Origin of the sequence: Halorubrum ejinorense (assembly GCF_039522565.1) — an archaeon.
Lineage (GTDB): Archaea > Halobacteriota > Halobacteria > Halobacteriales > Haloferacaceae > Halorubrum > Halorubrum ejinorense.
Genome location: NZ_BAAADQ010000001.1, coordinates 384398 through 427941, shown reverse-complemented (window position 1 = coordinate 427941; position 43544 = coordinate 384398). Strand labels below are relative to the sequence as shown.

Genomic DNA, 43544 nt, shown 5'->3' with positions numbered 1-43544 from the left:
GGGTCGGTCCTGCTCATCGGCGGCGCGGCCGGCGCGGGCGGCACCGACCGCTCCGCACGCGCCGCGCTGTTCGCGGCCGCGCTCGGCGTCGTCGACGCGCTCCCGTACGGCGTCGGTCTCGCCCTCGCACCCGCGTCGGTCCCCGAGATGGCGGCGAACCCGGCGACGCGGGCGGCCCTCGTTTCCGGGATGCCGGCCCCGATCGTCGCCGGCGCGGTCGTCGGCGGGGCCGTGGCCCCCGTGGTTCAGGCGACGGTCACGGAGGACACCCTGACGCTCCTCGCCGGCTCGGCCCTGTTGCTCGCGGCGCTCGCGGCGGGGGCGTCAGACCCCGTCCCACTGGTCACCGGCGGGGTCGGCGGCGCGGTCGCCGTCGGTGTCCTCTGGGCGGTCGACCCCGACCGCTGGCGTCCCTGAGTTCGGGCCCCGATCGGCCGCCCGCCGATCAGTTCCCCGGCCGCTCGCTTTCGGTCTCCAACTCGATGTCGCGGTCCGCCTCGCGGGTCGCTTTTTTCGGGCGAGGTCGACGTTGTCCGAGTCTCACGTCCTGTCCGTCTCTCGTTCGCGTCCGGATCCCGGTCCGCGCTTCTCGCCGAACTGCTCGGCGGAGTCCTCGCAGTCGGACTAGGTGGGGGTTTGACGCCGCCAGTTGGGCACTGTCGCGACCACCCGTAACCGGAAATCACCGGCGCAGTCCCCGCCTCGGCACCGCCCGTTCGTGGATCGGAGGAACGTCTCCGCTCTCCCAATATGAAAGTGAGCTTGTCATACTACAATCTTGTTGGTAATACTTATCCCAGTGGAGTCTGTGAGGTCCGATACGGTTCACACGGCTACACTCACGTTACGCTGTAAGACCGTCTCCCGAGCGACACGACTGCGGTCGGACCCACCAGACTGGGACCAGAGAGCGGCAGCGGCAATCCAACGCAATCGGTCACGTTCGAGATGACCAAGATGAGTGAAAGCGAAAACGCAACCACGAACGCGAGTACAGGCGCAGACAGAGAGACGGACATCTTCTCGGAGCGAAGACAGCTGAAGCCCTACGAGTACAGCGAGTTTCTCGACTACGTCGAGGCGATCCGGAACAGCTACTGGGTACACACGGAGTTCAACTTCGACGGAGACGTCCAGGACTTCAAGGTCAACACGACTCCCGCTGAGCAGACCGTCATCAAGCGGACGATGTTGGCTATCGCGCAGATCGAGGTACAGGTGAAGACGTTCTGGTCGGACATCTACGCGGAGATGCCCAAAGCCGAGGTCGGGAACGTGGGGATGACCTTCGCGGAAAGCGAGGTGCGGCACATGGACGCCTACAGTCACCTCCTCGACGTGTTAGGAATCACGGACGACTTCGAGCAGGTGACCGAGGAACCGGCGATGAAAGAGCGGATCGAGTATCTCGACGAGTACTTGGAAAAGAGCGAGAGCGACGACGAACGGGAGTACGTGATGAGCATCCTGCTTTTCAGTACGTTCGTCGAACACGTGTCGCTGTTCAGCCAGTTCCTCATCATGACGAGCTTCGACAAGCACGAAAAGAAGTTCAAGGGAATCGCGAACGCCGTCGAAGCGACCAGCAAGGAGGAGCAGATCCACGGGCTGTTCGGGGTCGAGCTGGTGGAGACGATCAGAGAGGAGAACCCGGACCTCTTCGACGACGACTTCGAGGAAGACGTCCGAGAAGCCTGTCAGCAGGCCTACGAGGCAGAGACGGAGATCCTGGACTGGATATTCGATGACGGCGAACTGGAGTTCCTGCCCAGGGCGCACGTCGACGCGTTTCTGCGAGACCGGTTCAATCAAAGCCTGGAAAACGTCGGCGTGGAACCGATATTCGAGACGGACGACGACCTCCTTGAGGAGACGCGCTGGTTCGATGAGGACATCATGATGACGAAGGATAACGACTTCTTCAGCAAGCGGTCGACCACGTACAACAAACACACGCAGAGCGTTACCGCCGAGGACATGTTCTAACAATGGCACAAACGGCACTCGAAAGCGTTGAGCAACGGCATACGGAACCGTTCTACTGGCTGAACGAGGACAGTCGGGAGTTTCTCAGAGAGGGATACCTGCTCGAGGGCGTCGAAGCGGAAGAGAGAGTCAGACAGATAGCGGAGCGCGCCGAAGAGATTCTGAGCGAGGAGGGGTTCGCGGACAGGTTCTACGAGTACATGAGCCGCGGCTTCTACAGTCTCGCCAGCCCGGTGTGGTCCAACTTCGGACTGGACAGAGGCCTTCCTATCAGCTGCTTCGGCAGCTACATGGATGATAACATAGAGAGCATCCTCTACACCCAAGCCGAGGTGGGCGAGATGACCAAGCAGGGCGGCGGCACGAGCGGGTACTTCGGTGAGCTGCGGCCGCGGGGCAGTCCGATAACGAACAACGGCAAGAGCAACGGGAGTTACAGTTTCACGGAGCTGTTCGATACGATAATCAACGTCATCAGCCAGGGCGAAACCCGGCGAGGGCAGTTCGCCGGCTACATCGACGTCGAACACGACGACCTGGAAGAATGGCTTAACATCAAAACCGAGGGTGACCCGGTACAGGACATCTACTACGGCGTCATCATCGGTGACGACTGGTTTCAGGCGATGGTCGACGGCGACGAAGAGAAGCGAGAGATCTGGGCGAATATCATCGAGACCCGGATCAACATCGGCGTCCCGTACATCATCTTCCGGGGGAACATGAACGAGGGGAAGCCGCAGGTCTACAAGGACAAGGAGTACCAGATTAACGCGTCCAACCTGTGTACCGAGATCGCGCTGCCGGCCACGGCGGACGAGAGCTTCGTCTGCTGTCTCTCGAGCATGAACGCGCTCCACTACGACGAGTGGAAGGACACCGACGCAGTGGAGACACTGACGCGGTTCCTGGACGCGGTGATGGAGGAATTCATCCAGCGCACGGAGGGAGTACGGTTCATGGAGCGGGCCGTGCGGTTCGCGAAGAGACACAGAGCGATAGGGATCGGCGTCCTCGGGTGGCACAGCTACCTCCAGCGCAACATGATCCCCTTCGACAGCATGGAGGCGATGGAGAAGAACGGGGAGCTGTTCCGGACCATCAAAGAGCGGAGCTACGAGGCGAGCGAGGCGCTCGCCGACGAGTTCGGGGAGCCGGAGGTTCTCGAGGGCTACGGCAGGCGGAACACGACGACGATGAGCGTGGCTCCGACGAAATCGAGCAGCGTCATTCTGGGTCAAGTCAGTCCGAGCATCGAGCCGCTGAAATCGAACTACTTCGTGCGAGACGGTGCGAAGCTGAAGTCGACGCAGAAGAACAGATTCCTTCAGGCGATACTGGCGGAGCGAGGCGAGGACACGCGCGACGTCTGGGACAGCATCGCGAACAAAGACGGGAGCGTTCAACATCTCGACTGTCTGACGGACGAGGAGAAAGAGGTGTTCAAGACCTTCGCCGAGATACCACAGATGGCGATCATAAACCAGGCGGCACAGAGACAGAAGTACATCGACCAAGCACAGAGCCTGAACGTCTCCATCGACCCGAGCGAAGTGAGCGTCAAGGAGATCAATCAGCTCTACATCGAAGCGTGGAGGAAAGGAGTCAAGAGCCTCTACTATCAGCACAGCGTGAACGCCGCACAGAAATTCAGTCGAGATATCCTCGAGTGTAGAGCCTGTGAGAGCTGATCGCCACTCGTAGCGGCTCGCCTCCCGCCTCAGTCACTCCGTCCCCGGCTCCGGATCGATCCCCCGGTCCGCCTCGTGGTCGACGTCCGGTAGCCGTGAGTCGGGCTTACGTCCCCGGCCGCTCGCTTTCGGTCTCCAACTCGATGTCGCGGTCCGCCTCGCGGGTCGCTTCCTCCTGTTTGGCGAGGTCGACGTTGTCCGCGTCTCGGGTCTCGTCGGTCCGGAGGTCGCTGTCGGCCACGGTGTCGAGCTGTTCGAGGGCGCTCTCGATGTCCTCTAACCCGAGCAGCTTCTCCGTCTCCTCGTCGAACTCCTTGCTGTCGAGCCCCTCCATCTGCTGGACGTCGGAGCCGGAGAGCGCCTTGCCGTAGCGGCCGACGAGGCTGGTGAGCTCCTGCGGGAGGACGAAGGTCGTGGACTCGCCCTTGCCGATCTCTTCGAGCGTTTCCATCCCGCGCTCGATGATGGCGCGCTCGCCCATCGATTCCGCGGACCGCGCCCGCAGCACGGTCGAAATCGCGTCACCCTGCGCTTCGAGGATCTGCGACTGCTTTTCACCCTGCGCGCGGATGATGTTCGACTGCTTGTCACCCTCGGCCTGCTCGACCGCGGAGCGCCGTTCCCCCTGCGCTTCGAGGATCATCGCGCGGCGGCGGCGCTCGGCGCCGGTCTGTTGCTCCATCGCGCGCTGGACCTCCTGTGACGGGCTCACCTCGCGGACCTCGACGGCCTCGACGCGGATCCCCCACTCGTCGGTGGGCTCGTCGAGCTCCTCGTTGATCCGGTTGTTGATCAGCTCCCGCTGTGAGAGCGTGTCGTCGAGTTCCATGTCGCCGATGACGGCGCGGAGGGTCGTCTGCGCGAGGTTGGAGACGGCGTTCTTGTAGTCGTCGACCTCGAGGAACGCCTTCTTGGCGTCCATCACCTTGATGTAGACGACGGCGTCGGCGGTCACCGGCGAGTTGTCCCGCGTGATCGCCGACTGGCTCGGCACGTCGATCGTCTGCGTCCGCATGTCGAACGCGTACGTCCGCGAGACGAACGGCGGAATGAGGTGAACGCCCGGCTCGAGCAATTTCCGGTACTCGCCGAAGACGGTGAGCGCCTCCTTGTCGTAGGCGTCGACGATCTCGACGGCGCTCACGACGGTGATCGCCGCCAGCAGGATCGCGAGCGCGCCGACGCCGGCAGCCAGGCTCTGGCTGAGGAGGGCGAACCCGACGAGCAGCGCGACGCCGAGCGCGAGGTACTGCCAGACCCCGTCGGGGATCTCCGCCAGCAGCTCCTCCATCTCGGTGGACTCGCCGCGGGGACCTTGTGTTCCCATACCCGAGATAGCGCCCCGACGTTGTTAACGGTTGGCACGTACACCCCCGATCGACCCGGCTCGGGCTCGCCCCGTCGGCACCGCTCGTCTCCGAAGCGCGTCCGACTCCTCGGTTCGTCTCCGAGATACCGGAAACGCACGGGAAGGCCGGTCGGCTTTAACTGCTGGGCCGCGATAGCTCGATCCATGCCATCCGACGATGGGGACGACGGCCGCCAGTTCCGCACGCGAAGCGTTCACGCGGGAGCGGACCCGGACCCGACCACCGGCGCCCGCGCGACGCCCATCTACCAGACGACCGCCTATCAGTTCGACGACGCCGACCACGCGGCCGACCTGTTCGCCTTGGAGGAGGCCGGCAACGTCTACTCCCGGCTGATGAACCCGACCAACGCCGCCCTCGAAGAGCGGATCGCCTCGCTCGAAGGCGGCGTCGGCGCGGTCGCGACCGCCTCGGGCATGGCCGCGCTCGACGTGACGACGTTCCTGCTCGCGTCCGCGGGCGACAACATCGTCACGTCCTCGGCGCTGTACGGCGGCACCTACACCTACCTCACCCACTCCGTGGAGCGCCGCGGCGTCTCGACCCGCTTCGTCGACCCGCTCGATTACGAGGGGTACGCCGAGGCCATCGACGAGGACACCGCCTACGTCCACCTGGAGACCATCGGGAACCCGGCCCTGGTCACCCCGGACATCCAGCGGATCGCGGACATCGCCCACGAGCACGGCGCCCCGCTGTTCGTCGACAACACGTTCGCGACGCCGTACCTCTGCCGGCCGCTCGAACACGGCGCCGACCTCGTCTGGGAGTCGACGACGAAGTGGCTCACCGGCAACGGCACCACCGTCGGCGGCGTCGTCGTCGACGGCGGCTCGTTCCCGTGGGCCGAGCACGCCGAGAAGTACCCGGAGATCGCACAGGACAACCCCGCGTACCACGGGATCAACTTCGCCGAGCGGTTCGGCGACGCCGCCTTCACGTTCGCGGCGATCACCCGCGGCCTGCGCGACCTGGGCGACCAGCAGTCGCCGTTCGACGCGTGGAACACTCTCCAGCAGACGGAGTCGCTCCCGCTGCGGATGGACCGCCACTGCGAGAACGCCGGCGTCGTCGCCGAGTACCTCGAAGACCACGACGAGGTCGCGTGGGTGAACTACCCCGGCTTGGAGAGCCACGAGACCCACGAGGAGGCGACGGAGTACCTCGACGGCGGCTACGGCGGGATGCTCACCTTCGGCCTCGAGGCGGGCTACGAGGCCGCGCGGGCGACCGTCGAGGAGGCGGACCTGGCCTCGCTCGTCGCGAACGTCGGCGACGCGAAGACGCTCGTCATCCACCCGGCGTCGACGACCCACCAGCAGCTGACCGAGGAGGAGCAGGAGGCCGCGGGCGTCACCGCGGACATGGTGCGCCTGTCGGTCGGTATCGAGGACCCCGCGGACATCGTCGCCGACTTGGAGGCCGCCATCGAGGCGGCGACCGCCTAGCCGCGACCCGCCCGTTTCCGACGGTGTCGGCTCCGTTGAAATCCTCGGGCACTGATAGAACCTCTGTGCGAGATACAGAGGCTGTACTCGTTAGAAGCTGGTAACCGGTTCAGAAATCGAGTCTCTCTTTCATTGGGACGTGTGATAACCGTGGACCTCGTTTTAATTTCAGATGGTATCTAAAGTGGTACTATAGTAGGACAACGGTAATGACACCTGAGATTAGTTCTCTGTTAGGAGATTCTGTGCCGACTTACAAAAAGAAACGAGATGTTGATAGGACGGAACTGTCAGAAGAGACTGTATTCACGTTGCTCTCGGCACGGCGCAGGCGAGAGATGCTCTGTATCCTCACACGGTCGGGTGGTGAGACGACTGTCGCCGATATGGTAGCGGAAGTTGCCCATAGAGAACACGGCAAGGAGGCTAACGCGGCCAAGCGAAAGGCGATATACGTATCCCTACATCAAACACACATCCCGAAATTCGTGGAGGCGGAGGTATTAGAGCACGACGTGGCGAATCGGACCATTCGCCTCATCGGTCTTTGGAAGCAACTGTACGCCTATCTTGAATTCGACCCGCTGGAAACAAAACAGGGGCTATTATCTCGGATGTTTCGACCGAAGACCGGTAGAGCGGCGGACTAACTCTTTCTTACTCCTGTCGATGGATGGGGGGCTCTATTCATCAAAAACGCAAGCAATTATGCCGAACAATGCTGTTGACGCAGGGATTGACGGCGTCCAGTAACTGTGAGCGGTTCGTATCGCATGAATACACATTTTTGATTTCGGGCTGTCTTGATGCGAGATACGCGCTCTCCATTCAGCACGCCTCCAAGAGCATCTCACCAGTTGCGGATTTCAACGGAGCCGACGGTCCCTCGTTCTCTCGCCGAGCTATCGTCCTCCCGACCTACGCCTCGAACCCGTCTTCCCACCGGAACGTCCCGTTCCGCTGGACGACCTCGCCGTCGACTTCCATCCGGGAGTCGGCGCTCACGTCCGTGATCATGTCGACGTGGACCGCGCTGTCGTTGCCGGACTCGCCCTCGGGCAGGCAGGCGTCGTAGGCGCGACCGACCGCGAGGTGGACGGTGTCGCCCATCTTCTCGTCGAAGAGGATCGAGTCGGTGAAGCGGTCGATGCCGCGGTTCATCCCGATACCGAGTTCGCCCAGCCGCCGGGCGCCCTCGTCGGTGTCGAGGACGTCCGCGAGCGCTTCCTCGCCCGACTCCGCGGCGAAGTCGACGACCTCGCCGTCCTCGAAGGTGAGGTGGACGTTCCGGACGCGCGTCGCCTCGATGGTCATCGGCACGTCGAAGAACACCTCGCCCTCGGTGTCGTACGGCGCGGTGAACACCTCGCCGGAGGGCAGGTTATGCGAGTCGTAGGCGACGGAGGCCGCGGAGTTCACGGCTGTGCGGCCCGCGATCGACATCGTCACGTCGGTGTCGGGCGCGTCGTCGCGCTCGGTGACGATACGGACCTCCTCGCCGGCGTCGAGGACCTCTTTCATCTGGGCCATCTCCTCGGCGAGCGCCTCCCAGTCGCGGAGGACGGCGTCGTAGACGAAGTTCTCGTACTCCTCGTAGGCCATCCCCGCCTGCTGGGCGAGGCTCCGGGTGGGGTGGACCGTCGACACCCAGTCGGTGTCCATCCGCGCCTCGCGGACGCCCTGCCGCGCCTTCGCGTACGCCTGCCGCGTCGGACGGTCGACGTCGGCGGTCGCGGTGGTGTTGCGTCCGCCGCCGATCTGGAGGTAGGCGTCGGCCGCCTCGAAGAGCGCGCGGTCGACGGCGGGGTCGGAATCGAAGTCGTCGACGTCGACGTCGCCGTCGGTTCCGGCCTCGACGCCCTTCAGGTAGGCCCGGGAGAGTTCGTCGGAGCCGTACAGCGTCGTGACGTTCGCCCCGCGCTCGCCGAGCGCCGCGGCGACCGCGACGCCGAGCTCGTGGGTGTCCTCCGCGACGCTGACGACCACGTCGTCGCCGGCCTCGACCCGCGCGCTCCAGTCGACGAGCACCTCGGCGTGCTCGCGTACGCGTTCGTCCATTACACTGTGTGTCGTAGCGGAGCGGTAAATCGGTGCCGAGACGAGGATTATCTATTAGCTGTCGACGACGCGGTGGTCGCTCATTTCTAAATGGTCACTCGCAGGTCGGCCGAGAACTCCGCCAAAGCCCCAGTCGGGAGGCGGGCGCAGGCGACGTAAGCACCGCAAGGAGCGAACGAAGTGAGCGACTGAGGAGCGCAGCGAGCGTGCGCCCGCCTCCCGACTGCCCCTTTGAGTCCCACCCCGCACCGCACAGCACCTCACGCATCCCCAGCCTCGTCGCTGGCGGCTGGCGCCGCCAGCGACTCCCTCGCGCGTGCGACTCGCGGCCGCTGGGGGCGGCCGCTCGCCGGCACCCGCCGCCGCGTGTCGTTCAACTCCCCTCGTCGAGGGACGCCGAGGCCGTCACCCGGGCTCTCCGCGAACGGCCTCGAAGAGCCCGACCGCGAGCAGCGCGACGCCGACGGCCCCGGCTCCGAGCTTCGCAAGCCCCATCGCGGCCGGCCTCGGTCGGCCCCCCGAGTACGTCCCGAGGACCCTGTACGACTCCCCGTCGACGCGCAGGTTGGCGACCCCGCTGAGCCGGTCCGCGCAGTTGGTCTCGCCGAGCGCCCACTCTCCAGAGGCCGACGTGCGCTCGACGAGGATGTCGTGCGATTCCGGGGCGATCCGGTACCCCCGAATCGAGACGTTATTGCCGTCCGCGAGGGCGACCGCGGTGTCGGCGCACCGCGCGGGGAGGTCGGTGGCGTTCACGGTCGGATGTTGGTCGAGTCCCGGTCCCGCGTGGTACGTCGCCTGCCAGCGAAAGACGCCCACGTCTGCGATCAGGACGAGCAGCAGGAGGGCGCCCGGGACGACGAGGAGCCTGCGGTCCATCGCGCCGGGCGGATAGCTTCGAGGGAAATATAGGCCTTGTGTGGTCCGTTCGCGGGCTACGGCGCCGCTACTCCAGATCGAGCAGCGCCGCGATGTCGTCGAGGTAGTCGTCGTAGACGCCGACCGCGGACTCGATCGGGTCCGAGGAAGCCATGTCGATCCCGGCGAGTTCGACCACGTCGAGCGGGTACTTCGACCCGCCGGCCTTCAGCATCTCGCGGTAGTCGGCCGCGGCGGACTCGCCCTCGTCTAAGACGCGCTCGACGATGGCGGCGGCCGCCGAGATGCCGGTCGCGTACTGGTAGACGTAGAAGTCGTAGTAGAAGTGCGGGATCCGCTGCCACTCGCGCTCGATGCCGCCCGTGAGCTCGGCGGGCGCGTAGTAGTCGCCCTTCAGGTCGGCGTACATCTCGTCGAAGGCGTCGGGCGTGAGCGCCTCGCCGGCCTCCACGCGCTCGTGGATCCGCTGTTCGAACGTCGCGAACATCGTCTGGCGGAAGAGGGTGGAGCGGAAGCGTTCGAGGTACTCGTCGAGGACGTGCGTCCGGAGCTCGTCGTCCTCGACCGTGTCGAGCAGGTGGTGCGTGAGCAGGGTCTCGTTGACCGTGGAGGCGATCTCGGCCACGAAGATCTCGTAGCTCGCGTCGTGCCACGGCTGCGCGTCGCCGGCCAGCTCGGAGTGCATCGAGTGGCCCAGCTCGTGGGCCAGCGTGAACATCGAGGCGATGTCGTCCTGGTAGTTCATCATGATGTACGGCTGGGTGTCGTAGGTCCCGGAGGAGAACGCGCCCGAGCGCTTCCCGCGGTTCTCGTACACGTCGACCCAGCGCGAGTCGAGCCCCTCGGCCAGCCGGTCCTGATACGCGTCTCCGAGCGGCGCGACCGCCTCGATCACCCACTCGCGGGCCTGCTCGTACTCCACGTCGGGGCCCTGATCGCCCGTCAGGGACATGTAGAGGTCGTGGCTCTCGAGCTGGTCGACGCCGAGCGCCTGCGCTTTCAACTCGGCGTGCCGGTGGAGGGTGCCGAGGTTGTCGTCGACGGTGTCGACGAGGGTGTCGTACACCTCGACGGGGACGTTCGAGCCGTCGAGCGCGGCGGCGCGCGCCGAGTCGTAGTCGCGGATCTCGGCGCTCGTGACGTGCTCGCGGACGGCCTTCTCGAGGGAGGTCCCGACCGTGTTGCGCACGTCCGCCCACTCGTCGTAGAACGTCTCGTGGACGCGCCGGCGGAACTCGCGGTCCGGGTTCGTCTGGAGCTTCGTGAAGTTCGCCTGCGTGATCTCGACCTCCTCGCCGTCGGGGTCCTCGACGACGCCGTAGGTCATGTCGGCGTTCGTCAGCATCGAGTAGATCTCGCCGGGGGCGTCGGTGACCTCGGAGAGGTCCGCGAGCACCTCCTCCACCTCGCTCGACCGCGTGTGCGGTTTCATCCGCAACACGTCGTCGAGGTAGTGCTCGTACTCGACGAGCCCGGGCTCGTCGTCGAGGAACGCCGCGACGTCCGCGTCGGACAGCGACTGGAGCTCCGGTTCGAGGTAGGAGATCGCGCTCGACGCCTCGGAGCCGAGCGACGACGCCTTCGCGGACATCGCCTGGTACTCCTGATTCCGCGTGTCCTCGGCGCTGCGAAGCTGCGCGTAGGTCATTACCTGCCGGAGCTCCCGGAAGATCTCCTCGCGCAGTTCGAGCAGTTCGAGGAGCGTCGCCGCGTCCGCCGTCACGCGACCCTCGTAGGCGCGGAGCTCGTCGATCTGCTCGCTCACGGCCTCGTAGGCCGCCTCCCACGCCTCGTCGTCGGCGTAGATGCCGTCGAGGTCCCACTTGTACGCCGCGTCGATCTCCGATCGTTCGGGAACCGAACTCATACCGTTCGGGTCGGCCTCCCGCACACTAAGCCTTGTCAAACCCCGCGCGTCGAGCCGATACGCGTGGGAAACGTTAGCTCGTCTCTGCCGCGTCCCCGTCGGCCCACTCCGCGAGGTCGACGATCAGGACGAGCGCGTCCTCGCCGTCGCGGTAGTAGCCGCCCACCCGCCGGATCGGCTCGAACCCCTCGTCGGCGTACAGCGACCGGGCGGGGTCGTTGCTCTCGCGCACCTCCAGTCGAACGACGGCGACGCCGGTCGCGCGGAGGCGGGCGAGCCCCGACCGGAGGAGGGTCCGACCGATCCCCTCGCCGCGGGCGTCGGGGTGGACGGCGAGGTCCTTGATGTGGCCGATGTCGCGGCCGTGGTTCGGCGTCCGGTCGGCGACGATGTAGCCGACGACCGCGCCGTCGCGCACCGCCACGAGGAACGCCGGCTCGTCTAACAGCCGCTCGAAGGCGTCGTGCGGCCACGGGTCCGAGAAGCAGGCGCGCTCGATCCGGACCACCGCGAGGAGGTCGGCGCGCTCGACTTGCCGGATCGCGACGTCGACGCTCACGGACCGGCTTGACGCTCGCGGGGAATAAACGCGCCGGGGTTCGCTCACCCGTCGATCCAGGGTTCGTCCCTCCCGGCGTCCGTCGGACCGGGGGCACACACTTCGAAACAGGCTCCCTCGGGCGTTCGGAGCCGTCTGCCGTCCGGGAGGTCGACGGGCCCGTCGGCGACCGACCGCAACTCGACGCTCCACCCGTGCGACTCGACGACCTCGCGGACGATGTCGAGCCCGTACCCCGTCCCGTCCGCCCGGGTGGTGAACCCCGACTCGAACACCGCCTCGCGGTCCTCGGGATCGATCCCCGTTCCGTCGTCGGCGACGAGGAACCCCTCGTCGGTCGCGGTCACGAGAACGGTGAGCCCGTCGTCCCCGTCGATCCGGGCGCCTTCGCTCGGGCCGTTCTCACCCGCGGCGTCGTCGGGACCGGTCTCCGTTCCCCCCGCCGCCTCGGGTCTCGCGTGTTCGGTCGCGTTGCGGAACAGGTTCTCCAAGGCCTGTCGCACGCGACCGCGGTCGCCGCACACGCGGGCGTCGCGGGCGACGACCAGGTCGGCGCCGTCGCCCTCGGCGGCGGTCTCCCAGGCGTCGGTCGCGACGCTCGCGAGCCCGAACTCGGTCGGCTCCTCCATGCCGGTACCCTGTCGCGAGAGCGTGAGCAGCTCGGAGACGAGCTGGTCGATCCGGTCGACTGCGCGCTCGCCGCGTTCGAGCGGGTCGGTCTCGTCGTTCAGCCGCGCCATCTCGATCGAGCCGCGGATCACGGAGAGGGGGTTCCGGAGGTCGTGCGAGACGATGCTCGCGAAGCGGTCGAGCCGCTCGTTGCGGTCGGTGAGTCGCCGCTCGCGCGCCTTCCGCTCGCTGACGTCTCGGGAGTTGATGAGCAGTTCGCCGACGGGGCTGTCGGCCGGCAGCGACCGGGTCCGCGACTCCAGCCAGACCCAGTCGCCGTCGGCGGTGCGGTAGCGGTACTCCAGCGTCGGCGCCGCCTCGGGTTCGTTGAGCGCGCGGTAGAACCGCTCGGTCATGCGCTCGCGGTCGTCCGGGTGGACGTAACCGAGCGGGGAGCGCCCGACGGTCGAGCCCTGTTCGTAGCCGAGCACCTCGGCGACCGAAGGGCTCTCGTAGACGACGAGGCCGTCCTCGTCGACGACGGTGACGAGGTCGGTGCCGTATTCGAGGAACGCGCGGTACCGCTCCGGGAAGGTGCGGTCGGCGTCGACGCGACGGACGGTGACGATCCGCCCGCCGAACTCCGGGGCGAGCTCCTCGTCGACGACGGACTCGACCCACGCGTACCCGCCGCTCGCGCGGCGGAGGCGGTGGGTGACCGTTCGCGTCGTCGCGCACGCCGACAGCGCGTCGGCGACCGGGTCCCGGTCGCTCGGGTGGACGCGGTCGAGGAGGTCGCTCCCGACGAAGGCGTCGCGGTCCACCCCGACGACGTCTGGCACCGACGGCCCGGCGAACAACACCTCGCCGTCCACGGCGACGGCGAGGACGAAGCGGTCGGCCTCACGGCGCGGCGGCTCTCCGTCCGCCGGTCTCGGATCTCCCTGCGCCGGTCCGCGGTCGAGGCCAACGGGCGGAGTCGACGCGGACCCGCCCTCGGTGCCGTCCCCGTCGCGAACCGACCGGTCGCCGATGCCGCGTGGAATGTCGGCTGCGGCTCGGGCGTCAGTGTCGGCGGAATCGCCCTCGTCGGCATCGCGGCCGGGCGTCGACGTGTCGGATGGCCGGAGGGTCACTGTCTATTCTACCAGTGATGCGGCGGCCGGGTAGTAAAGCACCACGGCGAGAATATCGAGTGCGATAACTAGAACGGACCGACACCCGCCGGATCCGGCCGGCGGCGCGGTCCTTCGGGAGCAGTCGGTGGCGCGGTCGTCGACTTTCGGTGACGGACGCGAACGCCGGTTCCACGCGGTTGGTACGGTTATCGACTCCGGCATCCGACGCGTCGACGCGGCCGGTCGACCTCTCACACCTCGTCGACGACTTCCCCCTCGGCCCACGCCGCCTCGAAGCCGTCGCCCACGCGCGTCGCGAACCCGCGGTCGCGCAGGTCCAGTATCCCGAACAGCCGGTCTGGCGCGAGCGGGTCGGCGACCTCCAAACACACCTCCTCGCCGTCGATGAGGTAGAAGTTCCCGTAGGCGTCCTCGGTCACGCGCAGTTCGAAGGGCCCCTGCGCGATCGTCAGCGTCGCGCGGTCCTCGTCGACGGCGGCTCGGGCGTCCTCGAACACGTTCGGCGATATCAGCACGGAGACGTCGACGCCGCTCCGGATCGCCGCCAGGAGGCGGTCGAGTAGCTCCGGCCCCTCGCGGTCCACGTCGAACTGCGCGGAGACGTCCGTGGCGACGACGACGATCGACTCCTCCGCGGCGTCGATCCGCTCGAAGAGCAGTTCGAGTGAGTCGTCCGCGCCGACCGCGGCGGTCCAGAACCGCTCGCCCGTCGTCTCGGCGTCGGCCAGTCGGTCGATCAGCTCCGACTTGCCGGACTCGTACGTCTCGATCCGCTGTCGCAGTTCGCGCTGTTTCGTCTCGACCAGCCGGTCGACGGCGACTTCGGGCTCGACGGGGGCGTACCGCTTCGGCTCTCGGTCGGTCTGGACGCGGACCAGTCCGCGGGACTCCAGCCCCCCGAGCGCGTCGTAGATGCGGCCCTTCGGCACGCCGCTCTCGTCGGCGACGGCGGCGGCGGTTCCGGTCCCGAGCGCGAGCAGCGCGCGGTACGCCCGGTCTTCGTAGCTCGACAGGCCGAGGTCGCGGAGCGACTCCATATCCCTCGTAGGCACGTCCCACACAAAGCAACGGCGTTCGCCGGCGGCGACCATATATAAATAGTCCGTGAACAACCCGAACCGGTTTCGATTTTCTCTGTCGATCCGCGATCCGTTTCGTCCGGAGAGTATTCGATAGCGGTCCGGATCACGCGACGAAGCCGCGTCTTTGTCGACGGCGTCTCCACCGACGCCGATCAGATAACTTTCGAAAACAGACACGTTGTTGTCGGAGGTTCCCGAAGGGTATTACGTCGCAGTCTCGTAGCCGAGGGTACGTAATATGAGTCGAATCCGGACGGTCGCCGTCCTCTTCCTCGTCGCGTCGCTCCTCGCGACCGGGACGGTGGTCGGGCAGCAGGCCAACGACACGGTGCGCGGCGACCCCGATATCGAGGCGTTCGCGCCGGAGACCGCGTTCGTCCCCGGCGAGGAATCCACGCTTCAGGTGAGCCTGAACAACCGCGGCGACGTCGACGCGCAGGGGGCCGACAACCTCGAGACCGAGGTGGTGACGGCCTACGAGACGACCGCTCGGATCCTCACCGGCGACGCGACCGACCGCGAGGTCCCCTTCGACGTGCGGACCGGCGAGCAGGCGGTCGGCGACGTCGGCCGCGGCGTCACCGGCCCGGTCGAATTCACCGTCGTCCCCGACGCGGACGCCGACCCCGGCGTCTATCGCGTCCCGATCCGTCTCGAGTACCGGAACGTGGAGAGCGCCGAGGTCGACGACGGGTCCACCGTCCGCGACGAGGAGATCGTCACCGAGACGGTGTTCGTCTCCGTGGAGATCACCGACCGCGCGCAGTTCGCGGTCGTCGGCGTCGACGGCGTCGTGCAGGCCGGCGACAACAGCATCGTCGACGTGACGATGCGGAACGTCCGGAACGAGACCGCCTACGAGGCCAGCGTGGCCGCGAACCCGATCGACCCCGACCTCTCGTTCGCCACCGACGCGGGGACGACGGAGACGTACGTCGGCGCGTGGGCGCCCGGCGAGAACCGCACGTTCTCGTACCGGCTCGCCGCCGCGGGGCAGGCGACCGCGCGGGCGTCGACGCTGGAGTTCGACGTCGACTACCGCGACGCCGAGCGCGCCAACGCGGCGGCCCGGACGGTCCGGACGGGCGTGACCCCGCTCTCCCGACAGGCGTTCACCGCCGAGGGACTGAACAGCACGCTCCGGGTCGGCGAGGACGGATCGTTCACCGTCGAGGTCCGCAACCGCGGTCCCCGCGACATCGAGAACGCGGTCGTCGTGTTCAGCAACGAGGCGCCCGCCCCCGACGGCGTGGGCCAGGAGACGGTCCAGTCGGACCCGAACATCGTCCCCCGCTCGACGCGGGACACGGTCGGCGACCTCGCGGTCGGCGAGACGGCCACCGCGACGTTCGACGCCGGTCTCCGGACGGACGCGAACCCCGGCGAGCGGACGGTCAACGTGGCGGTCCGCTACCGCGGCCTCGCCACCGACGAGGGCGTGAGCGTGAGTCGGACGGACAACGGCACCATCTCGCTCGCGTCGACGGGGTCGGCCGGCGACGTCATCGTCTCCGACCCGCTCGACGTCGTCGTCGACGTCGCCCCCGAGGCGGACGTGTTCTCCGTGTCGCCGGCGCCGAACGCGACCGTCCCGTCGACGGTCACGCCGGGGTCGACCGTCCGCTACAACGCGGTCGTCCGCAACACCGGTCCCGAACCGATCTCGGACGTGCAGGCGAAGCTGTTCGTCGACTCGCCGCTCTCCTCGTCCGACGACGAGGCGTTCGTCACCTCGCTCGACCCGGGCGAGGAGACGACCGTCACCTTCGAGATGGAGGTCGACGGCGGCGCCACGCCCAAGACGTACTCGGGGGCCGTGGACTTCCGCTACGACGACGCCGACGGCGACGAGCAGCTCTCGGACACCTACCGGCTCCCGGTCGAGGTCGTGCCCGCCGACGACAGCGGCGCGCTCTCCTCGCCGCTCGGGATCGTCGCCCTGCTCGGCGTCGTCGCGGTCGGCGGCGCCTTGGTCTGGCAGCGCGGCCGAGTGAGCGAGGCGATATCGCGGCTCCGTCGCCGCCTCCGATCCCGATAGATGGACCCCGTTACCCGGCTCTTCGGCGCGATCACTGACCGGGTCATCGAGCAGCCGCGCCGGGTCGTGATCGCCTGTCTCGTCGTGACCGCCCTGTTCGCGCCCGGGATGGCGCTCCTGGAGGCGAGCGCGGGTAGCGACCAGTTCACCGACGGGATCGAGGAGGCGGACGCGCTCGACCGCGTGAACGAGCAGTTCGAGCCGGCCTTCGGCGGCGACGACCCGACGACCCAACTGATCCAGCGCGACGTCAACGTGCTCGACCGTCGCGGGCTCTTGGACATGCTGGCGACCGCCGAACGGCTCTCCGATCGCGACAGCCAGCGGGTGACGGAGTTCTCCGCGGCCGCGATGGACGTGGCCGCCGAACTCGACGAGGACGCCGACACGCCGGCGGCGGCCCGCGACGCGATCGAACGAGCCAGCGAGGGCGAGATCGAGGACGCGGTCGCCGCCGCCGCCGAGGATCCCGGCTTCGCGACCCTGCTCTCCGACGACTTCAACAGCGAGTCGGGGACGGCCTCCGCGGCGCTCGGCGTCGTCTCGCACTCGTTCCCGGCGTCGGCCGACACGCAGGCGCTCCAGGGCGAGGCGCAGGTAATCGCCGAACAGGCCCCGGGCGACGTCACCGCGTTCGGGGGCGGGATCGTCAGCGACGAGACCGAACGCGTCATCTTCGACTCCCTCGGAATCGTGGTGCCGGCGGCGCTCGTCGTCATCCTCGGGCTGCTGGCGTACGCGTACCGCGACCCCTTCGACTTCGTGCTCGGCGGGGTCGCGCTCCTGATGACCGTCGTGTGGACCTTCGGGTTCACCGGCTACGCGGGGATCGCCTTCTCCGAGGTGTTGATCGCGGTGCCCGTCCTCCTCTTGGCGATCGGGATCGACTTCGGCATCCACACGGTGAACCGCTACCGGGAGGACCGCGCCGCGGGCGCGTCCCCCGAGACGGCCATGCGCGGCGCCCTCGGACAGCTGGTCGTCGCGTACTCGATCATCACGGGCACGACGATCATCGGCTTCCTCGCGAACCTGACGAGCTCGCTGCCGCCGCTCCGGGAGTTCGGCCTCGTCGCCGGGCTCGGCATCTGTTTCACCCTCGTCATCTTCGTCGGCTTCCTCCCGGCCGCCAAGCTGATCCTCGACCGCTGGCGCGCGGAGCGCGACCTCCCCGAGTTCGGCTCGCAGCCCCTCGGCGCCGAGGACTCCGTCCTCGGCCGGCTCCTCCCCCGACTGTCCGCCGTCTCGCGGCCCGCGCCCGCCGTCTTCCTCGTCGTCGTCCTCCTCATCACGGCGGGCGCCGCGGGCTACGGCGCGGGCGTCGACACCACCTTCGAGGACGACGACTTCCTGCCGCCCAGCGAGCAGCCGGCGTACGTCGACTACTTCCCCGGGCCGCTCCAGCCCGGCGAGTACACGGCGACGGAGACGATCGACTTCCTCTCCGACAACTTCGCCACGAGCGAGGACGACACCGTCACCATCTACGTGGAGCGGCGCATGACCAGCGACAGCGCCCTGCGCAGCCTCGCTCGCGCCGAGCGCGATCCGCCCGACACGTTCGTCACGGTCGACGGCCGCGCCAGCGTCGACAGCGTCCAGAGCCCGATCGACGCCTACGCCGCCGAGGATCCCGAGTTCGAGCAGCTCGTCGAGAACTCGGCGCTCGACGGCGGGCGCCCGAACCGGAACCTCGACCGGATCTACGCCGAGTTGCGGAACTCGGGCTACGACGACTTCACCGGCGAGTACCTCGCGGACGACAGTCGGTCGACCCGGGTGGTCTACGCCGTCGAGTCGGACGCCAGCGACGCCGCGATCGCCGCCGACGCCCGCCGGGTGGCCGACCGCTACCGCGGGGACGCGATCGCGACCGGCCAGATCGTCGTGTTCCAGGCCGTCGCCGACACGATCTTCGACTCCGCGATCGTCTCGCTGGCGGCGGCGCTCGGGCTCTCGGCGGTGTTCCTCGTAATCCTATTCTGGCTGCTGCTCGGCAGCCCGACGCTCGGGCTCGTCACGCTCGTCCCGGTGACGGTCGCCGTCGCGACGCTCACCGCCACGATGCGGCTCGCGGGCATCCCGTTCAACGCGATCACCGCGACGATCCTCGCGATCACTATCGGGCTCGGGGTCGACTACACCGTTCACGTCGCCCACCGGTTCCACGACGAGTACAGCGCCGGCGGCGACGTCGACGCCGCGGTGGTCACCACCCTCCGCGGGACCGGCGGCGCGCTCACCGGCACGTGGGCGACGACCGCGCTCGGAACGGGCGTCCTCGTGCTCGCGATCACGCCCATCCTCGGCCAGTTCGGCCTGCTGACCGCCGCCAGCATCACGCTCGCGTACCTCGCCTCGCTCATCGTGTTGCCCCCGGCGCTGGTCGTCTGGGTCGCCGCCGTGGAGCGCCGCCCCGGACTGCTGTTCGTCGGTCGCCTGCTCGCCGCCGCCGACGCCATCGACGTCGACGTGGACGACGGGACCACCGTCGACCGGCCCCGGACGGACGGCGGCGCCGACGCGGCGGTCGCGTTCGACGACGGAGCCGACGAGGCAACCCGCACGGACGGCGGCGTCGACGCGTTCGAGTGGCAGACCGACCCGCGGTCGTCCGCCGACGATCCGAGTCAGAAGCGTTAAACGCTCGCCGCGGATATCGCGTCGTGAGGGCGCGTAGCTCAGCGGACAGAGCACTTGGTTCCGGACCAAGATGCCGCGGGTTCAAATCCCGTCGCGCCCGTATAGCATCTGACCTCTTAGGGTCAACATCGATCGCGCTTCCGTCACGCGATTTTCGGTCGGCCTTTATACGTACCCTACGTTGAGTCCGACACGAACCATGTCGCCGCCTCTTGCGTATGGTGATTTACTGCTTCAAAAATAAAATTACTGGCGTTATCTAAGCCGGGTATTCGATTCTGCGCTTTATCTCTCTCAGCCGTTCCATCACGTGTTTTTCTTCTCGCACTTTTCCGCCAGCGTTTATTTCACAAATCAAATATTCGGGATAATCAAGCCAATGAACGTATTGTTCTCTGTGCGCGATTTTCATTTCTATATTACCATCATCATCGAACCAAAATTGCGCACGAACCTTGTGATCCCGCGTTTTGGGTTCTGCTTCGATGATTTTAGATAGTTCATCATTTGTCGGTTCATATTCAATCATAGCCTGTTCTTGTTCGCCAGTTGGATCTGTTATTTCCATAGCAAATGTATGTAATAGTTCTGAAAAAATGTTAGGGAATTTGATGAATATATGATCAGATGGCTCTGTTGAAATCCTCAGGAAGTGATATATTCTGACCCGGTTGCGGTCAATACAGAAGAAGTGGAAATCACCCGTATCTGACGGTTTTAATACTGTTGTTGAAAATGAAGCAACATGATCCCGAAGAAGGCTATTACAGTATACATTACGCTCCCTTGTCTCCTATATGGCGTATTCTTTGTCTTAGCAGTCACACGGTATTCCGGCATGATTGAGAGAAATACGCTGTATGCCGCACACACAGTATTTGGTGGTTACATCGCCTTCATTGTCTACACAAAACGAGACCAACTGACCGCGGTGTAAGCACTCTTCAGCGACCAGCTGTTTCAGATAATAATGTGTCTGAAGAATAGGATTTCAACAGAGCCGATCAGATAATATCTGCTCGTTCTAATTGTTCTGCCACCTGCGCATCTGACAACGACCAATAATGGTCTCGAAACGTCCCGTGATCATCCCACCCACCCCAATCCATCACTATATCGGATGGGAGACCGCTATGAACCAGTCGTGTCGCCCATGTACGTCGCATATCGTGCGCACTCACATCATCGGCGTGCGGGTGGTCAATTGATTCAGCGGCTTGTGAGACCCAATTCTGGACGGTTCTCTTAGCAACGTCTATAATTGGGTCACCTTGGCTCAATTCCAGCGTATTGGCTATTGTCCTGATTTGATTTCGTGTCTCCGGGGTGATCATTGTCTGTCGTGTCCCATACTTCCCATCAACTACCGTGAGTAGGTCATAATTGGCGTCTGTGGTCTCGATGCTGTCTTTGCTAATGTTTGGTACCTCTCCTACTCGGAGACCGCTGAAAAGCATTAGACGGAGTGCCAACTGTTTCTTAGGCGATTCATTGTAGTGTTCGGTCATCTGTTCTTGTTCGGTCTCGGAAAGCCAACACCGATAATATCCTGAATCTGTTTCTTCTAATTTCATATAATTATATGTCAGCATTTAAATTTAATAAGTGTTTTCGTCTTTTCCAAGAGTTTGGCGAAAATAAAATGGGTTCTGTACCTGTTTATCCCCTGCTTTGAGTCTATACCAGAGAGAATTTTTCACATTTTACAAGAATATGTGAATATTAATATATGTCTGTCATCACGTATCCGTCTTTAGTCTTTTCAGCCCATCCAATATCACGCCAAGTAACAATTATCCTATCCATTTCATCACGAGGCATATCTACCATCTTCACTAATTCTGATCTGCTTAGTGGGCCGTAACTTTTGATCAAATGCGATAACATCCTACTCTTATAAGGTAATGATTCGACTTCCATACCAATTTTTCAATGCTTATTCAAATAAATGCTTGTTTCTGTTGCGGACTATCTCCCTGTTTTGACTTCTACTTTATTTATGGTTTTACCCCTCAAATCTCTCCAGTCATGCGTTTTGACGCATGTCAGTTAAATTTATTAATCTCACAGACAACCGTACGAGCATGAAGTGGCGTACCACAAAAGTAGATCTCGATTCCCATGTATTTGGGTCGGACGTAGAAGAGATTGAGTACCTCACCAACTGGTGGGTCATTGACCGCAGTAGCGGTACTATTGTTATTGGTCTCGATAACTGTCGCCTATGTTTGCGGAACGATCGACTGATCGCAATTGTCCGTGTTCGTGACGATCTGGACTCGATTTCAAATAAGCATGAGATCTTAGAGGTTGTGTCCGAATTGACCGGCAAAATTATTCGAAAGCTGGAATAAAAACCGATATTTTATTGAACATACCCCAAAAAATACCTGTAGTCAACAATTCCTGTTTGAAGGGTTGGTTCGCTCGTACTGTCGAATAGGCCACCACTTACAAGCAATTAATATGCTTGGAGTAATCACCTTGTTAACATTCAATGAGCGAAAGTCCTCCCAAAGAAGCTCGATTCCACAGCCTGCTATTCACCCGTCTCAAAGACTATATCGACGAAAATCAGACACCTTTCGCAGAACCGACTACTGAGCAAGATGTAGATGGTAGAGAAGCAGATATCTATATTCCGAGCCACACAAATGGTAGCCTGGTAATTGAAGTCAAACGGAGTGACACTTTCCCACGAAGAAAAGATGTAATCAAGCAGGCCCGCGATTACGCAGACGATCTTAACGCAGATTTTTTCGCAACCTGTAATTCTGAATCATTTTTCTTATTCAACTATCAAGGGCAAATTGATCCTTCCGATATTCCGTATTACTCTCTCAAACTGACAAACAAGTCTGTTAAAGAATCTGTTCCGGAGATTTTGGAGGCAGTCTCTACGCTATACAATCAAGGGGAACTACCCCGTCAAACAGAGAGGGATCGTGTGGTTAATCTCCTACATTCGTTTCACGCATCTATTTGGCCCGCATATAAATACGAATCTAAGCAGACATACAATAGTAACGAGAAATTCATCAATCAATTCGACAAATGGGTACACGAGAATGACTATTCCAGTCTCTCAAATGAAGAACAGCATGAGGTAGCGGCTAAACAGTACGCATATTTACTCACCAATAAGATTCTATTCTATGAAGTCGTTAGGGAAAAAACACCAGATAATATTCCCACAGCAAGTGGAAATTCGCTTGAACCACTAACTGGCGTTACCACTATTGACTATCTCGACGAACATATCCGCCGTAAATTTGACAGTATCGTTGAAGAGATCGACTACAAGCCAATATTCAATAATGACAGTAGTTTATTTGAGAATTTCCCCGAGAACAAAAAGACGAAAAAAGACATTCACAGCTTAGTAGAAGATATAGAAAATATCTCAGTCGGGGACATTGACGAAGATCTTCTTGGTGGAATCTACGAAGAGCTTATCCCTAAGACCGAACGGAAAGCCCTTGGACAATTCTATACGCCTCCCAAGATTGCGGAAACAATTGTTAATTGGTGCCTCCGCATGGATAACAACGGTACTGATGACAGTACCATCTCCCGGATATTAGATCCCGCATCTGGAAGTGGAACGTTTAGTGTTGAATCGTATAAGGGGCTGAATAAATCCTCACTAAGCTCCGGCCACCAACAAATAATTGATAACATAGTTTCTATTGACATTAACAGGTTCCCGCTTCACCTTACTGCTCTAAACCTGGCGAGTCAAAATATCAATGAAAAGACAGATGCTATCCACGCGTACAATGATTCCTTCTTTAATTTTGATCCTGATACTAACTTCCTTCAGGACTCACGGATCGATGACAATGCGGAAGAAGAATCTGAAGAGGAAATGGGATTATTTGATGCTGTCGTAGGAAATCCTCCGTACATCAGACACGAGAGTCTTTATCCAAATAAAGAGCATTTCCGAGAACATCTCAAAACATTTGGTTCAAAAAGTCGGACAACATATTATGATGGTAGTAAAAGCCTCTCTAAAAAATGTGATGCGTATATTTATTTCGTGACTCATGCTACACAGTTCCTCCGAGAAGGTGGTCGGCTTGGTTATATTATCCCGACAAAATGGATGATGACAAGATACGGTGATAGCTTCCAGACATTCTTACATGATCACTACAAAATAAATGCTGTTGTTGGGTTCTCAAATCGTTCATTTGAGGATGCCCTTGTGGATACGGCCCTACTCCTAATTGAACGGTGTGAGGATGAATCTGAGCGGCGTGACACTACAACGCGATTTATTCGTATCAAGAAAAAAATGGAACCTGAAGATATTGTTGATACTGCTGATTACAATTTTAATTTAGAGAGCGATGACGAGCTGATCCTCCGGAACAGACCCAATTATAGAATCGTAGCAGTAACTCAGTCCTCGCTGGAAAAAAGATCTTCCTCCAAAATTGCTCACTACCTCAAGGCTCCGCAAGACCTTATTGAACTAACTGAGAACCAGACTATGGTTTCGCTTGACACCTTAGCTGATGTGTCATACGGTAACAAAACCGGTGCTAATGACTTCTTCTTTTTGTCTGAAGATGATTTAGAGACCTGGCCAATTGACGATCGGTTCTATCGCCCGGCACTCAAAAGTTATCGTGATGTACAGGGGCATACAGTCACAAAAGAAGATACAGGGCTGTATATTCTTGATGTAAATGGCTATATTAATGAGATTAAAGAAGATACACAAGGTCTTGCTTCGAATGCTGACCTTACAGAAAGGGCTAAAAACGCTCTAAAACGCGATGGTTATGATGTACTTGCCGAGTACGTTGAACATGGTGAACAGCAGGGCTATCACAATAGATCCACTCTCAAGTCTCGTGACGTTTGGTTCAATATGGGTGATCTTGAACCGCCACAACTTGTTCACCCATACGGCATTGATGAGCGAGTCGTCGTTGTATCTAACGCCGACAAGCTAATTCCATCTAATCGAGTACAATGTATAAATATAGACCCTGAAGTCAAATCGGATGTTTTTGCGGGCTATCTCAACTCCACCGTTCATTCTGTTCTTCTTGAATTTTGGGGAAGGAATGAAGGGGGTGGATCTCTCGAAATTATGACCTATGAGCTTGAAGAAATACCAGTAGCAAACGTGTTAGACATGACTGAAGATGAACAGAACGCTATTTCAGAGGCCTACAAAAGCCTAATAAATGGTGATGAAAATGCGCAAACCAGACTTGATTCAGCTGTTCTTAGTGCTATTGGTTCAGATATTGAAGCAGAAAAGCTTCAAGAAATGCGTAGTGTAGTTACTGAGAGTCGTGTCCAAGGGGCCAAAGAAACAGATGTACTTGTGGGGGATCTTGACCAGTTTGACGAGGTTGGAACCCGAAGTTTCCACCGTGGAGGTCTCGATGACGATCCCGACTCCGGTAGCAATTCCTCACTATCTGACTTTTAGTCTGATGACATAATTTTATACGTTCTCCATAAGAAGATTATCTCGGAAGTATGACTGACGAATTTGCTCAGTATGTGGATGGTGGTATCCACGCATCGACAGCAGGTAACATGTTCAGAATGTGGGGAACCTTTGGCGCTTATGGTAAAAGCGAAGTCTACCCAATTGGAATCTCGTTTCACTGGCCGGATTCTTGGGATAACTTGACGCCTGGAGAATCCGAAGAGCCAAGAATAGGTAAGCTCGAATCCTTGGCAAAGATAGCGGAAAGAGCAAATATACCGTTGATTTGGTTCGGAGAACATAAAATAAGCTGGAGGTCGGGGCAGGGAACTGTTGAGATCGGCAAAATCAAGCACTCTGGTGACGGGACTTTTACAAAGGACTTACAGACGGTCAAGATATCTGAACTTGAACCTACTATTCAAGATTTATTTGATACCGATTCTGACGTTGACGGCGGGGCATACAAGCCGAAAAATAAAAAGACAAATTCATTTCAGGAATATACCCGAGAATATCTGCCAAGTAGTTATGTAATCCAGGACTTTGACATATTTGTTGAAAAGGAGCCTGGAGATCCGGCGGCACTAATTGAAATAAAGAGATCTGGAATCAGTCCTAACAGCTGGACACCTTACTCAAATGATTGGCCAAACTACTACTTACAACTCAGTTTAGCAGAAGAAGCCGATATTGAACCAATACTTCTTCACCACGAGAAAAAGTTAGTTGAAGATCAGCAGGTTGGATACTATCATAATTTAGAACGGCCATCGAGTCCTGATACAAACTCTGATGACAGCTTCCTTAATTGGGATAAGAAAATCATTCCAGCACACGAAGCTCGGAGGAAACTTCAGGATTGTGACTTTGATCCTAATTAATTTCTAACGCTAATCTTGTGGGTATATGGTATTATAACTCCCCTTATTTCAGATTATAATTAATAGTTGAGTTATAATTTCTCCACTTCGATATTCAATGTACTCTTTGGGTTTCCATTGTCGATGTGTGTCATTATATTTGGGTGATCATTGTGTCCATATCTCCCTAACTGTAAAATAAATCACCTGCTGACTCTTCTGAGAGGTTTTTAATTTGAATGACTGTTTCCCTCAACACTATCTAAAAATTTGTCTCTGTCGATACTGGCCCTGTTAGAATTAATTTTGGTTGTAATTCATCAATTGTGTTTTTATTTGGGTTCAATGTTGATACTTGTCATCGGTACTTACCGATGCCTAATATTTTGTGTATTTCACAGGACTTGTCGATGTTTGTTTTGCTTATTGTCGATATTCTATCTACTTCGGTATTCAGTTATTGATGGTCTCACCAGAATTAGAAGGGGCACCTACTGCTCGCTTGTGTGACGGTGATCGAAGCTCACCGGATATTCACGCTCTTTTTACTCCTGCCCGTGGCTCACACCCCTTTATACCTTGACGGACTGTGTACTGGATAGGATTGAATATTAAATTTAATACTATATTGGATACTAAATTGGATAGTTAAATTTTGATATTCGTTGGCCATACCTCTAATTGGCTATTAAAGTTGAATATTCAAATTGAATAACCAACTGAATACTCACATGTTCTCGATCTCTACCGCATCTCGCATGATTTTTTCAACGTTCATGTTAATTCCAAGGTCATCAAAGACACGTTCGATTTCATCGATGACGGCTTGTTGGGCGGCAACCTGCTTTTGAAGCGATTTGTTCTTGGCTTCAAGTTTGTTCAGTCGGTCTTCACAATTGGGGTCTCCGGTCTCAATGTCGTGATTATCAACAAATTCGCGCCCACTATCAGTCAATTGAACCCGACGTGTGACGTATGAACCATCACTAACCCCGGATGTTGCCGACACGAGACCCATATCATCCAACTTATCTAATCGATATGATGATTGGGACGGTTGATTCATCCACAAGATTCGATCCCGTAGTGTGGATGTAGTGGTCTCACCACCTTGTTCAACCAGAACCGACAGCACTTCCCGGTCTCGTTGTTCGATTGAGTCCGTCATTGTGAATCACCATTATCATGTCTCAATTCAGGATCATCAACATCCCCGGCCGTCACGCCAAGACGAGTCTCCCACGTGAGATCATCCCAATCGGCTTTGAACGTCAAGTTGTGAGTTGCCTTTGCCGTCACGTGGTTTTTACCGTCATCCATCACCATATTTTCAGGAGCGTCGTCAATGATTGACAATTGTTCGACATTGTCACCGGATAGAGCCGCCAATTCAGTCGGATTATCAACCCGTTCTCTCACATCAGAATCGACATTATCGATGACGCTATCATACCACTCGGCGTTGATCTGGTCATAATCAATTTCAGGATCAGTCGCCTTACTCTTGGCTTCTCCTCCACTTATGTCAAAGAATTGATTTAATATTTTCTCAACCTTAGATTCGGAAACATACGCCTGTGGTAGTATATTCTCAAACGCCTCTTGAATCCAATCAATACGGATGTCTCGTGGTGTGTTACCACCAACATTGTTCTGATAGCCGTCACCCCAATCTTCCGGGTTGGCGGTATTCATCGAGACCACCCATTCATCCGCATTTTCGTCAATCCACGCACCAATTGTGGTCTCATAAGTCTCGCTGATAACATCAATCTGAACTGCCATCACTTGATGGAGCGAATTGAACGATTGGGACATATAACACCCAACAGCCGCCGATATTGCCTCTCGCCACTTGCGTGGGCCGTATACTTCTTCAACACAATCAACGATATGGGGAGGAATCCACGCATTAACCTGTTCAGAAGCGTCAGAATCGCCGTACTGCTCTGTATCCACATCCACATTACGACGAGTTTCGGTCAACCCCCACACGTCAGTCCCCTCTTTTTGTATGATACGAGCGTTATTATGCCGGACTTGTTCGCTTACAGACGACAATGTAGTATTATGCCGCCGAAGGAACATCATATCCATCATTTCGCTGATGACGACGCCCTTCGATAGTTTTCGATTCCCGGATTGGGCGATTGTTTTGATCACCGACAAGTCCCCAAGATTGATTGTCGGTTGCTTTTCGACCGCTTCTGCCGTATGACATGTTATTTCTCTCATATTACTTACTTAGTGATAGGAGCATATAAAGATAAAGGGTTATAATGTATTGAGTAGGTTATTATTTTTCTATTAAGGACTGATACCATTATGAAATTCCAAAGGGAGACAGTTAATGCCGGGTGTTATGCGTACATAAGACGATAAATCACCCTTCATTTGCGTTATTTGGTGGGGTGGTGGTATTTGACGGTCTCGCCAAATGAAGGGGTGGGTAGAACAAGTGGACGTGTTATACAATATCTAATTATCAATTAATAACGACCTGAAACGGTTATTATTCGATTCATTATTTACCAAATCAAAATATCGGAGTAAAACACGTCACAATTGACGGTGGTGGGGGAGGGTGGCGTAGTGATGGTGGTCTCGCCAAAAAACGGGGTGGGTGACGCTCCCCCAATCCACTCTCGCTGGTCTCACACGTCCGATATTAACGGTGAGAGAGACGCCACCTGTCGTTCACACGACGCTCCCCCAATCCACTCTCGCTGGTCTCACTCACCCCTATTCACTAATAATTTATCCGATACATTATTAATTAATTAATAATATATACAAGTGTTTATTATATGATTAGTAGTAGTAGTAGTTCGAAAGATCGATCAGGAGAGACTGACAGCCGACCGGACGTGTGGACGGGAGACGCCCGCTACCGTCCATCTTGCCATCGACACGTGATGGTTGGCCGGGCGCACCCATCCCGTGATTTGCGCTATACCCGATCACCACGGCACCCTCCCCCCACCGTCCATAATGTTGGTGAGCAACGACCGGACGGTATGGATATATCTCGTCAATTCAATCGAATATTCGGAAAAGAGCGCCCAAAAGATGGTGTTTTGGTTGTTAGTTATCGAACAACCGTGAGACCAGCGTGTGCGATATTGTTTTCGACAATTTCGTCAGCGTCAGTCTCAACGATGAACCCGTCACCAGCGTCCATCACACGTACTGGTGCGCCCAATTCCGGCTGATTCAATACGAATTGAACCATCGGGCGTTCGCACGCAGGAACGTCGGCGGCGATAACTTCGATATTCTGTTCTTCATCTCTATTATTTATGTCATTTTGTATTGACATACTATCGATTATATATGTATTTAAAAAAGTATTTGCCGTCGTTGCTCAAATACCCAATTCTTCTCGGCGCTTATTCATCTTGTCTTCTTCTGAACGCATATCATAATGTGCGTTCATAGTTCTCCGAGTTACGTCACATCGTCCACCCACCACTTCTTCTGATGTATCTTGGAGTAGAGACGTAATCACGCCCCGACGAAAGGCGTGTGTGGCGCTACTACTCTCACACTTACTGGCGTGGTTCCTCTGTGTGAATTCGCATTCGTCGGGATCTTCGCCGTGTGGACATTTTCGGCCGATTTGACATGGTTGTGTCCACCTATACGCCGTCTCTCGCAACGCCGTCCGGCTGATTCTTCCGTAGGAAGTCGTCAGTAGTGGCTTTCTTCCGTCCATTACCTGTTCGTGGCGTGTGTTCTCGATGTAATCAGACAGTATATCACACATACGCTCCGAAATCGCTACTTTCCGCTCTCCGTTTTCTTTATTTTTGAGTGGAGTATCAAAATTGGGTCGGTGAACAATGTCTAACGACTGTTCTTCTACATTCACGTCGGCAACGTCGAGTCCACGAACCGCACCAGCACGGAGACCGGTGTGAGAAAGGAGCGCGATAATAACGTGTTCTAACGACGCGTATCGAAACTTCTCCAAGTGATCGACAATTGCCTTTTGACGGTCGTGGCGGACAATATCAGAACGCTGTGCGCCTCTTGTGTGTGGACTTTCGCATACGTCCGGAATACCTTCTTGGACGTAACCACGCTTCTCACACCACTCCAACAGCATTCTGAGGCTGTCCATTTGTGTTTTTACTGTCTCAAGTGCGTGATCATCGAACCGCCACGATTTGTACTGATCAATATCTGCTGGTTCGAGTTGTTCCAGGGTGTTGATGTTATTGTTTTGGCAAAACTCAACGAAGTGGCCTAACCGAGACCGGTAGGAATAGATAGTGCTGTCGGCGTACTCAATCGACTTGTCTGAAAGAAACGATTCTACCGCTTCGCCCACATCAGCGTCGGGCTTCTCGCATTTTCGGGTCATAGTCTTTCATCGGCAAGAGACGATTTTCATGGACTGCCGGGCTGTCGCGGGGCGGAGGCACGCTTATTCTGATGTTAGATTGCTGTTTTCGGGCGGTAGCGGGGCTGTCGCGGTAGATGCCGCGGGTTCAAATCCCGTCGCGCCCGCTTACTTACGAAGCGTTTCACGACAAGTACTAATTCTACCGTAGCGACTCGCTACGCTACGGAATCAGACAAATCGGTTCCTTCTGAACCCAGTCCTGAAATCGGGTTGAATACGTCACCGATCGCGACCCCTTCGCGCGTCGCGGTCGAGTCCGCTCATGTTCGTTCTATGGCCGCCGGTCAGAAATACTTACAACAAACAGGTATTTAGAAATATACTCAATATTATATTTATTCGTGTCTCCACCAAAAATTTTGTACTTCATCAAAAAGTCTAGTTTAAATTAATTTTCTAAATACAGACACTATTAAACACCCAATTACGTAATTTATTTCTACTATATATGTATTGTTTGGAATCTTATTGTCTAATTCAATTACTCCGGACTGGTCTCATGTGAGATGTGAACCCGAGGGGTTTGTTGAATATCATCCATCGCCTTCGTCAGGTTCGACACTCGCTAACGGTCACTCTGCCGATAGCGGACCTCACAGACAAAATATCAAATTTACATATATAAACTCTTTCTGGTAGTTGCGTCTAACTACGACTGCGGGCACCCCTACCGTCACAATCTCGTTCCGCGTTTCACTCTCCCGACCTAGGCCCGACCGCCCGACTCTCGAGGCGCGAACCGGTACGGACGGCTCGCCGCCGGCGTCCGTCGCGCCCCCTCGCGACGCGGCACCGGTCCGTCCCCAGAAGACTATTCCGCTCGGTGGCCGTGCCTCGGGTATGAGCGATTCAGACGAGTCGGGCGGCGACGGGAGCGGTCGGCGAACGAAGGTCGCCAGGCTCATCGACGAGTACGGCTTCGAGAGCCTGGGCCCCGAACTGGAGCGCCGATGGACCGCGGACGGCGACGACCGACTGAGCCTGCGTGCGCTCGCCGACTACTTCAACCGGCAGCTGCTGGCGGAGCGGCTGGCGGACGCGGGGATGCAGCCGCTCGACGGCGAGACCGAGAACATCTACCGACTGCTGACGGACGACGACGTCGGCAGCGCCGACCGGACGCGGACCCGCCGGCGACTCGAACGCAACGCCGTCGACGTCGAGGGGCTCCGGAGCGACTTCGTCACCTACCAAGCGATCCGGTCGTACCTGAAGGGCGACCGCGGTGCCGAACACGCCACGGACGACCGGCCGCGGACGGTCGTCGAGACGGAGCACATCCAGCGACTCCGCGGGCGGGCGACGACGGTCACGGAAGAGCGGCTGGACCAGCTTCGGAACGGCGGTCACGTTCAGATCGGGGAGTTCCGCGTCTTCGCGGAGATCAGCGTGTTCTGCGAGGACTGCGGCACGCGGTACGAGATAGAGGAGCTGCTCGAACGCGGCGGGTGCGAGTGTTCGGAGTGACCGCGCGGTCACTCCGTGCGTCGCGGCCCCGTCGCTTCAGCGGCGTTGCGACCGTTCAGGGGTCCGTCCTTAAGATTTATCTGTCCACCGCCGCCATCTGTTCGCAATGGAGATCGAACAGGTAACCGATCACGATGCCACCCTGCGGGCGGAGAACATCGGGGGGATCGAGGAGACGACGGTCTCGTTTACCCCCGGCGTGACGGTGCTCGTCGGACGCAACGCCACGAACCGCACCTCGTTCCTCCAGGCCGTCATGGCCGCGCTCGGGAGCGAGAACGTCGCGGTCAAGGGCGACGCCGACGAGGCCGCCGTCGAACTCTCGATCGGCGACGAGACGTACACGCGACAGTTCCGCCGGCGAGGCGACGGAATCGCGTCGTCGGGCGAGCCGTACCTCGACGACCCCGACCCCGCGGACCTGTTCGCGTTCCTCCTCGAATCGAACGAGGCGCGACGGGCCGTGGCCGCCAACGCCGACCTCCGGGAGGTGATAATGCGGCCCGTCGACGTCGACGACATTCGCGCGGAGATCGACGGCCTCGTCGAGCGGCGAGACGCACTCGTGTCGGAGCTCGACGAGCTCGATTCCCTCAAACGGAAGCTCCCGCCGCTTGAGGAGAAACGGCGCGACCTGCGGTCGCAGATCGAGGACAAGAAGGCGGAACTGCGCGCGAAACAGGACGAGCTCGCGGCCGCCGACGCCACCGTCGACGAGAGCCGCGACGAGGCGTCCGAGCTCGACGAGAAGCTCGACGAGTTGGGGTCGAAGCGGTCGGCGCTGGACGACGCTCGGTACGAACTCGAGACCGAACAGGAGAGCCTCGAGGCGATCACGCGCGACCAGCGCGAACTCGAGCGCGAACTGGCCGATCTCCCCGACGTTCCGGACGGGCGGATCGACGAGATCGAATCGGAGATACGGCAGCTCCGGGACGAGAAACAGCGGGTGACGAGTCGGGTGAACGAGCTTCAGGGCGTCATCGGCTTCAACGAGGAGATGCTCGACGACGCCGAGTCGGCGGCGTTCGACGACCTCGGCGACGCGGACGACGACGACGTGACCGGGCAACTGCTCGCGGCGGACGACGTGACCTGCTGGACGTGCGGCAGCAGCGTCGAACGGGAGCAGATCGAGGCCACCCTCGACCAGCTGCGAGACCGCAGCCAGACGGCGGTCGGCAGGGCGAAAGACCTCGAAGACGAGATAGCCGAGCTGGAGGCGGAAAAGCGCGACTACGAGCAGTCACGGCGCGAGCGCGACCGGCTGGAAGAGCGGCTGTCCGCGATCGAACGCGAGCAGGGCGAGATCGAAGCGCGCATCGAAGACCTTCGCGAGCGCCGCGAGACGCTGATCGACGAGATCGAGGCGATTCAGGCCGAGGTCGAGGAGCTGGAGGACGACGACGCCAGCGCGGTGCTCGACCTCCACAAGGCGGTGAACGAGCTCGAGTACGAACTCGGCAAGTTGGAGAACGACCTCGAACGCGTCGATTCCAACGTCACCGAGATCGAGGACCGCCTCGCCGACCAGGACGAGATCGAGCGCGAGCGGGAGGCGGTCTCGGACGAGATCGAGTTGCTCCGGACGAAGATCGAGCGCATCGAGGAGAGCGCGGTCGAGCAGTTCAACGACCACATGGACACCGTGCTGGCGCTGCTCGACTACGACAACCTCGACCGGATCTGGATCGAGCGGGTCCAGCGGGACGTCCGCGAGGGGCGTCGGACGGTCACGAAGACCGTGTTCGAGCTTCACGTCATCCGCACGTCGGCGTCCGGGGCCGCCTACGAGGACACCGTCGACCACCTCTCGGAGAGCGAGCGCGAAGTGACGGGGCTCGTGTTCGCGCTCGCCGGCTACCTCGCCCACGAGGTGTACGAGGCGCTCCCGTTCGTGGTGCTCGACTCGTTGGAGGCCATCGACTCCGAGCGGATCGCGACGCTCGTCGAGTACCTCGACGACTACACCGGCTACCTCCTCGTGGCGCTGCTTCCCGAGGACGCGGCCGCCCTCTCCGACGAGTACGAACGTATCACCGACATCTAGCCCCGGCGCGGCCGCGAGAGCCTGCGGTCGCCCGCTCCGACGGCCTACCCTCCCGGATCCTCGCTCGGCGCACGCCGCTGCCGACAGCGCAGAATAACGCTCCCGTCGCAGAATAACAGTCGTACTATTGTTATTCTCGTGACCGAGCGGACGACCGCGCCCGGCGCGATTTGCGCGACCGTGGCTGATAAGACAGAATTATTTTACAATGGCACGTACATGATATAGTTATTATGTTTCTGTAGCACTCACGTACGGCGATTGTACGACTTATAACTTGAAACCAAATACCCTCAACTCTCGTATGTTACTGCCAACGGCCGTCGAACGCCCCCGGAGCGGCCGGATCTCGCCGCCCGCCACCGGCGGTCCGCTCGGACGGCGAGGACGGGGTGACCGGTACGTATTTGCCCGTCGGCACGGAAGGCTCGTCCGTATGTCGGGTCGTAGCGACGCCCCACTCGACGGAGTGGTGTTAGACGACGTCGATCCCGAGTCGATAGCGCCGGCCGAACTCCGTGCCGCCCTCGAGTCGGAGCGCTCCTTGGTCCGTCAGCGCGGCGCGCGCGTCTGTGCGGCGCTCGCGGCCGACGACGTCGACAGGGTTCGCCCGTTCGTCGAGGAACTGGGCGCGGTGCTACGCGACGACAACGCGGGCGTCGTCCAGACCGCGGCCGCGGCGCTTCAGGAGATCGCAGCGCTCGACGCGGCAGCGCTCGTGCCGGTCGTCGACGACCTCGCGGCGTTGGTGGGGTCGGATCTCCCGAGCGTTCAGTTGGCGGGCGCTCGGCCGCTCTGCGACGTGGCCGAGGAGCGGCCGGCCGCCTGCGTGCCGGTCCTCGGAGCGCTCCTCGACGGGCTCGGTGACGCGCCGGTCACCGCCGGCGGCGACTCCGCCGTCGCCTACGTCGAGGACCCGGGGACCAAGGAGGCGATCCAACAGCGCGAGCGGGAGAGCCGGGAGTACGAGCAGCACGCGCGCCAGCTCGCGTCGAACGTCGTCATCGCGGCGGCGAACGCCGAACCGGCGGCCGTCGCCGACCACGCCGCGACCCTCGCCGACCTCGCCGCCGCGGACGACGCCGTCGTTCGGAGCGCGGCGCTGGACGCGCTCGGGTCGGTGGCGCGGGCGTCTCCCGAGGCGGTGCGACCGCACGCGTCGGTCGCCCTGACGGCGCTGGACGCGGAGGCGAACCTCGTCCGAGCGCGCGCAGTCAGGCTGTTCGGCTTCCTCGGCGACGAGGCGCACGTCGAGGCGCTCGAACGCGTCGCGGCGTCCGACCCGGACGAGGAGATCGCGACGTTCGCCGCGGAGACGGCGTCGTTTCTCGCCAGCTGACCGCCGGCGTCTCACCCGTCCATCGCGTGCAGTGTCTCACCCCTCCATCGCCCGCTGCGTGCAGTACCAGTACGCGCCGCCGAACACGACCAGACAGCCGACGACGAGGATCGCGTCCACCAGCGCGATGACGTAGGCGGCGGTCCCGGGCTGGAGGAACAAGAGCGAGAACGCGAGCAGCACTCCCATCACGATGACGACGGCCAAAAGCAGCGGCAGCTGGGTCCGTTGTTCGCACACCGCGTCGACGATCGCCTCTCTGAGCGCCATACCCGTGCCACTGCGTCGACGGTGATTAACGTCCCGGTCCGCTCGCCGACCGCCCGCGCCGCCGTCGCGCGTCTCGCCGGTGTTTTTATCACTCTGCCCCCGGTCGCGATCGTATGACACGCGGTCTCGTAAGCCTCGAAGAGACGGACGCACACCGCGATCTGCTGGCGGAGGCGGCGGCCAGCGCCCGGGGAAGCGACGACGACCTCGTGGCGCTGTGGCACCTCGACGCCGACGAGTACGACGAGGACGTGACGACGCTCGAAGCCGTGGGGCGGATCGAGAACGTCGAGTACGACCGCGCCAGCATCATCGACGGCGCGACGGCGAAGGCGCGGTCGTTCGTCACGGACGTGCTGGGCGACGCCCACGTCGACGTCCAAATCGCCGTCAGCGTCGGCTCCGAGGACGACCGCGCGGAGCGGGTCCTCGACGCCGCCGACGAGCACGACTGCGGCCACGTGTTCGTCCTCGGCGACTCGCGATCCCCGACCGGGAAGGCCGTATTTGGCGACTTCGCTCAGCAGGTGGTCCTCAACTTCGAGGGGTACGCCACCGTCCGGACCGTCTGACCCGTCCGCGGCGCGGTCACCGATTCCTCGGCCGCCGGCCCCGCCTCCTGACTCGACGCCCTACTTGAGCCCGGCGACGGTGTCGGCCGCCGTCTCGAGCGTGGCGTACGAGTCGGCGCCCGTCTCCGCCTCGTAGATGAGCCACTCGACCGCGTTCTCGCGGGCGAGTCCGACGGTCCGATCCAAGTCGAGGTCGCCCGTGCCGACGACGACCGTGTCGCCGGCCGCGGCGTCGTAGTCCTTGAGATGGACGTGCGTGATCCGGTCTCCGTGGGCGTCGAGGTAGGCGAGCGGATCCTCGCCGGCCGCGCCGGCCCACCCCACGTCCAGTTCGAGGCCGACGCCGTCGGCGGCCTCGAGGAGGTGCGTCAACGCCGGGCGGCCGTCGAGGGAGACGAACTCCTGGTCGTGGTTGTGGTAGTGTACTCGGAGGTCGCGGTCGGCGAGCGCGTCGGCCGCGGCCGAGAGCCGGTCGGCGGCCGCCTCGACGGCGGCGACCGACTCGAAGTGCTCGGGGCCGAGCCACGGGACGACCACGTCCTCGTACCCGACGCCGCGGGCGGTCGCCGCGACGGCGTCGGGGTCGGCCTCGATCGCCTCGAGACCGGCGTGGGCGGCGGCGGGGGCGAGCCCGCCCGCCGCGAGCGTCCCGGCGACCGCCGCCGGCGTCGCTTCGCCGAGACCGGCGAACTCCACGCCGGTGAACGCCGTCGCACCGACGCGGTCGAGTACGGTCGGCAGCGGGTCCTCGACGTCACGCAGACTGTAGAGCTGGAAGCCGAATTCCGTCATACCGGAACGTCACGACGCCGCGGTATAACTCATCGGGGTACCGGTCGCCCTCGGCGACGACGGGAGGTGCGGCTACTCGAACTCGGCGACGAACGCGTCGGTCGCCTCCCGCCAGGCCGAGACGATCCTGTCGTACGTCGGGTCCGCGTCCCACGGTTCGATCGCGTCGTCGGCCTCGAGCCGCGCGACGGTCCGCCGCACGCCCGCCTCCCAGGAGACGGTCTGTCGGAAGCCGAGGTCGCGTTCCGCCTTCCGCGTGTCGAACACCGTCGAGAACCGGAAGTGGTCCACCAGCGGCGACACCCGGTCGGGGACCGCCGCGCGAAGGGCGTCGGTCGGCACGTGGACGAGGTCCGGTTCCGGGGCGTCGAGGGCGGCCGCCGCGCGCCGGTGGTACTGGTTCCAGGTCAACGGGTCGGTCGCCGTCACGTGGTACGCCTCGCCGACGGCCTCGTGGTTCCCGATCGCCGCGACGAAGGCGGCGGCCACGTCGTCGCGGTGACAGGGCCCCCAGACCGAGGTGCCGTCCCCGTGGACTACGATCGGCTTGCCCTTCCTGAGGCGGTCGACGTACGCCGCGCTGGAGAGCGTGTCGATGAGGCCGCCCCCCTCGCCGTAGGTGTGCCAGGGCCGGATGACCGTCGCCGGGAAGCCGTCGCTCCGGTAGGCGTCGAACAGGCGGTCCTCGCAGGCCGCCTTGTCCGCGCCGTACTCGCTGACCGGCGGCTCCCGGGCGGCCCGCTCCCGGATCGGCATCGTCTCGACCGGCCGGTGGTACACGTCGACGGTGCTGCAGAAGACGTACTGGTCGACGTGGCCGGCGAACACCTCGATGGCCGTCTCGACGTCCGCGGGGTCGAAGCCGACCATGTCTATCACGCACCCCAACGAGACCGCGTCGCGGGCCCGTTCCAGCGCGTCGCGGTCGGTCCGGTCGCCCGTAACGTGATCGACCGACTCCGGGAGGCCCGCGTCGGTCCGTCCGCGAGTGAACACCGTCACGTCGTGGCCCGCGGCGGTCGCCTGCCGCGTGATCGCCGTGCTGATGAGCCCCGTGCCGCCGATGATGAGTACGTTCACGTTCCCCCGTGGACCGCGAACCGTTTAGCTGTACGGCCCCCCGAGGTGCGTAAAGCCTTTCACCCGGTTTCGCATGGTACTCTCTAACCCGTGACGAAGTACACCGTTGCCGTCATCGGCGCAGGCCCGGACCCGGAGAACCCGTCCGTCGACGGGTACGCGATGGGGTATCGACACGCGGAGGGGTTCGAGAACGACGACCGGTGTTCGGTCGTCGGCGTCGCCGACATCGTCCCGGAGAACGGGGCCGCGTTCGCCGACGCGTTCGACCTCCCCGAGTCGGCCGTCTACGAGGCGTCCGAGCGGATGCTCGCCGAGTTGGACCCCGACCTCGTGACGGTCGCGGTGCCGCCCGCGGTCCACCGCGACGTGGTCGTCGGCTGCGCCCGCAGCGACACCGTCGCGGCGATCCACTGCGAGAAGCCGATGGCGACCTCGTGGAACGACGCGCGGGCGATGGTCCAGGAGTGTCGGCGGAACGACGTTCAGCTGACGTTCAACCGCCAGCGACGGTTCGGCAAGCCGTTCGTCGAGGCGAAGCGGCTCCTCGACGAGGGCGAGATCGGCGACCTGCGACGGGTCGAGATCACCTGGGGCGACTTCTACGACACCGGCGCGCACACGATCGACCTAGCGGGGATGTTCAACGACGAACGCGCCGCGGAGTGGGTGCTGGCCGCGCTCGACTACCGGGACGAGGACGTGCGGTTCGGGACGCACCAGGAGAACCAGATGTGGGCCCAGTGGCGCTACGAGAACGGCGTCTACGGCGTGCTCTCGGGCGGCGAGGGGAGCGACCTCGCCAACGCCTCGCTCGTGCTCCGCGGCACCGACGGCGAGATCCGCATCGACGTCGACGACGGGCCGATGCTGGCCGTCTCGCACGGCGGGGACCGCGAGGCGGTCGACGTCGACGGCGAGACGATGCACGCCACGGGCTCCGAGACCGACCGCTACGGCTCCGGGTTCCAGGACCGGGCGGTCGCCGAGGTCGTCGACGCGCTCGAAGACGGTCGAGAACCGTCGCTCAGCGGCCGGATCGGCCTCAACACCGCCGAGATCGTGTTCGCCGGGTACGAGTCGGTCCGCCGGACCGGCCGGGTCGACCTGCCCGCGGACGGCGCCGACCACCCGCTGGAGGCGATGGTGGCGTCGGGTCGGCTGTCGCCGTCGCCGCCGGACGAGTAGCGGGCCGAGGGCGGTCCCGGACGCGTCGCGTGACCGGGGACGCCCCCGAGCGACCGCTCGTCGCCTACTCGTGGCCGATGATCGGCTGCGGCTCGTACGGCTCCTCGAGGTACTCCACGTCTGACTCGGAGAGGTCGATCTCGACCGCCTCGGCGGCCTCTTCGAGGTGTTCGACGCTCGTCGTGCCGACGATGGGGGCGGTCACCCAGTCCTCGTGAAGCAGCCAGGCGAGCGATAGCTGCGCCATCGAGACGCCGCGGTCGTCGGCGAGCTCTTGGACTCGCTCGTTTATCTCGCGCCCGCCGCCGGCCCCGTACTCCGGCGTCGGGTTGTGGTGGTTCGCCGGATCGCCGCGCGCGGTCGCCTGTAGCTCGTCGTGCGGCCGGGTGAGGTATCCCTGCCCCAGCGGCCCCCACGGGATGACGCCGATGTCCTCCTTCTCACAGAGCGGCAGCATCTCCCGCTCCTCCTCGCGATACGCCAGGTGGTAGTGGTTTTGCATCGTCTGGAACCGCTCTAACCCGTTCGCCCGCGCGGTCTCTTGGGCCCTCGCGAGCTGGTAAGCCCACATCGAGGAGGCGCCGAGGTGTCGCACGTCGCCGCGACGGACGGCGTCGTCGAGCGTCCGAAGCGTCTCCTCGATAGGCGTGTCCTCGTCCCAGCGGTGGATCTGGAGGAGGTCGACGGTGTCCATCCCGAGCCGGTCCAGCGAGTCGGCGAGCTCCTGTTCTATCGCCTTCCGCGAGAGCCCGCTCCGGTTTAGCCCCTCCTCGACCGGGAAGAACGCCTTCGTGGCGACGACCTGCTCCGCCCGGTCGCGCTCGTCGAGCGCCCGGCCGAGGATCTCCTCGCTCTCACCCGCGGAGTAGGCGTTCGCCGTGTCGAAGAAGTTGATCCCCAGCTCGACGGCCCGGTCGATGATCTCTCTGGACTCCGCCTCGTCGAGCATCCACGGCTCTTCGCCGCCGAAGCTCATACAGCCCAGTCCGATGCGACTCACTTCCGTTCCGGTCGCTCCGAGCGTCGTGTACTCCACGCCTCGGCGTCTCGTCGCCGCCGGCAAAAAACTGCTGCCGGCGCGCTCGGTCGCGTTAAGTTAAGCAGAAACGCAAGATGGCGAGGGTATTCGCCGGGTTCGGGAAAGCCAATTTATAAACTCAAAATAGGTAGTAACTCTGTGAGAAACAGGATCTGCCTTCTCACTTCTCCTTCCCGTTGATCTACAGAACACGATCCGCTACAACATTCTAGAACACATGAGTAAAATCGCATGACGGCAGCCATGTTGTTACTAAGTTAACGCGACAGCGCGCTCAGGGCGCGTCGAAGTCGGGGCCCGGGACGGCCGACTCGGTGCGCCAGCTGTGGCTCGGCGCCCAGTCGAGCCGCTCCGCGGACTTGGCCGTCGAGAACGCCGACGCGTCGCCCGAGAGCGCACACGGCTCGGGAACTTCGCCCAGAAGCGCCGCGAACAGCTCGGTCGTCTCCTCCCCGAGATAGTTCTCCCTCGCGTGGCAGTGGAAGGGCTCGTGCCCGTCGACGGGCACCTCCAGGGTGCGCGCGATCTGGTCGGCGAGGTCGCGGACGTCGACGTACGACCAGTAGTTCCCGGGGCCGCCGCCGACCGCCGCCGACGGATTCGCCGCCAGGGCGTCGAGGTCGAACGCCTCCCGGATCTCGGTGACGAAGTACTCGCCGGGATACTGGACCCACGAGGGGCGGATCGAGGCGACGGAGATCCCGTCCCGTCGAACGACGGCCTTCGCCGTCTCCTCGCCGCTGACCTTCGAGAGGCCGTACGGGTCCGCGGGGCGCAGCGGATGCGTCTCCTCGATCGGCAGGGCGTCCGGGGCCCGCGCCGACTCGGCGAAGGGGAACCCGTACGCCGACTCGCTGGAGGTCCACGTCACGTCCGCGCCGATCCGCCCGGCCGCGTTCAACACGTTGTACGTGCTCAACACGTTGTTGCGGTAGACGCGCTCGCCGGCGTGGTTCAGCGGGTCGGGGATCGCCGCGAGGTGGACGACCGCGTCGGGGTCGACCGCCGCGATGAGGTCCGTCGTCTCCCCGGCGTCGACGAGGTCGACCGCGCGGAAGTCCACTTCCTCCGGCGGCGTCCCCACCGGGAGCTCGCGGTCGACGGCGACGATGTCGTACGATTCCTCCGTGAGCCGATCGACCACCCAGCGCCCGGCGCCGCCGAGCGCGCCGGTCACGACGAGCGTCTGTGGCTTCGCGTCCATACGAGTCCTCTCGCTGACGCGGAAAAAAAGGTACCGCTGCGGGCGACTCAGTCCTCGACGGGCCGGCTGTCCCAGTACTCATGGTCCGGCTCGTTACGGAAGCAGGCGCTCTGGTGACCGCCCGGCTCGCCGCGCAGCTCCGGGGTCTCCTCGCGGCAGACGTCCCGCGCCTCCGGACAGCGCGTGTGGAAGCGACAGCCGCTCGGCGGGTTGACCGGGTCGGGAATGTCGATCTTGCGTACCGGCGGCTCGCCGGCGCCGCCGGCGTCGAGCGCTAGGCTCGGCGTCGCCCACCGGAGGACGTTCGTGTACGGGTGACCCGGATCCTCGATGAGCTCCTCCGCCGGGCCGACCTCGACGATCTCCCCGAGGTACATCACGCCGACGCGGCCGTCGCCGTGCTCGGCGAAGTACCGCGCGTTCGACAGGTCGTGCGAGATGAACACGAACGAGGTGTCGAAATCGTCCTGGAGGTCCAGCATGAGGTCCATCATCTCGACGCGGAGGGAGACGTCTAAGGCGCTTATCGCCTCGTCCGCGAGGATGAGGTCCGGGTTCATCAACAGCGCGCGCGACAGCGCGACGCGCTGTTTCTCCCCGCCGCTGAGCTGGTGGGGGTACCGGTCGGCGAAGTCCGCGGCCGGGTTCATCCCGACGCGTTCGAGCAGCGAGTAGATGCGCTCGCGGCGCTCGTTGACCCCGACGTTCGGGTGCGTCAGCTTGATCGGCTGCGAGAGGATCTCGACAATCTTCTGGTTCGGATTCAGCGAACTGCCCGGGTCCTGGTGGATGATCTGCAGGGACGAGCGGATCTCGTCGAACGGGATCTCCACGTCGCCGACGCCGTCTTTGGCCGCCCAGATGTCCTGTCCGCGGTACCGGACGCTCCCGCCCGTGGGGCGCTGGAGGCCGATCGTCGTCTTCCCGAGCGTCGACTTGCCGCACCCGCTCTCGCCCACCAGCGCGAGCACGTCGTTCTCCTCGATGTCCAGCGAGATGCCGTCGACGGCCCTGACGGTGTCCGGCTCCTCGAAGAACTCGAAGAGGCCCTGTTCCTTCTCGAAGTGGACCTCCACGCCGTCGAGCGACACGAGCGGTTCGTCGTCCCGCCCGGCGGCGGCGGACGAGCCGAACGCGTCCGACCGGCTCATGTTCCCCCCTCCGAGCCGCCGCTCGCGGCACCGTCCTCGGCGGTCTCGAAGTTTAACGTGATTCGCTCTCGGGCCTCCTCCCAGCGGTGACAGGCCGTTCGGTGGTTCTCACCCGTCTTGTAGAACTCGGGGTCGACCTCGCGGCACTCGTCCGTGGCGAGCGGACAGCGCGGCGCGTACGAACAGCCGGCCGGGACGTTGACCGGCGCCGGGCTCTGCCCCTCGATGGGTCGCATCTCCTCTAACGGCGCGTCGAGGTTCGGCGTCGAGTTGAGCAGCGCGCGCGTGTACGGGTGTCCGGAGTTCCCGATGAGCTGGTCGCGCGGCGCCACCTCGATGAGGTCGAACGCGTACATCACGGCCATCCGGTCGGCCAGCGCGGCCACCAGCGGCAGGTCGTGCGTGATGAACACCATCGTCAGGTCGTACTTCCGCTGGAGCTCCTCCAACAGCGTGAGGATCGACCGCTGCATCAGCAGGTCGAGCGCCGCCGTCGGCTCGTCCATCACGAGGACGTCGGGTTCGAGCACGAGCGAGAGCGCGATCAGCGCCCGCTGTGTCATCCCGCCCGACAGCTCGTGGGGATACGAGTCGAGCACGCGCTCGGGATCGAGATACAGGTCGGACAACAGCTCCCGGGCGAACTCCATTCCCTCGGACACGCGCGCGTCGTGGGCCTTCAGCGTCTCTTCGAAGTGCCCGCCGATCTTCATCGTGGGGTTGAACGAACTCATCGCGCCCTGGAACACCATCGCGACCTCCTCCCAGCGGAACTGGCGCAGCTCCTCGTCGCTGAGTTCGAGCACGTCGACGGTCGTTCCATCGGGGCGGTGATAAAGCACTTCGCCCGACAGCTGGCCCGGGTCGGGGATCGCGTCGAGCATCGCCGAGGCGAGCATCGACTTCCCGCTGCCGCTCTCCCCGACCACCCCGACGACCTCGTTGCGCTCGACGGAGAGGCTGACGTCGTCCAAGACGAACGACTCGCCGCCGTCGTAGGTGACCTTGGCGTTGTTCAGCTCGATTATCGGGTCGCTTTCGCCCGTCGGGTCGTCGTACCGTCCGTCGGCCGTCGTGTGTGATGCCATTCAGAATACCTCCGTCACGGTGTCGTCGTCGTCGTCGGCGACTGTCGATTTCGACTCGCCGGCCATCCGCGTCCGGACGCGGGGGTTGAACACGCGGTCCAGCCCCTGTCCGAGCAGGATGAGGCCGAGCGAGAGCCCCATGATCGCGACCATCGGGGCCAACAGCCAGTGGGCCGCCTGCCACGAGAACAGCGCCCCGTTGCTGT

At 61.8% G+C, this 43544-nt stretch carries 36 protein-coding genes and 1 tRNA gene (1 of these 37 cut by a window edge); 15 read left to right on the top strand and 22 right to left on the bottom strand.

Features of this window, described 5'->3' with window-relative positions; translation table 11 throughout:
- The 3 genes from ABDZ89_RS02170 to ABDZ89_RS02160 all read left to right on the top strand — a co-directional run.
- A partial coding sequence (locus tag ABDZ89_RS02170) for a hypothetical protein (protein ID WP_343776230.1) occupies nt 1–417 on the top strand: 417 nt, incomplete at its 5' end.
- A 540-nt stretch (nt 418–957) separates the two neighbouring features.
- A complete protein-coding gene (locus ABDZ89_RS02165; protein ID WP_343776228.1) occupies nt 958–1986 on the top strand; it encodes a ribonucleotide-diphosphate reductase subunit beta in 1029 nt (342 codons plus the stop codon).
- Nucleotides 1987–1988: 2 nt separating this feature from the next.
- Nucleotides 1989–3677 carry a ribonucleoside-diphosphate reductase subunit alpha gene (locus ABDZ89_RS02160; RefSeq protein WP_343776227.1) on the top strand — a complete coding sequence of 563 codons (1689 nt, stop codon included), beginning with the start codon at nt 1989–1991 and terminating at the stop codon, nt 3675–3677.
- 106 nt (nt 3678–3783) lie between these two features.
- Here ABDZ89_RS02160 and ABDZ89_RS02155 read toward each other — a convergent pair whose 3' ends face one another.
- On the bottom strand, nt 3784–5004 hold the full coding sequence (locus ABDZ89_RS02155; protein WP_343776225.1) for an SPFH domain-containing protein: 1221 nt from the start codon (nt 5002–5004) through the stop codon (nt 3784–3786).
- Nucleotides 5005–5190: 186 nt separating this feature from the next.
- On the opposite strand from ABDZ89_RS02155, the gene ABDZ89_RS02150 reads away from it, so the two are divergent.
- Together ABDZ89_RS02150 and ABDZ89_RS02145 are read left to right on the top strand one after the other, a co-directional pair.
- Nucleotides 5191–6495, top strand: coding sequence for an O-acetylhomoserine aminocarboxypropyltransferase/cysteine synthase family protein (locus tag ABDZ89_RS02150; RefSeq protein ID WP_343776223.1), 1305 nt, complete (start codon nt 5191–5193; stop codon nt 6493–6495).
- A 209-nt stretch (nt 6496–6704) separates the two neighbouring features.
- Nucleotides 6705–7145 (top strand): DUF7344 domain-containing protein, encoded by a 441-nt coding sequence (locus ABDZ89_RS02145; RefSeq protein ID WP_343776221.1) that lies wholly within the window; start codon nt 6705–6707, stop codon nt 7143–7145.
- Between the two features lie 268 nt (nt 7146–7413).
- Here the strand turns inward: ABDZ89_RS02145 and ABDZ89_RS02140 are convergent, their stop codons facing one another.
- The 6 genes from ABDZ89_RS02140 to ABDZ89_RS02115 all read right to left on the bottom strand — a co-directional run bounded on the left by ABDZ89_RS02140 (nt 7414) and on the right by ABDZ89_RS02115 (nt 14643).
- A complete protein-coding gene (locus ABDZ89_RS02140) occupies nt 7414–8553 on the bottom strand; it encodes an aminopeptidase (RefSeq protein WP_343776219.1) in 1140 nt (379 codons plus the stop codon).
- 405 nt (nt 8554–8958) lie between these two features.
- Nucleotides 8959–9432: a hypothetical protein gene (locus ABDZ89_RS02135; protein WP_343776218.1), complete on the bottom strand. Its 474-nt coding sequence runs from the start codon at nt 9430–9432 to the stop codon at nt 8959–8961.
- Between the two features lie 67 nt (nt 9433–9499).
- Nucleotides 9500–11299: an oligoendopeptidase F gene (pepF, locus tag ABDZ89_RS02130; RefSeq protein ID WP_343776216.1), complete on the bottom strand. Its 1800-nt coding sequence runs from the start codon at nt 11297–11299 to the stop codon at nt 9500–9502.
- Nucleotides 11300–11372: 73 nt separating this feature from the next.
- Entirely contained in the window at nt 11373–11858 is a 486-nt protein-coding gene (gene rimI / locus ABDZ89_RS02125; RefSeq protein WP_343776214.1) for a ribosomal protein S18-alanine N-acetyltransferase, read from the bottom strand.
- 44 nt (nt 11859–11902) lie between these two features.
- Nucleotides 11903–13603 carry a PAS domain-containing protein gene (locus tag ABDZ89_RS02120; RefSeq protein ID WP_343776212.1) on the bottom strand — a complete coding sequence of 567 codons (1701 nt, stop codon included), beginning with the start codon at nt 13601–13603 and terminating at the stop codon, nt 11903–11905.
- 233 nt (nt 13604–13836) lie between these two features.
- On the bottom strand, nt 13837–14643 hold the full coding sequence (locus tag ABDZ89_RS02115; RefSeq protein WP_343776211.1) for a TrmB family transcriptional regulator: 807 nt from the start codon (nt 14641–14643) through the stop codon (nt 13837–13839).
- Between the two features lie 283 nt (nt 14644–14926).
- On the opposite strand from ABDZ89_RS02115, the gene ABDZ89_RS02110 reads away from it, so the two are divergent.
- The 3 genes from ABDZ89_RS02110 to ABDZ89_RS02100 all read left to right on the top strand — a co-directional run bounded on the left by ABDZ89_RS02110 (nt 14927) and on the right by ABDZ89_RS02100 (nt 19469).
- Entirely contained in the window at nt 14927–16726 is a 1800-nt protein-coding gene (locus tag ABDZ89_RS02110; protein ID WP_343776209.1) for a COG1361 S-layer family protein, read from the top strand.
- A complete protein-coding gene (locus tag ABDZ89_RS02105) occupies nt 16727–19369 on the top strand; it encodes an efflux RND transporter permease subunit (RefSeq protein ID WP_343776208.1) in 2643 nt (880 codons plus the stop codon).
- Nucleotides 19370–19396: 27 nt separating this feature from the next.
- Nucleotides 19397–19469 (top strand) — tRNA-Arg (locus ABDZ89_RS02100).
- Between the two features lie 159 nt (nt 19470–19628).
- Here ABDZ89_RS02100 and ABDZ89_RS02095 read toward each other — a convergent pair.
- The 3 genes from ABDZ89_RS02095 to ABDZ89_RS02085 form a co-directional block, all read right to left on the bottom strand.
- Nucleotides 19629–19937, bottom strand: coding sequence for a hypothetical protein (locus ABDZ89_RS02095; RefSeq protein ID WP_343776206.1), 309 nt, complete (start codon nt 19935–19937; stop codon nt 19629–19631).
- A 436-nt stretch (nt 19938–20373) separates the two neighbouring features.
- Nucleotides 20374–20943, bottom strand: a complete 570-nt coding sequence (locus tag ABDZ89_RS02090) for a tyrosine-type recombinase/integrase (RefSeq protein ID WP_343776204.1) — start codon at nt 20941–20943, stop codon at nt 20374–20376.
- Between the two features lie 148 nt (nt 20944–21091).
- Nucleotides 21092–21289: a hypothetical protein gene (locus tag ABDZ89_RS02085; protein WP_343776202.1), complete on the bottom strand. Its 198-nt coding sequence runs from the start codon at nt 21287–21289 to the stop codon at nt 21092–21094.
- A 577-nt stretch (nt 21290–21866) separates the two neighbouring features.
- Between ABDZ89_RS02085 and ABDZ89_RS02080 the strand changes: the two genes are divergently transcribed.
- Both ABDZ89_RS02080 and ABDZ89_RS02075 read left to right on the top strand, forming a co-directional pair.
- Nucleotides 21867–24824, top strand: coding sequence for an Eco57I restriction-modification methylase domain-containing protein (locus ABDZ89_RS02080; RefSeq protein ID WP_343776200.1), 2958 nt, complete (start codon nt 21867–21869; stop codon nt 24822–24824).
- Nucleotides 24825–24874: 50 nt separating this feature from the next.
- Nucleotides 24875–25711, top strand: a complete 837-nt coding sequence (locus ABDZ89_RS02075) for a hypothetical protein (protein WP_343776199.1) — start codon at nt 24875–24877, stop codon at nt 25709–25711.
- A gap of 706 nt (nt 25712–26417) precedes the next feature.
- Here ABDZ89_RS02075 and ABDZ89_RS02070 read toward each other — a convergent pair.
- From ABDZ89_RS02070 to ABDZ89_RS02055, 4 genes are all read right to left on the bottom strand, one after another.
- Nucleotides 26418–26858, bottom strand: a complete 441-nt coding sequence (locus ABDZ89_RS02070; RefSeq protein ID WP_343776197.1) for a hypothetical protein — start codon at nt 26856–26858, stop codon at nt 26418–26420.
- The gene (locus ABDZ89_RS02065; protein ID WP_343776195.1) at nt 26855–27925 is read right to left on the bottom strand and encodes a hypothetical protein; all 1071 of its coding nucleotides are present in this window, start codon (nt 27923–27925) and stop codon (nt 26855–26857) included. Before ABDZ89_RS02065 ends, ABDZ89_RS02070 begins: the two co-directional genes overlap by 4 nt.
- An 853-nt stretch (nt 27926–28778) precedes the next feature.
- The gene (locus ABDZ89_RS02060; RefSeq protein ID WP_343776194.1) at nt 28779–29009 is read right to left on the bottom strand and encodes a hypothetical protein; all 231 of its coding nucleotides are present in this window, start codon (nt 29007–29009) and stop codon (nt 28779–28781) included.
- A 45-nt stretch (nt 29010–29054) separates the two neighbouring features.
- Nucleotides 29055–30056, bottom strand: coding sequence for a tyrosine-type recombinase/integrase (locus ABDZ89_RS02055; protein WP_343776193.1), 1002 nt, complete (start codon nt 30054–30056; stop codon nt 29055–29057).
- Between the two features lie 882 nt (nt 30057–30938).
- On the opposite strand from ABDZ89_RS02055, the gene rdfA reads away from it, so the two are divergent.
- The 3 genes from rdfA to ABDZ89_RS02040 all read left to right on the top strand — a co-directional run bounded on the left by rdfA (nt 30939) and on the right by ABDZ89_RS02040 (nt 34954).
- Nucleotides 30939–31565: a rod-determining factor RdfA gene (gene rdfA / locus ABDZ89_RS02050; RefSeq protein WP_343776191.1), complete on the top strand. Its 627-nt coding sequence runs from the start codon at nt 30939–30941 to the stop codon at nt 31563–31565.
- Between the two features lie 106 nt (nt 31566–31671).
- Nucleotides 31672–33615: an archaea-specific SMC-related protein gene (locus tag ABDZ89_RS02045; protein WP_343776189.1), complete on the top strand. Its 1944-nt coding sequence runs from the start codon at nt 31672–31674 to the stop codon at nt 33613–33615.
- A gap of 436 nt (nt 33616–34051) precedes the next feature.
- Complete coding sequence (locus ABDZ89_RS02040) at nt 34052–34954, top strand: hypothetical protein (RefSeq protein WP_343776188.1); 903 nt, start codon at nt 34052–34054, stop codon at nt 34952–34954.
- A 36-nt stretch (nt 34955–34990) separates the two neighbouring features.
- Here ABDZ89_RS02040 and ABDZ89_RS02035 read toward each other — a convergent pair whose 3' ends face one another.
- Nucleotides 34991–35224 carry a hypothetical protein gene (locus ABDZ89_RS02035; RefSeq protein ID WP_297885289.1) on the bottom strand — a complete coding sequence of 78 codons (234 nt, stop codon included), beginning with the start codon at nt 35222–35224 and terminating at the stop codon, nt 34991–34993.
- Nucleotides 35225–35337: 113 nt separating this feature from the next.
- Between ABDZ89_RS02035 and ABDZ89_RS02030 the strand changes: the two genes are divergently transcribed.
- Nucleotides 35338–35796, top strand: coding sequence for a universal stress protein (locus tag ABDZ89_RS02030; RefSeq protein ID WP_343776187.1), 459 nt, complete (start codon nt 35338–35340; stop codon nt 35794–35796).
- Nucleotides 35797–35856: 60 nt separating this feature from the next.
- Here ABDZ89_RS02030 and ABDZ89_RS02025 read toward each other — a convergent pair whose 3' ends face one another.
- Both ABDZ89_RS02025 and ABDZ89_RS02020 read right to left on the bottom strand, forming a co-directional pair.
- The gene (locus ABDZ89_RS02025; protein WP_343776186.1) at nt 35857–36588 is read right to left on the bottom strand and encodes a sugar phosphate isomerase/epimerase family protein; all 732 of its coding nucleotides are present in this window, start codon (nt 36586–36588) and stop codon (nt 35857–35859) included.
- 72 nt (nt 36589–36660) lie between these two features.
- Nucleotides 36661–37668, bottom strand: coding sequence for an NAD-dependent epimerase/dehydratase family protein (locus ABDZ89_RS02020; protein ID WP_343776184.1), 1008 nt, complete (start codon nt 37666–37668; stop codon nt 36661–36663).
- 90 nt (nt 37669–37758) lie between these two features.
- On the opposite strand from ABDZ89_RS02020, the gene ABDZ89_RS02015 reads away from it, so the two are divergent.
- On the top strand, nt 37759–38856 hold the full coding sequence (locus tag ABDZ89_RS02015; protein WP_343776182.1) for a Gfo/Idh/MocA family protein: 1098 nt from the start codon (nt 37759–37761) through the stop codon (nt 38854–38856).
- A gap of 64 nt (nt 38857–38920) precedes the next feature.
- Here the strand turns inward: ABDZ89_RS02015 and ABDZ89_RS02010 are convergent, their stop codons facing one another.
- The 5 genes from ABDZ89_RS02010 to ABDZ89_RS01990 all read right to left on the bottom strand — a co-directional run.
- The gene (locus ABDZ89_RS02010) at nt 38921–39892 is read right to left on the bottom strand and encodes an aldo/keto reductase (protein WP_343776181.1); all 972 of its coding nucleotides are present in this window, start codon (nt 39890–39892) and stop codon (nt 38921–38923) included.
- A 277-nt stretch (nt 39893–40169) separates the two neighbouring features.
- Nucleotides 40170–41099: an NAD-dependent epimerase/dehydratase family protein gene (locus ABDZ89_RS02005; RefSeq protein ID WP_343776179.1), complete on the bottom strand. Its 930-nt coding sequence runs from the start codon at nt 41097–41099 to the stop codon at nt 40170–40172.
- A 47-nt stretch (nt 41100–41146) separates the two neighbouring features.
- Nucleotides 41147–42250 (bottom strand): oligopeptide/dipeptide ABC transporter ATP-binding protein, encoded by a 1104-nt coding sequence (locus ABDZ89_RS02000; RefSeq protein WP_343776178.1) that lies wholly within the window; start codon nt 42248–42250, stop codon nt 41147–41149.
- Entirely contained in the window at nt 42247–43338 is a 1092-nt protein-coding gene (locus tag ABDZ89_RS01995; protein ID WP_343776176.1) for an ABC transporter ATP-binding protein, read from the bottom strand. The genes ABDZ89_RS02000 and ABDZ89_RS01995 overlap by 4 nt, the downstream gene beginning before the upstream one ends.
- Nucleotides 43339–43544 carry the 3' end of an ABC transporter permease gene (locus ABDZ89_RS01990; RefSeq protein WP_343776174.1) on the bottom strand. Its footprint extends 814 nt past the window's final position, so only the last 206 of its 1020 coding nucleotides appear in the window; its start codon lies beyond the right edge, outside the window; the stop codon is at nt 43339–43341.

Coding starts and splice junctions, on each gene's coding strand:
- ABDZ89_RS02165 (WP_343776228.1), top strand. CDS start 958: ATGAGTGAAAGCGAAAACGCAACCACGAACGCGAGTACAGGCGCAGAC.
- ABDZ89_RS02160 (WP_343776227.1), top strand. CDS start 1,989: ATGGCACAAACGGCACTCGAAAGCGTTGAGCAACGGCATACGGAACCG.
- ABDZ89_RS02155 (WP_343776225.1), bottom strand. CDS start 5,004: ATGGGAACACAAGGTCCCCGCGGCGAGTCCACCGAGATGGAGGAGCTG.
- ABDZ89_RS02150 (WP_343776223.1), top strand. CDS start 5,191: ATGCCATCCGACGATGGGGACGACGGCCGCCAGTTCCGCACGCGAAGC.
- ABDZ89_RS02145 (WP_343776221.1), top strand. CDS start 6,705: ATGACACCTGAGATTAGTTCTCTGTTAGGAGATTCTGTGCCGACTTAC.
- ABDZ89_RS02140 (WP_343776219.1), bottom strand. CDS start 8,553: ATGGACGAACGCGTACGCGAGCACGCCGAGGTGCTCGTCGACTGGAGC.
- ABDZ89_RS02135 (WP_343776218.1), bottom strand. CDS start 9,432: ATGGACCGCAGGCTCCTCGTCGTCCCGGGCGCCCTCCTGCTGCTCGTC.
- pepF (WP_343776216.1), bottom strand. CDS start 11,299: ATGAGTTCGGTTCCCGAACGATCGGAGATCGACGCGGCGTACAAGTGG.
- ABDZ89_RS02115 (WP_343776211.1), bottom strand. CDS start 14,643: ATGGAGTCGCTCCGCGACCTCGGCCTGTCGAGCTACGAAGACCGGGCG.
- ABDZ89_RS02110 (WP_343776209.1), top strand. CDS start 14,927: ATGAGTCGAATCCGGACGGTCGCCGTCCTCTTCCTCGTCGCGTCGCTC.
- ABDZ89_RS02105 (WP_343776208.1), top strand. CDS start 16,727: ATGGACCCCGTTACCCGGCTCTTCGGCGCGATCACTGACCGGGTCATC.
- ABDZ89_RS02095 (WP_343776206.1), bottom strand. CDS start 19,937: ATGGAAATAACAGATCCAACTGGCGAACAAGAACAGGCTATGATTGAA.
- ABDZ89_RS02090 (WP_343776204.1), bottom strand. CDS start 20,943: ATGAAATTAGAAGAAACAGATTCAGGATATTATCGGTGTTGGCTTTCC.
- ABDZ89_RS02085 (WP_343776202.1), bottom strand. CDS start 21,289: ATGGAAGTCGAATCATTACCTTATAAGAGTAGGATGTTATCGCATTTG.
- ABDZ89_RS02080 (WP_343776200.1), top strand. CDS start 21,867: ATGAGCGAAAGTCCTCCCAAAGAAGCTCGATTCCACAGCCTGCTATTC.
- ABDZ89_RS02075 (WP_343776199.1), top strand. CDS start 24,875: ATGACTGACGAATTTGCTCAGTATGTGGATGGTGGTATCCACGCATCG.
- ABDZ89_RS02070 (WP_343776197.1), bottom strand. CDS start 26,858: ATGACGGACTCAATCGAACAACGAGACCGGGAAGTGCTGTCGGTTCTG.
- ABDZ89_RS02065 (WP_343776195.1), bottom strand. CDS start 27,925: ATGAGAGAAATAACATGTCATACGGCAGAAGCGGTCGAAAAGCAACCG.
- ABDZ89_RS02060 (WP_343776194.1), bottom strand. CDS start 29,009: ATGTCAATACAAAATGACATAAATAATAGAGATGAAGAACAGAATATC.
- ABDZ89_RS02055 (WP_343776193.1), bottom strand. CDS start 30,056: ATGACCCGAAAATGCGAGAAGCCCGACGCTGATGTGGGCGAAGCGGTA.
- rdfA (WP_343776191.1), top strand. CDS start 30,939: ATGAGCGATTCAGACGAGTCGGGCGGCGACGGGAGCGGTCGGCGAACG.
- ABDZ89_RS02045 (WP_343776189.1), top strand. CDS start 31,672: ATGGAGATCGAACAGGTAACCGATCACGATGCCACCCTGCGGGCGGAG.
- ABDZ89_RS02040 (WP_343776188.1), top strand. CDS start 34,052: ATGTCGGGTCGTAGCGACGCCCCACTCGACGGAGTGGTGTTAGACGAC.
- ABDZ89_RS02035 (WP_297885289.1), bottom strand. CDS start 35,224: ATGGCGCTCAGAGAGGCGATCGTCGACGCGGTGTGCGAACAACGGACC.
- ABDZ89_RS02030 (WP_343776187.1), top strand. CDS start 35,338: ATGACACGCGGTCTCGTAAGCCTCGAAGAGACGGACGCACACCGCGAT.
- ABDZ89_RS02025 (WP_343776186.1), bottom strand. CDS start 36,588: ATGACGGAATTCGGCTTCCAGCTCTACAGTCTGCGTGACGTCGAGGAC.
- ABDZ89_RS02005 (WP_343776179.1), bottom strand. CDS start 41,099: ATGGACGCGAAGCCACAGACGCTCGTCGTGACCGGCGCGCTCGGCGGC.
- ABDZ89_RS02000 (WP_343776178.1), bottom strand. CDS start 42,250: ATGAGCCGGTCGGACGCGTTCGGCTCGTCCGCCGCCGCCGGGCGGGAC.
- ABDZ89_RS01995 (WP_343776176.1), bottom strand. CDS start 43,338: ATGGCATCACACACGACGGCCGACGGACGGTACGACGACCCGACGGGC.